50 protein-coding genes, 7 tRNA genes and 1 pseudogene (2 of these 58 only partly in view) are annotated in these 57,671 nt (G+C 53.4%); 15 read left to right on the top strand and 43 right to left on the bottom strand.

Going from position 1 to position 57,671, the window contains the following annotated elements; translation table 11 throughout:
* From rlpA to K8W53_RS15770, 6 genes are all read right to left on the bottom strand, one after another.
* Positions 1 to 872: the 5' portion of an endolytic peptidoglycan transglycosylase RlpA gene (rlpA, locus tag K8W53_RS15795; RefSeq protein WP_023201922.1), read on the bottom strand. 262 nt of this gene lie to the left of the window's left edge; 872 of the gene's 1,134 nt are visible here — the first part of the coding sequence; the start codon lies at positions 870 to 872; the stop codon falls past the left edge of the window.
* Between the two features lie 10 nt (positions 873 to 882).
* Positions 883 to 1,995: a peptidoglycan glycosyltransferase MrdB gene (mrdB, locus tag K8W53_RS15790; RefSeq protein ID WP_000131713.1), complete on the bottom strand. Its 1,113-nt coding sequence runs from the start codon at positions 1,993 to 1,995 to the stop codon at positions 883 to 885.
* 2 nt (positions 1,996 to 1,997) lie between these two features.
* Complete coding sequence (mrdA, locus tag K8W53_RS15785) at positions 1,998 to 3,899, bottom strand: peptidoglycan DD-transpeptidase MrdA (RefSeq protein WP_000828700.1); 1,902 nt, start codon at positions 3,897 to 3,899, stop codon at positions 1,998 to 2,000.
* 30 nt (positions 3,900 to 3,929) lie between these two features.
* Positions 3,930 to 4,397, bottom strand: a complete 468-nt coding sequence (gene rlmH / locus K8W53_RS15780) for a 23S rRNA (pseudouridine(1915)-N(3))-methyltransferase RlmH (RefSeq protein WP_000776107.1) — start codon at positions 4,395 to 4,397, stop codon at positions 3,930 to 3,932.
* Positions 4,398 to 4,400: 3 nt separating this feature from the next.
* The gene (rsfS, locus tag K8W53_RS15775) at positions 4,401 to 4,718 is read right to left on the bottom strand and encodes a ribosome silencing factor (RefSeq protein ID WP_001161670.1); all 318 of its coding nucleotides are present in this window, start codon (positions 4,716 to 4,718) and stop codon (positions 4,401 to 4,403) included.
* Between the two features lie 328 nt (positions 4,719 to 5,046).
* Positions 5,047 to 5,655, bottom strand: a complete 609-nt coding sequence (locus K8W53_RS15770; RefSeq protein WP_001241923.1) for an adenosylcobalamin/alpha-ribazole phosphatase — start codon at positions 5,653 to 5,655, stop codon at positions 5,047 to 5,049.
* Between the two features lie 96 nt (positions 5,656 to 5,751).
* Here K8W53_RS15770 and cobD point away from each other — a divergent pair, with 96 nt between their 5' ends.
* A complete protein-coding gene (cobD, locus tag K8W53_RS15765; protein ID WP_023223955.1) occupies positions 5,752 to 6,846 on the top strand; it encodes a threonine-phosphate decarboxylase CobD in 1,095 nt (364 codons plus the stop codon).
* Here the strand turns inward: cobD and nadD are convergent.
* The 4 genes from nadD to leuS are packed head-to-tail and all read right to left on the bottom strand — an operon-like array spanning position 6,821 to position 11,682.
* Positions 6,821 to 7,462 (bottom strand): nicotinate-nucleotide adenylyltransferase, encoded by a 642-nt coding sequence (nadD, locus tag K8W53_RS15760; RefSeq protein WP_001518902.1) that lies wholly within the window; start codon positions 7,460 to 7,462, stop codon positions 6,821 to 6,823. The genes cobD and nadD overlap by 26 nt on opposite strands.
* A gap of 1 nt (position 7,463) precedes the next feature.
* Positions 7,464 to 8,495 carry a DNA polymerase III subunit delta gene (holA, locus tag K8W53_RS15755; protein ID WP_000620491.1) on the bottom strand — a complete coding sequence of 344 codons (1,032 nt, stop codon included), beginning with the start codon at positions 8,493 to 8,495 and terminating at the stop codon, positions 7,464 to 7,466.
* Positions 8,495 to 9,085, bottom strand: coding sequence for an LPS assembly lipoprotein LptE (gene lptE, locus K8W53_RS15750; RefSeq protein WP_001269950.1), 591 nt, complete (start codon positions 9,083 to 9,085; stop codon positions 8,495 to 8,497). Before lptE ends, holA begins: the two co-directional genes overlap by 1 nt.
* Before the next feature lie 14 nt (positions 9,086 to 9,099).
* The gene (leuS, locus tag K8W53_RS15745) at positions 9,100 to 11,682 is read right to left on the bottom strand and encodes a leucine--tRNA ligase (protein ID WP_001157916.1); all 2,583 of its coding nucleotides are present in this window, start codon (positions 11,680 to 11,682) and stop codon (positions 9,100 to 9,102) included.
* A 236-nt stretch (positions 11,683 to 11,918) separates the two neighbouring features.
* On the opposite strand from leuS, the gene K8W53_RS15740 reads away from it, so the two are divergent.
* The 5 genes from K8W53_RS15740 to K8W53_RS15720 all read left to right on the top strand — a co-directional run bounded on the left by K8W53_RS15740 (position 11,919) and on the right by K8W53_RS15720 (position 17,014).
* Positions 11,919 to 12,260 carry a UxaA family hydrolase gene (locus K8W53_RS15740; RefSeq protein WP_001574029.1) on the top strand — a complete coding sequence of 114 codons (342 nt, stop codon included), beginning with the start codon at positions 11,919 to 11,921 and terminating at the stop codon, positions 12,258 to 12,260.
* Positions 12,261 to 12,276: 16 nt separating this feature from the next.
* The gene (locus tag K8W53_RS15735) at positions 12,277 to 13,449 is read left to right on the top strand and encodes a UxaA family hydrolase (protein WP_001670689.1); all 1,173 of its coding nucleotides are present in this window, start codon (positions 12,277 to 12,279) and stop codon (positions 13,447 to 13,449) included.
* A 49-nt stretch (positions 13,450 to 13,498) separates the two neighbouring features.
* Positions 13,499 to 14,452: a 2-keto-3-deoxygluconate permease gene (locus K8W53_RS15730; RefSeq protein ID WP_000694477.1), complete on the top strand. Its 954-nt coding sequence runs from the start codon at positions 13,499 to 13,501 to the stop codon at positions 14,450 to 14,452.
* Between the two features lie 67 nt (positions 14,453 to 14,519).
* Positions 14,520 to 16,448, top strand: coding sequence for a sigma-54 interaction domain-containing protein (locus tag K8W53_RS15725; protein ID WP_001648283.1), 1,929 nt, complete (start codon positions 14,520 to 14,522; stop codon positions 16,446 to 16,448).
* Between the two features lie 92 nt (positions 16,449 to 16,540).
* Positions 16,541 to 17,014 carry a zinc ribbon-containing protein gene (locus K8W53_RS15720; RefSeq protein ID WP_001044885.1) on the top strand — a complete coding sequence of 158 codons (474 nt, stop codon included), beginning with the start codon at positions 16,541 to 16,543 and terminating at the stop codon, positions 17,012 to 17,014.
* Positions 17,015 to 17,052: 38 nt separating this feature from the next.
* Here K8W53_RS15720 and K8W53_RS15715 read toward each other — a convergent pair whose 3' ends face one another.
* Entirely contained in the window at positions 17,053 to 18,048 is a 996-nt protein-coding gene (locus tag K8W53_RS15715) for a tetratricopeptide repeat protein (RefSeq protein WP_001016626.1), read from the bottom strand.
* 124 nt (positions 18,049 to 18,172) lie between these two features.
* On the opposite strand from K8W53_RS15715, the gene K8W53_RS15710 reads away from it, so the two are divergent.
* Genes K8W53_RS15710 through K8W53_RS15695 form a run of 4 tightly spaced genes read left to right on the top strand, consistent with a single transcriptional unit; the run spans position 18,173 to position 22,477 of the window.
* Entirely contained in the window at positions 18,173 to 18,880 is a 708-nt protein-coding gene (locus K8W53_RS15710; protein ID WP_023223956.1) for a DUF1266 domain-containing protein, read from the top strand.
* Positions 18,877 to 20,310, top strand: a complete 1,434-nt coding sequence (locus tag K8W53_RS15705; RefSeq protein ID WP_023223957.1) for a J domain-containing protein — start codon at positions 18,877 to 18,879, stop codon at positions 20,308 to 20,310. The genes K8W53_RS15710 and K8W53_RS15705 overlap by 4 nt, the downstream gene beginning before the upstream one ends.
* 11 nt (positions 20,311 to 20,321) lie before the next feature.
* Positions 20,322 to 21,017 carry a DUF1266 domain-containing protein gene (locus tag K8W53_RS15700; protein ID WP_058654718.1) on the top strand — a complete coding sequence of 232 codons (696 nt, stop codon included), beginning with the start codon at positions 20,322 to 20,324 and terminating at the stop codon, positions 21,015 to 21,017.
* Positions 21,014 to 22,477: a J domain-containing protein gene (locus K8W53_RS15695; RefSeq protein ID WP_052939235.1), complete on the top strand. Its 1,464-nt coding sequence runs from the start codon at positions 21,014 to 21,016 to the stop codon at positions 22,475 to 22,477. The genes K8W53_RS15700 and K8W53_RS15695 overlap by 4 nt, the downstream gene beginning before the upstream one ends.
* A 21-nt stretch (positions 22,478 to 22,498) precedes the next feature.
* Here the strand turns inward: K8W53_RS15695 and hscC are convergent, their stop codons facing one another.
* From hscC to miaB, 12 genes are all read right to left on the bottom strand, one after another.
* Positions 22,499 to 24,178, bottom strand: coding sequence for a molecular chaperone HscC (hscC, locus tag K8W53_RS15690; RefSeq protein WP_000368035.1), 1,680 nt, complete (start codon positions 24,176 to 24,178; stop codon positions 22,499 to 22,501).
* 75 nt (positions 24,179 to 24,253) lie between these two features.
* Positions 24,254 to 25,492 carry a hypothetical protein gene (locus tag K8W53_RS15685; protein WP_023223959.1) on the bottom strand — a complete coding sequence of 413 codons (1,239 nt, stop codon included), beginning with the start codon at positions 25,490 to 25,492 and terminating at the stop codon, positions 24,254 to 24,256.
* A 31-nt stretch (positions 25,493 to 25,523) separates the two neighbouring features.
* Positions 25,524 to 26,459: a pyrimidine-specific ribonucleoside hydrolase RihA gene (gene rihA / locus K8W53_RS15680; protein ID WP_001207430.1), complete on the bottom strand. Its 936-nt coding sequence runs from the start codon at positions 26,457 to 26,459 to the stop codon at positions 25,524 to 25,526.
* Positions 26,460 to 26,575: 116 nt separating this feature from the next.
* On the bottom strand, positions 26,576 to 27,301 hold the full coding sequence (gene gltL, locus K8W53_RS15675) for a glutamate/aspartate ABC transporter ATP-binding protein GltL (RefSeq protein ID WP_000631369.1): 726 nt from the start codon (positions 27,299 to 27,301) through the stop codon (positions 26,576 to 26,578).
* On the bottom strand, positions 27,301 to 27,975 hold the full coding sequence (gene gltK, locus K8W53_RS15670; protein WP_000272802.1) for a glutamate/aspartate ABC transporter permease GltK: 675 nt from the start codon (positions 27,973 to 27,975) through the stop codon (positions 27,301 to 27,303). The genes gltL and gltK overlap by 1 nt, the downstream gene beginning before the upstream one ends.
* On the bottom strand, positions 27,975 to 28,715 hold the full coding sequence (gltJ, locus tag K8W53_RS15665) for a glutamate/aspartate ABC transporter permease GltJ (RefSeq protein ID WP_000020930.1): 741 nt from the start codon (positions 28,713 to 28,715) through the stop codon (positions 27,975 to 27,977). Before gltJ ends, gltK begins: the two co-directional genes overlap by 1 nt.
* A 159-nt stretch (positions 28,716 to 28,874) precedes the next feature.
* The gene (locus K8W53_RS15660; RefSeq protein ID WP_001518176.1) at positions 28,875 to 29,783 is read right to left on the bottom strand and encodes an amino acid ABC transporter substrate-binding protein; all 909 of its coding nucleotides are present in this window, start codon (positions 29,781 to 29,783) and stop codon (positions 28,875 to 28,877) included.
* A 354-nt stretch (positions 29,784 to 30,137) separates the two neighbouring features.
* Complete coding sequence (lnt, locus tag K8W53_RS15655; protein ID WP_001550099.1) at positions 30,138 to 31,676, bottom strand: apolipoprotein N-acyltransferase; 1,539 nt, start codon at positions 31,674 to 31,676, stop codon at positions 30,138 to 30,140.
* A 19-nt stretch (positions 31,677 to 31,695) separates the two neighbouring features.
* The gene (gene corC / locus K8W53_RS15650) at positions 31,696 to 32,574 is read right to left on the bottom strand and encodes a CNNM family magnesium/cobalt transport protein CorC (protein WP_001278615.1); all 879 of its coding nucleotides are present in this window, start codon (positions 32,572 to 32,574) and stop codon (positions 31,696 to 31,698) included.
* Between the two features lie 157 nt (positions 32,575 to 32,731).
* Positions 32,732 to 33,205: an rRNA maturation RNase YbeY gene (gene ybeY / locus K8W53_RS15645; protein ID WP_000084477.1), complete on the bottom strand. Its 474-nt coding sequence runs from the start codon at positions 33,203 to 33,205 to the stop codon at positions 32,732 to 32,734.
* Positions 33,202 to 34,248 carry a PhoH family protein gene (locus tag K8W53_RS15640; RefSeq protein WP_001018045.1) on the bottom strand — a complete coding sequence of 349 codons (1,047 nt, stop codon included), beginning with the start codon at positions 34,246 to 34,248 and terminating at the stop codon, positions 33,202 to 33,204. The genes ybeY and K8W53_RS15640 overlap by 4 nt, the downstream gene beginning before the upstream one ends.
* 204 nt (positions 34,249 to 34,452) lie before the next feature.
* A complete protein-coding gene (gene miaB, locus K8W53_RS15635) occupies positions 34,453 to 35,877 on the bottom strand; it encodes a tRNA (N6-isopentenyl adenosine(37)-C2)-methylthiotransferase MiaB (protein WP_001519200.1) in 1,425 nt (474 codons plus the stop codon).
* A 143-nt stretch (positions 35,878 to 36,020) separates the two neighbouring features.
* Between miaB and ubiF the strand changes: the two genes are divergently transcribed.
* The gene (gene ubiF / locus K8W53_RS15630; protein ID WP_000184627.1) at positions 36,021 to 37,196 is read left to right on the top strand and encodes a 3-demethoxyubiquinol 3-hydroxylase; all 1,176 of its coding nucleotides are present in this window, start codon (positions 36,021 to 36,023) and stop codon (positions 37,194 to 37,196) included.
* A 66-nt stretch (positions 37,197 to 37,262) separates the two neighbouring features.
* Here the strand turns inward: ubiF and K8W53_RS15625 are convergent, their stop codons facing one another.
* From K8W53_RS15625 to nagB, 13 genes are all read right to left on the bottom strand, one after another.
* Positions 37,263 to 37,838, bottom strand: coding sequence for a membrane protein (locus K8W53_RS15625; RefSeq protein WP_001109082.1), 576 nt, complete (start codon positions 37,836 to 37,838; stop codon positions 37,263 to 37,265).
* 135 nt (positions 37,839 to 37,973) lie between these two features.
* A tRNA-Gln gene (locus K8W53_RS15620) sits at positions 37,974 to 38,048 on the bottom strand.
* 43 nt (positions 38,049 to 38,091) lie between these two features.
* Positions 38,092 to 38,166 (bottom strand) — tRNA-Gln (locus K8W53_RS15615).
* Positions 38,167 to 38,212: 46 nt separating this feature from the next.
* Positions 38,213 to 38,289: transfer RNA gene (locus K8W53_RS15610), tRNA-Met, on the bottom strand.
* Between the two features lie 15 nt (positions 38,290 to 38,304).
* Positions 38,305 to 38,379 (bottom strand) — tRNA-Gln (locus tag K8W53_RS15605).
* 35 nt (positions 38,380 to 38,414) lie between these two features.
* Positions 38,415 to 38,489: transfer RNA gene (locus tag K8W53_RS15600), tRNA-Gln, on the bottom strand.
* A 23-nt stretch (positions 38,490 to 38,512) separates the two neighbouring features.
* Positions 38,513 to 38,597, bottom strand: a tRNA-Leu gene (locus K8W53_RS15595).
* 8 nt (positions 38,598 to 38,605) lie between these two features.
* Positions 38,606 to 38,682 (bottom strand) — tRNA-Met (locus K8W53_RS15590).
* A 222-nt stretch (positions 38,683 to 38,904) separates the two neighbouring features.
* On the bottom strand, positions 38,905 to 40,569 hold the full coding sequence (gene asnB / locus K8W53_RS15585; protein WP_001728312.1) for an asparagine synthase B: 1,665 nt from the start codon (positions 40,567 to 40,569) through the stop codon (positions 38,905 to 38,907).
* A 289-nt stretch (positions 40,570 to 40,858) separates the two neighbouring features.
* Positions 40,859 to 41,611, bottom strand: a complete 753-nt coding sequence (nagD, locus tag K8W53_RS15580; RefSeq protein WP_000153143.1) for a ribonucleotide monophosphatase NagD — start codon at positions 41,609 to 41,611, stop codon at positions 40,859 to 40,861.
* Positions 41,612 to 41,657: 46 nt separating this feature from the next.
* Positions 41,658 to 42,878 (bottom strand): DNA-binding transcriptional regulator NagC, encoded by a 1,221-nt coding sequence (gene nagC, locus K8W53_RS15575; protein WP_000187578.1) that lies wholly within the window; start codon positions 42,876 to 42,878, stop codon positions 41,658 to 41,660.
* Positions 42,879 to 42,882: 4 nt separating this feature from the next.
* Positions 42,883 to 44,037, bottom strand: a complete 1,155-nt coding sequence (nagA, locus tag K8W53_RS15570) for an N-acetylglucosamine-6-phosphate deacetylase (RefSeq protein ID WP_000271186.1) — start codon at positions 44,035 to 44,037, stop codon at positions 42,883 to 42,885.
* Positions 44,038 to 44,096: 59 nt separating this feature from the next.
* A complete protein-coding gene (nagB, locus tag K8W53_RS15565; RefSeq protein WP_001237059.1) occupies positions 44,097 to 44,897 on the bottom strand; it encodes a glucosamine-6-phosphate deaminase in 801 nt (266 codons plus the stop codon).
* A gap of 326 nt (positions 44,898 to 45,223) precedes the next feature.
* On the opposite strand from nagB, the gene nagE reads away from it, so the two are divergent.
* The 4 genes from nagE (at position 45,224) to chiQ (ending at position 51,503) form a co-directional block, all read left to right on the top strand.
* On the top strand, positions 45,224 to 47,176 hold the full coding sequence (nagE, locus tag K8W53_RS15560) for a PTS N-acetyl glucosamine transporter subunit IIABC (RefSeq protein ID WP_001023069.1): 1,953 nt from the start codon (positions 45,224 to 45,226) through the stop codon (positions 47,174 to 47,176).
* 210 nt (positions 47,177 to 47,386) lie between these two features.
* Positions 47,387 to 49,054, top strand: coding sequence for a glutamine--tRNA ligase (gene glnS / locus K8W53_RS15555; RefSeq protein ID WP_001287186.1), 1,668 nt, complete (start codon positions 47,387 to 47,389; stop codon positions 49,052 to 49,054).
* A 660-nt stretch (positions 49,055 to 49,714) separates the two neighbouring features.
* A complete protein-coding gene (gene chiP / locus K8W53_RS15550) occupies positions 49,715 to 51,121 on the top strand; it encodes a chitoporin ChiP (RefSeq protein ID WP_001258803.1) in 1,407 nt (468 codons plus the stop codon).
* Positions 51,122 to 51,170: 49 nt separating this feature from the next.
* On the top strand, positions 51,171 to 51,503 hold the full coding sequence (chiQ, locus tag K8W53_RS15545; protein WP_023224920.1) for a ChiQ/YbfN family lipoprotein: 333 nt from the start codon (positions 51,171 to 51,173) through the stop codon (positions 51,501 to 51,503).
* A 48-nt stretch (positions 51,504 to 51,551) separates the two neighbouring features.
* On the opposite strand, the gene tcuC is transcribed toward chiQ, so the two are convergent.
* The 7 genes and pseudogenes from tcuC to fldA all read right to left on the bottom strand — a co-directional run.
* Complete coding sequence (gene tcuC, locus K8W53_RS15540) at positions 51,552 to 52,856, bottom strand: tricarballylate/proton symporter TcuC (RefSeq protein ID WP_000057014.1); 1,305 nt, start codon at positions 52,854 to 52,856, stop codon at positions 51,552 to 51,554.
* A gap of 50 nt (positions 52,857 to 52,906) precedes the next feature.
* Complete coding sequence (gene tcuB, locus K8W53_RS15535; RefSeq protein WP_023224919.1) at positions 52,907 to 54,046, bottom strand: tricarballylate utilization protein TcuB; 1,140 nt, start codon at positions 54,044 to 54,046, stop codon at positions 52,907 to 52,909.
* Positions 54,033 to 55,436: an FAD-dependent tricarballylate dehydrogenase TcuA gene (tcuA, locus tag K8W53_RS15530; protein ID WP_000228705.1), complete on the bottom strand. Its 1,404-nt coding sequence runs from the start codon at positions 55,434 to 55,436 to the stop codon at positions 54,033 to 54,035. Before tcuA ends, tcuB begins: the two co-directional genes overlap by 14 nt.
* A 97-nt stretch (positions 55,437 to 55,533) precedes the next feature.
* Positions 55,534 to 56,460, bottom strand: a complete 927-nt coding sequence (gene tcuR / locus K8W53_RS15525) for a tricarballylate utilization LysR family transcriptional regulator TcuR (protein ID WP_001578431.1) — start codon at positions 56,458 to 56,460, stop codon at positions 55,534 to 55,536.
* Positions 56,461 to 56,574: 114 nt separating this feature from the next.
* A complete protein-coding gene (fur, locus tag K8W53_RS15520) occupies positions 56,575 to 57,027 on the bottom strand; it encodes a ferric iron uptake transcriptional regulator (protein ID WP_000131699.1) in 453 nt (150 codons plus the stop codon).
* Positions 57,020 to 57,105: pseudogene (locus K8W53_RS15515) on the bottom strand (ryhB-regulated fur leader peptide). The gene fur and the pseudogene K8W53_RS15515 overlap by 8 nt, the downstream one beginning before the upstream one ends.
* Before the next feature lie 203 nt (positions 57,106 to 57,308).
* Positions 57,309 to 57,671, bottom strand: the 3' portion of a protein-coding gene (fldA, locus tag K8W53_RS15510) for a flavodoxin FldA (protein WP_001018621.1). 168 nt of this gene lie beyond the right edge of the window; 363 of the gene's 531 nt are visible here — the last part of the coding sequence; the start codon falls outside the window, past its right edge; it ends in the stop codon at positions 57,309 to 57,311.

Raw genomic sequence — 57,671 nt, 5'->3', positions numbered from 1 at the left:
ACCGGGGCTGCGGCGGCAGGCGCGCTTACCGGCGTCGCAGTCGCTGGAGCCGTCACCGGCGCGGAAACCGGCGCTGTCTGTGGCGCCGGCGTCGGTTCATTACTCTCCAGCACGCCAGGCGCCAGCGTAGTCGGCGCGCCGAGGAAGCCGCTGCTGCTCACCGGCGCGCCGGTGGTATCGTCACTTTTCAACGTGGCATTGCTGACCGGAAGAACGTCGCCTTGCGGTTGCGCAGGCGCTGAAGAGGCGCTTCCCATTCCGCCGCTTAAATCAGGGCGCGGGGGCAGAGCGTAGGTCTGTTTCGCCACCGTCGTACAGGCCATCCCCGGGCCGGAGAGCGAACCATCCGGCGCCACGATAATGGGGTCAATCCGTACTTTAGTATTATTCGAGGTATTCAGACGATCCGCCGCCGCGCGGGACAGGGAGATGACCCGATCGGTGCCATAGGGGCCGCGATCGTTAATACGCACGACGATCATGCGACCGTTGGCCAGGTTGGTGATTCGCGCATAGCTGGGGATAGGCAGTGTCGGATGGGCGGCGGTAAGCTGCATCGGATCGAACATCTCCCCGGAGGCGGTTAAATTACTGCCGGGTTCCGCATCATAAATAGCGGCCAGGCCAGCCTGGCTAAAGCGGGACGGGTCCTGAACGATTTTATAACTTTTACCGTCACGCTGATAATCCTGGTTTGCGGTCGGATTCAGAGGTTCATAACGCGGTTCCGCTCCGCTGATTTCCACAGTCGGACCATTACATACCGCAGGTTGCGGCGCGACGGTGGTTTGCTGCTGACCGCCGTCATTAGTACATGCCGCGAGTAGTACTATCCCTGCCGCGACGCAGATTACAGGCAACTGCTTACGCATTGCGCACCCCTTATACGCTTTTCGACAACATTTTTCTGTGGGTGTGGATCGACATCACAATCCCGAACCCGGCCATCAGCACAATCAGTGCGGAGCCCCCGTAGCTGACCAGGGGTAAAGGTACTCCAACCACAGGCAGAATACCGCTCACCATACCAATATTTACGAAGACATAAACGAATAATATTAACATTAATCCGCCAGCCATCACGCGACCAAATGTAGTTTGCGCTCTGGCGGCAATCCACAAGCCGCGCATTATTAGCAAAATATAGAGCGCGAGCAGAATCAGGATGCCCACCAGACCGAGCTCTTCCGCCAGTACCGCGAAGATAAAGTCGGTATGGCGTTCGGGTAAAAACTCCAGCTGCGACTGGGTGCCGTGGAGCCAGCCTTTACCGCGCAGGCCGCCTGAGCCAATGGCGATTTTAGACTGAATAATATGATAGCCCGCGCCCAGCGGATCGGTCTCCGGATCAAGGAGCATCATGACGCGCTGGCGTTGGTAATCGTGCATCAGGAAAAACCACAAAATAGGAATAAATGCAGCGATCAATACAATGGCGACCCCAATTAAGCGCCAGCTCAGACCAGACAAAAATAGGACAAAGAGACCGGAAAGGGCGACCAGAATAGACGTCCCCAGGTCCGGCTGGGCGGCGACCAGCAGGGTAGGCATAAAGATTAATACCAGGGCGATGGCGGTATTTTTCAGCGAGGGCGGGCAGACGTCACGGTTAATAAAGCGGGCGACCATCAGCGGCACGGCGATTTTGGCTATTTCCGAAGGCTGAAAGCGAACGATTCCCAGATCGAGCCAGCGCTGCGCGCCTTTGGATATCGCGCCAAAGGCATCAACGGCGACCAGCAGAATGATACAAATGATATAGAGATAGGGCGCCCAGCCTTCATACACGCGCGGCGGGATCTGCGCCATCACCACCATGACCACCAGCCCCATCGCAATCTGACCGATTTTACGCTCCATCATGCCGATGTCCTGGCCGCTGGCGCTCCAGATGACCAACGCGCTATAAACCAGTAACGCCAGCAGAATAAGTAGCATCGTGGGATCGATATGAATTTTATCCCAGAAGGTTTTTTTGTTCGGATTATCCGTCATGATTATTGGTCCTCCGCCGCTGCAACCACCGGGTTTTCCGCAGGCAAATGGGTGTTGTTGTCGCCCAGCATGATGTGATCAAGGATTTGGCGCATGATCGTGCCTACTGCCGGGCCTGCGCCGCCGTTTTCAAGGATGATCGCGACGGCGACCTGGGGATTGTTATACGGCGCAAAGGCGGTCATTAATTTATGGTCGCGCAGGCGCTCGGCGATTTTATGCGCATTGTACGTTTCGTTGGCCTTCAGGCCAAAGACCTGCGCGGTGCCCGACTTCGCCGCGATTTTATAGGGCGCGCTGGCAAAATATTTATGCGCCGTGCCGTTAGGGCGGTTGGCGACGCCATACATGCCATCTTTCGCAATTTCCCAGTAGCCGGAGTGAATATCGCCCACCGGCGGCTCATGCGGCTGTACCCACGGCACCTGTTTACCGTTTTCCGCGGTGCTCATTAACAGGTGCGGGACTTTAACTACACCGTCGTTAATAAGGATCATCAGCGCCTTACTCATCTGAATCGGCGTTGCCGTCCAGTAGCCCTGGCCGATGCCCACCGGAATCGTATCGCCCTGATACCACGGTTTTTTAAAGCGTTTCTGTTTCCACTCGCGGGTCGGCATATTACCAGAGCGCTCTTCTGCGAGATCAATTCCGGTATAGTGACCATAGCCGAACTTACCCATCCATTCTGACAGGCGATCGATCCCCATGTCATAAGCCACCTGATAGAAGAAGGTATCTGCCGACTCTTCAAGGGATTTGGTGATATTCAGATGCCCGTGGCCCCATTTTTTCCAGTCGCGGTAGCGTTTCTCAGACCCCGGCAACTGCCACCAGCCAGGGTCGAAAAGACTGGTGTTACGGGTGATGACGCCAGCGCTTAACGCCGATACGGCGACGTAAGGCTTAACGGTAGAAGCAGGTGGGTAGACACCCTGAGTCGCGCGGTTCACTAATGGCGTGTTCGGGTCGTTAAGCAGCCCGGAATAATCTTTGCTGGAGATGCCATCCACGAAAAGGTTAGGGTCGTAACTTGGCATGGAGACCAGCGATAGCACGCCGCCGGTACGCGGATCGGTGACAATCACCGCCGCGCGACTGCCTGCCAGCAGCGTTTCAATATACTGCTGGAGCTTGAGATCCAGCGTCAGGTAGATATCGTGTCCGGCCTGCGGCGGCACCTCTTTGAGCTGGCGAATAACGCGACCGCGGTTGTTGACTTCAACCTCTTCATAACCGGTTTGCCCATGCAGAATATCTTCATAGTAGCGCTCAATGCCCAGCTTGCCGATGTCATGAGTGGCGGCGTAGTTCGCCAGTTTGTTTTCTCTGTCGAGACGCTCGACGTCTTTATCATTGATTTTCGATACGTAGCCGATAACGTGGGTCAGCGCCGATCCGTATGGATAATAGCGGCGTTTATAGCCTTTGACTTCGACGCCCGGAAAACGGTACTGGTTGACAGCAAAGCGCGCGACCTGAACTTCCGTCAGGTTTGTTTTCACCGGAATAGAAGTAAAGCGATGGGATCGGGCGCGCTCTTTTTTAAAGGCGGCGATATCGTCGTCGTTTAAATCGACCACACTGCGTAGCGCATCCAGCGTTTGCTGAACGTTATCCACCTTTTCCGGCATCATTTCAATCTGATAGATAGTGCGGTTCAGCGCAAGGGGAATGCCGTTACGGTCGTAGATTATCCCGCGGCTTGGCGCAATTGGCACCAGCTTGATACGGTTTTCGTTCGAGCGGGTCTGGTAATCGGTAAAACGGAGAATTTGCAGATTATACAAATTGGCGATCAGTACGCCGGTCAGCAGCAAAATACCCAAAAAGGCGACCAGCGCCCGACGCACAAACAGTGCGGACTCAGCCGTATAGTCACGAAAAGAATTTTGTCGTTTCATCCGCTGCTTAATCTTCTCAAGACTTCACGATCACTCACGGTGATAAGGGTGGTTGGTTGTGATGCTCCACGCCCGGTACAAACTCTCCGCGACCAGAACCCGAACCAGCGGGTGAGGGAGCGTTAACGCCGAGAGCGACCAGCTCTGTTCCGCTGCCGCTTTGCAGGCGGGAGATAATCCTTCCGGGCCGCCAATCAGCAAACTGACGTCGCGCCCGTCCTGTTTCCAGCGCTCCAGCTCATTGGCTAACTGCGGCGTATCCCACGGCTTGCCTGGAATATCCAGGGTAACAATGCGATTCTTACCGGCGGCGGCCAGCATCTGCTCGCCCTCTTTGTCGAGAATGCGTTTGATATCCGCGTTCTTGCCGCGTTTGCCCGCAGGGATTTCGATCAGCTCAAAGGGCATATCTTTCGGAAAACGGCGCAGATATTCCGTAAATCCCGTTTGAACCCAGTCGGGCATCTTCGTGCCGACAGCGACAAGTTGCAGCTTCACGCATTAACTCCAGAGTTTTTCCAGTTCATACAGGCGGCGACTTTCTTCCTGCATGACATGCACAATCACATCGCCCAGATCGACGACAATCCAGTCAGCCGCATTTTCGCCTTCGACGCCCAACGGCAGCATACCGGCCGCGCGCGACGACTGCACCACGTGGTCGGCAATAGACATAACGTGACGGCTGGAGGTGCCGGTACAAATAATCATACAGTCGGTGATACTGGATTTACCCTGAACATCTAAGGCGATGATGTCCTGACCTTTCAGGTCATCAATTTTGTCGATAACAAAATCCTGGAGTGCTTTACCCTGCAAGTTTTCCCCCTGGGTGAATAATTGCGTTATAACGATAGAAAAAAGGCCAACAGGCTGGACCGGTAAGGCGTTGCGAGTTAACGCTAACCTTCCGGCGGGACGCCGTGTAGTATACCTGAATTAGCGGCGATACCGGGACTTATGTCGCCGGATCGGCGTTTAAAACCAGATTATCATCCCATCCCACGTCACAGAAAGCATCGCCATTTTTGTAAAACAATTTCTGCAAAGCTCTGCAAGGTGAAAAAAGCCTGGCTGCGGAGAATAACAGCCTGTCGGGGGCTGTCAATGGGCGAAACCGCTGCGGCGAGAAAAAACGGAAAATTCATCACTCAGGCCGCCAGACGGCACGACTATTTAATACTTTCAGGGTGGCGAACCCTTCGCACAGGTCGATTGCGCTCCAGCATCCCTGTTCTACCCGGAAATGCCATAGCGAGGCGGCGGGCATTGCGAGCAGACGGGCAATCAACAGGCTGAGTACGCCCTGATGGCTGACGATCAGCAGGTTCTGGCAATCGCTGAACGCGTCGAGTCGCGAGATAAAGCGCTCTACGCGCCGGGTAAAAGCCTGAAAACCCTCGCCATTGGTCGGAACCGCATTCTGCCAGTCCGTACACCAGGCGGCATAGCTTTCGGCATCTTCATGGGTGAGGTCGCGGTGATGGCGCATTTCCCAGTCGCCGAAGTACATCTCATTAAGCTCAGGTAAGATGTGTTGCGGCACATCCCGGCCCTCCAGTACGAGCCGGGCGGTATGGCGCGCGCGCTCCAGCTCGCTGCATAACACCCGGTCAAATGGCGCGTGGCGCAATAAAGTATGTAGCGTTTTCGCCTGGCCAATCCCTTTTTCCGTTAACGGCGTGGGAGCATGTCCGCTATACAACCCGGCGACATTGGCCTCGGTTTCGCCATGACGCACCAGCCACAATCGCATGGTATTCCTCATGAGGTTAAATGCGCAAAACATGATAATGCCCCTGATTGCGCAACGTTTTTTTCACTAAAATAGCGTTTTTTGGCCGGAGGCATAATGGCGTTATTCAACAGCGCGCATGGCGGTAATATTCGGGAAGCCGCGACGGTGTTGGGCATCTCGCCTGACCAGTTACTGGATTTTAGCGCAAACATTAATCCGCTGGGTATGCCTGTCAGCGTGAAACGCGCGCTTATCGACAATCTGGACTGCATTGAGCGCTACCCGGACGCCGATTATTTTCATTTGCACCAGGCGCTGGCGCGTCACCATCAGGTGCCGGCATCGTGGATACTGGCGGGAAATGGCGAGACGGAGTCAATCTTTACCGTGGCGAGCGGTCTTAAACCGCGTCGTGCAATGATTGTCACGCCAGGTTTCGCGGAGTATGGCCGGGCGCTGGCGCAAATTGGCTGTGAAATTCGTCGCTGGTCTCTACGCGAAGCGGATGGCTGGCAGCTTACCGATGCCATTCTTGAGGCGTTGACGCCCGATCTGGACTGCCTGTTTCTGTGTACGCCCAATAATCCTACCGGCCTGCTGCCGGAGCGGCCGTTATTACAGGCCATTGCCGATCGCTGCAAATCGCTGAACATTAACCTGATCCTGGATGAAGCGTTTATCGATTTTATTCCGCATGAGACGGGCTTTATTCCTGCTCTTAAAGATAATCCGCATATCTGGGTGCTGCGTTCGCTGACCAAATTTTATGCCATTCCCGGCCTGCGGTTGGGATATCTCGTCAACAGCAATGACGCGGCGGTGGCGCGGATGCGTCGCCAACAAATGCCGTGGTCGGTTAACGCGCTGGCGGCGCTGGCCGGTGAGGTAGCGTTACAGGATAGCGCCTGGCAACAGGCGACCTGGCATTGGTTACGGGAGGAGGGCGCCCGGTTTTATCAGGCGCTTTGTCAGCTCCCCCTGCTGACGGTCTATCCCGGGCGGGCAAACTATCTGTTGTTACGCTGTGAGCGAGAGGATATTGATCTGCAGCGACGGTTGCTGACGCAGCGGATTTTAATCCGTAGCTGCGCTAACTACCCGGGGCTGGACAGCCGCTATTATCGTGTGGCGATACGCAGCGCTGCGCAAAACGAGCGTCTGCTGTCGGCGCTGCGCAATGTGCTTACCGGTATAACCCCTGCTGATTGATGTAGTTCAGCACGTTTTCCGGCAACAGATCGTCGCAGGATTCGCCTTTTTCCAGCCGTTCGCGGATGAGGGTTGCGGAGATATTAAGCCAGGGCGTTTCCGCCAGGTAAATTTTACCGGCTGGCAACTGGTGCAGATCGTCCGGCGTATGGGTCAGATGCTGTTCCAGCCACTGCTGGTGTTGCGCCTGCGTCATTTCAAGGGGGTAGCCGGGACGACGACAAACGATCAGGTGAGTGTTATCAAGGATGGTGTCGTAATCATGCCAGGTGGGGAAGTTAAGCAGCGAGTCCTGGCCGATAATAAACGCCAGCGGCGCTTCGGGACCCTGTTCTTCGCGCCATGCTTTCAGCGTTTGCGCAGTGTAAGAGGGCGCGTTTCGCTGTAGCTCGCGTTCATCCAGCGTAAAAAGCGGCTTATCGGCGATAGCCAGCTCCAGCATATATTTACGCTGCGCGCTGGAGGCTTCCGGCTGGGGGCGATGCGGCGGCACATTGTTAGGCATAATAATCACCCGCGATAAGCCGATCAGATTCGCCAGCGTTTCAACAGGTTTAAGATGTCCATAATGCACCGGATCAAAGGTGCCGCCGAATAAAGCCTGTAACGATTTCATATCACCCATCAATAAATACGTCTGCCAGCGCCTTATGGCAGAGCAGGAGCGACAGCCCTTCAAGATCTGCCCATACCGACTGACCATAATCCTGTTTGAGCGTAATTTCTGTACGCGTCAGTAACTGCACGGCCTGGCGAAGCTGCGCAGGATGGAGACGCTGCAACGCGTCGCCGATCATGGGGCGACGGTTTTGCCAGACCCGGTGTTTATCAAACAGCGCGCGTAACGGCGTATGCGCGGACTGACGTTTGAGATTTACCAGTAGCAGCAGCTCTCGCTGGAGGGTGCGCAGCAGAATAACCGGTTCGCTGCCTTCAAGGCGTAGCTGTTGCAGGATATGCAGCGCGCGTTTGCTTTTCCCCATCAGTAACGCATCCACCCAGTGGAAAGGGGTAAAGTGGGCGGCGTCATTGACGGCCTGCTCCACGCGAGGAAGCGTTAACTTACCGTCAGGCCAAAGCAGCGACAGTCGTTCCAGCGCCTGCGCCAGCGCCAACAGATTGCCCTCATAGCAATAGCACAGCAGTTGGTTCGCGGCGTCATCCAGTTGCAAATTCTGTGCTTTCGCTCTGGCGGCAACCCAGCGGGGAAGCTGCGCCTGCTCCGGCGTCTGACAACTGACCTGAACGCTACGGTCTGCCAGCGCGGTATACCAGGCGGCGTTTTCCTGCGCTTTGGTGAGTTTGTTTCCGCGTACTATTAATAACAGGTCGTCATGCAGCAGCTCGCTCAGCGTGGCGAGTTGCTCATTCATTGCCGCGTTAGGCCCGTTTTCCGGCAGTTGCAGCACCAGCGTTTGACGGCTGGCGAACAGGCTCATCGCCTGGCAAAGTGAGAAAAGCGATCCCCAGTCGGTACTGGGATCGAGAGTAAAAGCGTGGTGCTCTTCGAAGCCTTGCGACGCAGCCGCCAGACGAATAGCGTCCTGACTTTCCTGCAGCAGCAGCGGATCGTTGCCCAATAGCAGATATGCCGCACGCAGCCCTTCGTTGAGCTGCGCGCGGAGTTGTTCAGGATACAACCTGATCATTAGTTACTCAGCGTAGTGGAGACGCGTGCTGGCGTAGAGGCGGGCGCCGCCGTCTCATTGTCGGCGGTAGCCTCCTCTTTCGTCGCCTGAATATCCGCCGCGCGGACGCTGGTCAGCTTACGAATCAGCTGTTCAGCGGCTTTGTCGTACATCTCCTGAACGATCATGGCCTGCTCGTTATCCTTCGCCAACGCCATCTGCGGGTTATCGAAGAACGAACGGTACACTTTCGTGCTGATAGGATAGATGTCATGGCCCGGAATCAATACCGAGGCATTGACGGTCATCACCATCTGATATTCCGCCGTCTGGCCGTCCTGGAACACTGACGCCGTATCCTGCGAAATAGTCACCGTTCCAAGCCGCAGAGACGGAACGTCTTTGCGCGTTGTGTCTTTATCAAGCAGGTTTACGTTATTCAGCCGTAACTGATTACGTACCGCACGACTTAGCGGACCGTTCGGATCGCCGGAATCGAGGATCATCGTTTTCATTGAAGCCGGAACCTGCGTAGTGCTACGCAGATGCCAGCCGCATCCGGCGGTGACCAGCACCGCCAGAGATAACAACAGTGTTACCAGATATCGCACGCTTCCTCCCGCGCTTAGCCAACAACCAGATTGAGGAGTTTACCCGGAACGTAAATCACTTTACGCACGGTAACGCCATCAAGATATTTTGCCACCAGATGTTCCTGGCCTGCACGTTCACGCACCTGTTCTTCGGTGGCATCCACCGCAACGGTGATCTTACCGCGAACTTTACCGTTAACCTGCACGACAACCAGCGTGGTGTTTTCCACCATTGCCTGCTCGTCGGCAACCGGCCACGGCGCGTTGTCGATATCACCTTCGCCGCCCAGTTCCTGCCACAAGGTAAAGCAGACGTGCGGGGTGAACGGGTTAAGCATACGCACGACGGCCTGCAGCGCTTCCTGAAGCAGTGCGCGGTCTTGTTCGCCTTCCTGCGGGGCTTTCGCCAGTTTGTTCATCAACTCCATGATCGCCGCAATGGCGGTGTTGAACGTCTGACGGCGGCCGATATCATCGGTCACTTTGGCAATGGTTTTATGCACATCGCGACGCAGCGCTTTTTGATCTTCGCTCAGCGCATCGACGTTCAGCGCCGCGACAGGACCTTTAGCGGTGTGTTCGTAAACCAGCTTCCAGACGCGTTTAATAAAGCGGTTTGCGCCTTCTACGCCGGACTCCTGCCATTCCAGAGTCATATCCGCCGGAGAAGCGAACATCATAAACAGGCGTACCGTGTCCGCGCCATAACGTTCAACCATTACCTGCGGGTCGATACCGTTATTTTTCGACTTGGACATTTTACTCATGCCAGTGTAGACCAGCTCATGACCCGCTGCGTCTTTTGCTTTGACAATGCGGCCTTTTTCATCGCGCTCGACGATAGCGTCAACTGGCGAAACCCAGTTACGTTCGCCGTTCTCGCCGACATAATAGAACGCATCCGCCAGCACCATGCCCTGACACAGCAACTGTTTAGCCGGCTCGTCAGAGGTGACCATGCCCGCATCGCGCATCAGCTTATGGAAGAAGCGGAAGTAGAGCAGGTGCATGATGGCATGTTCAATACCGCCGATGTAGATGTCGACCGGCAGCCAGTAGTTTGCCGCTTTCGAATCCAGCATTCCTTCCTGATACTGCGGGCAGGTGTAACGCGCGTAGTACCATGACGATTCCATAAAGGTGTCGAAGGTGTCGGTTTCACGCAGCGCCGGCATACCGTTAACGGTGGTTTTCGCCCACTCAGGATCGGCTTTAATCGGGCTGGTGATGCCGTCCATGACGACATCTTCCGGCAGAATAACCGGCAGTTGATCTTCCGGCGTCGGCAGCACGGTGCCGTCTTCCAGGGTGACCATCGGGATCGGCGCGCCCCAGTAACGCTGACGGGAAACGCCCCAGTCACGCAGACGATAGTTCACTTTACGTTCGCCGACGCCTTTTTCCGCCAGTTTATCGGCAATGGCGTTAAACGCCGCTTCAAAGGCCAGACCGTCGAACTCGCCGGAGTTAAACAGCACGCCTTTTTCGGTCAGCGCCTGTTCGGAAAGATCCGGCTCGGAACCGTCGGCGGCCAGAATCACCGGCTTGATGGTCAAACCGTATTTGGAGGCAAATTCGTAGTCGCGCTGATCGTGACCCGGAACGGCCATCACCGCGCCAGTGCCGTACTCCATCAGCACAAAGTTTGCCGCCCAGACCGGGATCTCTTCGCCAGTTAACGGATGAATCGCTTTATAGCCGGTGTCGACGCCTTTTTTCTCCATGGTCGCCATTTCGGCTTCGGCCACTTTGGTGTTACGGCATTCGTCGATGAACGCCGCCAGCTCGGCGTTATTCGCCGCCGCTTTTTGCGCCAGCGGATGACCGGCGGCCACCGCCAGGTAAGTGGCGCCCATAAAGGTATCCGGACGGGTGGTATAGACGGTCAGGGTGTTATCGTAACCCTTCACATCGAAGGTGATTTCCACGCCTTCAGAGCGGCCAATCCAGTTGCGCTGCATCGTTTTTACGGTATCAGGCCAGTGGTCCAGCTTATCCAGATCGCGCAACAGCTCGTCTGCGTAAGCGGTGATTTTGATAAACCACTGTGGGATCTCTTTACGCTCAACTTTGGTGTCGCAACGCCAGCAGCAGCCGTCGATCACCTGTTCGTTGGCGAGAACGGTCTGATCGTTCGGGCACCAGTTAACGGCAGAAGTCTTCTTGTACACCAGGCCTTTTTTATACAGCTCGGTGAAGAATTTCTGTTCCCAGCGGTAGTATTCCGGGGTGCAGGTCGCGATTTCACGGCTCCAGTCATAGCCAAAACCCAGCGTTTTGAGCTGGTTTTTCATGTACGCGATGTTGTCGTACGTCCACGGCGCCGGCGCGGTGTTGTTCTTCACCGCCGCGCCTTCCGCCGGCAGGCCGAAGGCGTCCCAGCCGATTGGCTGCAGCACGTTTTTGCCCAGCATACGCTGGTAGCGGGCAACCACGTCGCCGATGGTGTAGTTACGTACGTGGCCCATGTGTAGTCGGCCAGAAGGATAGGGAAGCATCGACAGGCAGTAATACTTCTCTTTGCTCTCGTCTTCGGTCACTTCAAATGTGCGCTTCTCATCCCAGTGAAGCTGTACTTTGGATTCTATCTCTTCCGGGCGGTATTGCTCTTGCATGGCAGCCAGTAGTCCTGTTTTCGATACAGCTACAAATGTAGCTTTAGAGGTGGTGTTTAGATCCGCATAGCATAGCCCAAACACGCACGTCAAAACAGGGGGTAGAACATTTGTCGCGCCAGGCGTTCATGAGGAGGTGACGCAAAATGCGACACGACTGAGGCAAATTACCGCAGTTCCTGTCACCGCCAGATCGGCCTGTAAAAATAAAGCCATATAAACCAATTAGTTAAAAAATGGCACGCCTTTTGATTAGGGAAGACAGGACTAAAGCAAAGGAGTTAATCGTGAAAAAAAATGCAGTGGTGATTCACCCTCAGGATTGCGTCGCGACGGCTATTACGGCGCTCAAAGCCGGCGAAACCGCCACAATGTTCATTGGCGAACGCGAGATAAGCGTTGTGTTACATCAGGATGTGCCATTTGGCCACAAATTCGCCATCTGCGATGTGCCTTTTCATGGCGAAGTTTATAAATATGGCGAATCCATTGGCCGCGCCACTCAGGAAATAAAAAGTGGCGACTATGTGCACGTCCACAATGTGGAAAGCGAACGCGGACGTGGTGACTGGAAATAATATAAAACAAGGGAAAATGATTATGAGCAATGAGACTTTTTTGGGTTTCCGCCGCCCTGACGGCCGTTTTGGCATCCGTAATTATGTACTGATTTTACCTACCAGCGTTTGTGCGAATAAAGTCGCCCAGGATATTGCCCGGCAGGTAAAAGGCGCGACATGGGTGAATAACGATTTTGGCTGCTGCCAGGTAGCAGGCGATGCGCGTCTGACGGAAAAAACATTGATTAATGTGGCGAATAATCCCAACGTCGGCGCTATTGTGGTTGTGGGCTTAGGCTGTGAAGGCGCGGAGCCGCTGCGCATCGCAGAAGAGATTACCGCATTTGGCAAACCGACTTCCTGCATTACCATTCAGGAAGAGGGCGGCACGCTTAAATGTCAGGCCAGGGGGATTTCGCTGGCCCGCGACTATGCGCAACAACTCTCCATGCAAAAACCGCAGCAAGCACCGGTTAGCGAGCTGCTGCTGGCGATGGAGTGCGGCGGGTCAGATACGACATCGGGGCTGGCGTCTAACCCTTCCTGCGGGGTCGCCTCGGATAAGCTGATACGCTGTGGCGGAAGCTCAATTCTTTCTGAAACGACGGAATTTATTGGCGCCGAGCATGTGATGGCGAAACGCGCGGTGACGCCGGAGGTTGGTCAACAGCTCATTGATTTAGTGGTCGGCTGCGAGGCGCGAGCAAAAGCGCTGGGCGAGGATATTCGCGGGGGACAGCCGACGCCGGGCAATATTAAAGGCGGGCTGACTACCATTGAAGAAAAATCGTTAGGCTGTATGCATAAAGCAGGTCATGCGCCGCTACAGGGCGTACTGGAATATGCCGATAGTCCAACGCATCCGGGCCTGTGGATTATGGATACCCCGGGGCAGGATATTGAATCTATTTCCGGCATGGTGGCGGGTGGAGCGCAGATCGTTATTTTTACTACCGGTCGCGGAACGCCTGCCGGTAACCCAATAGCGCCGGTAATAAAAATTACGGGTAATAAAGCAACGTGGGAAATGATGCAGGACAATATTGATATTGATGTGTCCGCCATTATGTCTGGCGAGGCTTCTATTACGCAAATGGGCGAGGAAATTTATCAGGAAATTTTACGCGTCGCGAATGGGAAAACGACTAAATCAGAAGATTTAGGTCATAACGAATTCTCTATTTATAAGATCGCGCCGACGTTCTGATACCAAATCGGGCAGCACAAGCTGTCCGGTTATCTCCTGGGAATAAGCTATGAAAATTAAAAAAACACTGGAACGTTTTCCTGGTGGTATGATGGTTGTACCGCTAATCATCGGCGCATTGTTTAAAACTTTTGCGCCGGAGGCGCTGGAAATAGGCGGTTTTGTCACCTCTATTTCGCATGGCGCAATGGCGATTTTAGGCATGTTTTTAGTCTGTATGGGCGCGGATATCCAGTTTAAAGCCGCGCCGAAAGCGCTGAAAAAAGGCGCTGCGATCACCTTTGCGAAATTTGCCAGCGGCGTGATTATTGGCATTCTGGTCGGAAAATTTTGCGGCCCGGATGGGTTATTAGGTCTGTCGGCTTTAGCGATTATTTCGGCGATGACCAACTCGAACAGTGGGTTATATGCCGCGTTGGTGGGGGAGTACGGCGATGAAACCGACGGCGGCGCGATTGCGGTAATATCGTTGAACGATGGTCCCTTTTTCACCATGCTGGCGTTAGGGTCGGCAGGCATGGTGTCGATACCCTTTATGAATCTGGTGGCGGTTATTATTCCCATTATCATTGGCATGATTTTGGGCAATCTGGATGAGGACATGCGCAAGTTTCTTAAACAGGGCAGCGTGGTAACGATTCCCTTTTTTGCCTTTGGGTTAGGATACGGTATTGATTTCGCAAGACTTATCACGGCAGGTTCTTCAGGCATTTTACTGGGACTCATGACGGTGGCGATTGGCGGATTTTTTAATATTTTCGCCGATCGTCTGACGGGAGGCAGCGGCGTGGCAGGCGCGGCGGTATCCACCACCTCTGGCAACGCCGTCGCGACGCCAGCGGCAATCGCGCTGCTCGATCCGCATTTTACTGACCTGGCGTCGACGGCGGCGGCGCAGGTGGCGGCCTCGACGATTATTACCGCTCTGTGCGCCCCCTTCCTGACCGTATGGATAAAAAAACGCTACGATCGTAAACTGAACCCAGCCGCCGCAGGCGGTTAGCGTTTCGGCGGAAAATAAATCACGACGGGCGGTCTCGCCCGTTCATAAACCAACAGGATGGTGAGTGATGAATAAGACGAAAGATATAGCCGCATCTCCTCTCTGTTTTGTCTCTCCTTATCCGCAACTGGCAAAGGCTGCCGAGGCGCTGGTCGCGCAGTTGGATTACGCCGTCACTATTCATCAAACGACGCTTAATCGTATCCTGGATGAGCTACCTTTATTAGAGTCCCGTGGGCACCAGGTACTGATTAGTCGTGGCGGCTGTGCGGAAATATTAAAAAAGCACAGTAAATTACCGGTAGTCGAAATTAAAATGTCCGGCTACGACATTCTTGATGCGCTTATCCCTTTTAAAGGACAAAAAGGCACTGTCGGTATTGTCGGCTTTTCCAGTGTGATCAAAGGATGCGCGCGCGTAGCGGAACAGTTAAATATTAACTATAAAATTTTTACCTTACAGGGAAATGATAAAGAAACGATTTCTTGCCTGAAGCAACAATTAGCGTCCACGCCATTAGATTGCATTGTTGGCGATACCGTTTGTCAGGATTATTTTTCACCGCTGGGCTCGCAATTCCGTTTACTTGATTCCAGCCCCGCCTCAATAACCGAAGCTCTGGAAGAAGCCCGCTCATTATATCTGGCTTTTCGCAGCCAATTACTGGAGCGTCATCATCTGCAGCTGATTCTCGATCAGTTTGATAAAGCTGTTATCACGCTTGATGATACCGGCGCGTTACTGCATTACAATAAATATGCGAGCCAACTTTTTAAAATTAACGCCTCCGGTGAAATTTATGACGCATCTTTCCTGAAACAGGTATTGCACCAGGAGCGGCATACATTACGTGAGGGAAAAACCGTCAGCGCGAAAGTCGTCGATACGCCGCAAGGCGCGATGGTGGTTAATCTGTATCCGGTATTTGCGGCCAGACAGTTAAGCCGGGTAGTGTTGACGATGCAAACCGTCTCCAGTTTACAGGGGGCGGAACATCATGTTCGCCGCCAGGAACTGTCTCGCCGCGGCTTGAGCGCCCGCTATCATTTCGACGATCTGCTTACCGAAAACCCGGAAATGCTGCGTCGTCTGGCGATCATTAAAAATTATGCCGGTACGGACGCGACTATCTTAATTAATGGCGAAAGCGGGACGGGAAAAGAGGTGCTGGCGCAAAGTATTCATAATGCCAGCCAACGCGTCAACGGCCCGTTTGTCGCCATTAACTGCGGCGCGATGGCCCCTCAGATTCTGGAAAGCGAACTCTTTGGCTATGTCGCCGGCGCATTTACCGGCGCGTCGCCGAAAGGCAAAATAGGCCTGTTTGAATTAGCGCACCACGGTACCATTTTTCTGGATGAGATCAGCGAACTGGATAAACCGCTACAGACGCGCTTATTACGGGTATTGCAGGAGCGGCAGATTATGCGGCTGGGCTCAGACCAGATGATACCTGTTGATATTCGTGTGATTGCGGCGACCAATCAGACGTTAACGAAGCTCATTGCGGACGGGACATTTCGCGAAGATCTTTACTATCGGCTTAACGTATTAAAAGTGACCACCATCCCGCTACGCAAACGTCCGGAGGATATCAAAGCCATCGGCCTGTCGCTGCTTACTAGTTTCAGCCAGCATTATAAACGCCCGGCACTAACGTTAACCCCGGCGCTGTGGCAAGAGCTTCAGCGCTTCGCCTGGCCCGGAAACGTCAGGCAGTTAAGCAATATTATCGAACGGCTGGTACTCTCTATTGATCACTCCCCGGCAACGCTGGATGAGGGTCGCCTCTTGCTGGACGATTTGGAAGAGGGGAGCCGACGCGAGCCAACTACCTGCCACGACTGCCAGATGCTGGCTGGCGATTATAAAACGATTCGCCTGCGTATTTTGAGAAAATTATTAGAGGCGGAAAGGGATAATAAATCGTTAGTGGCGAAACGGTTAAATGTCGATCGTACCTCGCTGACGCGCTGGATACGCGAGTCGGCCTGACAAGAATTTACAGACTCTGTGGGCAGCCTTGCAAAGCGTAACGCAAATAACGTCTATTATTATAGGCAGTTAACGATCCAAGAGGTGAAGTGATGAACAAGGTTGCTCAATATTACCGTGAACTGGTGGCCTCATTAAGCGAGCGTTTACGCAATGGCGAGCGCGACATTGATGCGCTGGTGGAGCAGGCGCGCCAGCGCGTGATGCAAACAGGGGAGTTAACGCGAACCGAGGTGGACGAACTGACGCGCGCTGTCAGACGCGATCTGGAAGAGTTCGCCATGAGCTACGAAGAGAGCCAGGAAGATAGCGTCTTCTTACGGGTGATTAAAGAGAGTCTCTGGCAGGAACTGGCGGACATTACCGACAAAACCCAGCTGGAATGGCGTGAAGTCTTCCAGGATTTGAATCACCACGGCGTGTATCACAGTGGCGAAGTGGTGGGGTTGGGGAATCTGGTGTGCGAGAAATGCCACTATCATCTGGCGGTTTACACGCCGGATGTGTTGCCGCTCTGCCCGAAGTGTGGCCACGATCAGTTCCAGCGCAGGCCGTTTGAGCCGTAAGGTTCATTATCGTGAGCGGACGGTTGCCGTCCGCCATGTTAAGCGTGCAGTTGGGCTTCCAGTTTGCGGATCTCTTCGTCGACGTTCCATTTGCCCGTGGGCTGTGCTTTTTTGAACCAGTAGAGCGCTTGTTGTAGGTCTTGTGCGGTACCGTGTCCATCTCTGTACATGCATCCGAGGTTGTACCAGCCCGATGAATTGTTACATTCTGCTGATTTGTGGAACCATTCCAGTGCTAGCGAATAATTTTGCTCGACGCCATGACCGCATTTATACATCCAGCCGATGCTGTTATAGGCATCATCGTCACCCTGGTCTGCCGCTTTTCGAAACCAGTATATTGCCTGCTGGTAATCTTGTTTGATACCTTTTCCGATGTAATAACAATAGCCCATCTGATATTGCGAGTAGCTGCTCTCTTGTAGCGCGCTCTTCTTGTACCAAAGGGCGGCAAGGGATAAATTTTTCCGACATCCTTTCCCATTGCCATACATATACGCCAGTCTTTCCTGGCTGGCGCAATGGCCTTGTAATGCTGCCTGTTTAAACCAGTAGAGTGCCTGTGTATCATTTTGCTCTACGCCAGTTCCTGAATGATACATCCTCCCGAGATTATATTGCGCAAGGTTGTGGCTCTGTTCTGCTCCTTTGCGATACCAGGCAACGGCCTGGGCATAATCTGGAGCCATCCCGGTTTCTCCTTCCTGAACCCAGCCTAATGTGTTGAAAGCGTGTCGGTGTCCTTGCTGTGCGGCTTTTTCTGACCAGAATAAAGCCAGCGTATTATCTTTCATGTCGGTAGGCGTGTCTTTGTATCGTAAGCCGAGCCAATATTGCGCCTCGCAATGCCCTTGCTCGGCCGCCTGCTGTAGCCAATAAAAAGAGAGCTTATCCTCTTCGCTGCCATCTATACGTTCGTCATTATATAAACGGCCTAATATATATTGAGCTTCACTATTTCCTGACTGCGCCAGTTCGGTTAATTGTGCTAAAGATACGTTGTCGCAGGGATGACTGGTTATGGAATGATTCATTTTTTAATTTATCCCGCCATTGTTTTTTAGATTAATAATATATTGCGATTTGGCTTTGTTGTACTCTATTTTAGTTTTCAATTGCGTTTTTATTTGTGGTGTGAATATATTTTGGCGATTTATTATGGATAAAGAATCACAATATTTACTCTTTGCACTTTCCTCGCCGATGGAAGTATTGAACGAGGACTGTTTACCTTCACATTCGTCACCGAAAATGTATTTAGGTGTAAAACGTTTCGATCTTGAATCGTCGTGGGGTATTGAAAATCGCGATGAACTGCTTCAGACCATTTCCCGCATGACGGATGACGGTCATGCCACACAACTGGAATGGCTATATCGCCGCTGGTTTAGGTATGCGCCGCAGGAGTGGCAGGAGTATACCGACGCGCTGGATGAGGGAGATCGCATTTATGCCCGATTCGTCGCTGATACCGCCGTGTATTGCGGCGAAGGTGGTATTCGTAGCTGGGATTATGTGCGGATGGGGTTTCTCTGCCGCATGGGCGTGCTCAATGAATGGCTGACGGAAGAGGAGAGCCTGTGGCTGCAGTCGCGGATACAGCTTCGTGCGCTCAGCTATTATTCCGGCTGGTTGCAATATTTCAGCGCTTATTACACCGGGCGTTTGTACTGGCAGTTACGGAATGGCGATAACCTACCGTTGCTACGCGAGACATTCGCCCGTAAGGAGTTTGATGACGCGGGGCGACGTATGATGAATAAGCTGATCGCCGGGAAGGACAGTTTTTACGCCACGCTGCCGTGGCGCTACCTGCCCCATTACCCTGAATGCCCGGACACGCTTCAGGAGGTGAGCGATCTATGAAAACCTGTTGGCAAGTCCTTGGCATTGAGGCCACCACGGATACCGACGCCATTCGTCAGGCTTATCTGGCGCTGCTGCCGTCATTTCATCCGGAAACCGATCCGCAGGGTTTTAAGCAATTGCGAGAAGCCTATGAATACGCATTGCGGTTTACGAAATCTCCCGCCATAACGATGGTTGAAGAGGATCCCGATACCCCGTGGGTGAATTATCTCAGGGAGATATTCGGTGATTTGCTGGCGGATGGCGAACGGCGCTTTCAGCCGCAGGCATGGCAGGAGTTTATCCAACAGATCAATAAATTATCGATTTCACAGGTCGAAAAATCGCGCTGGTGGCTGTGCGCTATCGCGATGAAGACCTTTCCTGTTTCGTACTCGTGTCTGAAACTGCTGTCAGATCGCCTGGCTTGGGAACAGGGGAGTGATAATCGAGATGTCGATGCCGAGGAGGTGGAGGATCTTTTGTTTGAAATCCGCCGTGGCGACCTGTTTGATTATTCTCTATTGCTGCATTTGCCAGTGACGGTACAAAACCAGACCATTGCTTTTTATGATGCCCTGGACAGCACCTTTTTCGAGCATCCTCTCTATTTCGCCCAACTTATGGCCCAGCACGGCGCCTGGATTATCCCGGACAATCTACGCTTTCAACGACGTCTGTTACGCTGGTTCAGCACCTTGCACTGGGGTATTGCGGAGCTGCTGCCTGTCGCCCTGGCATGGCAGGAAGCCGAACCCGATAACGCAACGCCGGGTTATTACTACTTAGCCCAGCGCGTATTTTGCGGTGAAGGCGATAGCCTGCTGCCAGAACTTTACGCGCAGTGGTGGGCGCATCCTTCTACCCAGCTTGACGATCTGTTGCTGCGCTGGTGCCGTCAGCATCGACCGGACTTTTTCCCGCTGCTGGTGATGGCGGTTGAGGGGCGTGAACAGGTGGATATCGATGGCGAATCGTTGCTGTATATTCCCGGCTCAAGCGCGCGTACCTGTTTGCTGTGGGCCGAGGCGCTGCACAGCGGCGCATTATCGCCGCTAAGCGAAAGTTTTATTGCGCGGCGTTTGAATTATGGCGCGCCAGCGGTGAGTGAGGCGCATAGCCAGCATCCATACTGGCTGTTGTATCAGGTGGCGGATAGCCTGGCGTGCGCCGAGGAGCCGTCAGCGGCATTGTTACAGAGTCTGGTAACGAAGCTTGATGCGCCGGATATCTGCCCGTTGGAAGCGCTGGTTATTCGCGGGTTGCTGGGGCGGGCTGCGGCTGTCGCCACACCGTGTGAAGCTGTAGTCGCAGATGAAGAACCGGTGACGACGGTGACTTCGCCGAGTACGGAGGAATCTGGCGGCGGCTTTGGCCTCTGGCAGGTGATTAAAATCATTTTATTTATTGGCGTTGTCGGCCATGTATTACGCCAGTTTATGCATTAGGGATATCGAATATGGACAAGGAAGAACAATATTTACTTTTTGCGCTCTCCACGCCGATGGAGGTGCTATATATCGGCAATGAGCCTTCGCATACCTCTCCAGCAATGTATACCGGAATTCCTGCTGTCGATCTCTCCGATTCATGGGGGATTGATAACCGTGAAGATCTTATTCAAACCATCTATCGGATGACGGACGATGGTCATGCGGCAGATTTGGCTCCCTTTTATATCCGCTGGTTTACGCTATCTCCTCGTCAATGGCGCGAATTTACCGCGCAGTTTGGCGAGCAGGGCCAGATTTATGCGCGATTTGTTGCCGAAACCGCACTATGCTGCGGGTGCGGAGGCATTAAAGCCTGGGACTATGTGCGTATGGGGTTTTTATGCCGGATGGGGGTGTTGAATCAATGGCTGACGGAAGAGGAAAGCCTGTGGCTGCAATCGCGTATCTATGCGCGGGCGTACTATTTTTACGACGGTTGGACGCAATATTTTGCCGCCTATTCGTTGGGTCGGCTGTACTGGCAGGCTAAAGGGGACACCATACAGGCATATTTCGCTCACCTAAAGTACGACGCTTCAGGCGCGCGGATGTTTAATGAACTGGCCTCTACGACAGAGAGTTATTATGCGCAGCTACCGTGGCGTCCGCTCAGCGAACAACCGACATGCCCGGAAACGCTTAAAGGAGTGAGCGATTTATGAATATCTGTTGGGAAATCCTGGGCATTGAACCTACCACCGATCTGGAATGTATCCGTCAGGCTTATCTTGCCCTGTTGCCCTCATTCCACCCTGAGAGCGATCCGCAGGGTTTTAAGCGATTGCGCCAGGCCTATGAAGAAGCGCAGCACTGGGCCGCCTCGCCTGCGGAGGACGCAAAAACGGAAGAGGTGGGCGACGAACATGAAATACTGGTGGCGTTCAGGGAATTGCTGGCATCAGAGCGCGATCGCTTTCAGCCCTCGGCATGGCAGAAATTTATTCAGCAATTGAACCAGTGTTCAATGGATGAGATAGATAAGCTGCGCTGGCAATTGTGCGATATCGCCATGAAAACGGAAACGATCTCGCTGTCTTGCCTGGCATTGTTGGCGCAGCGTCTGAACTGGCAGCCGCAGGAAGCAGAAGATGATGCTGATGGAGAAGATCTGGAAGCATTTCTGGAGACCGTAAAGCGGGGCGATGCGTTTGATCTGCTAAGTCTGGCCAAATTGCCTCTTGTTGTTCAAGACCAAACTGACGCCTACTTTTTTAAGCTTGAGCGTATCTGGCGCTTTTATCCCGAACATTTTGCCGATGCTCTGCAGGTTCAGGGAGCCTGGATAATTCCCGATGATAAACAGCTGCATCGTAAACTATTACACTGGTTTAGCGCCGAGCAGTGGGGCATGGCCGAACTGGTCGATATTGCTCGTCGCTGGCAGGCCGCGGAGCCGGATAACGAAGATGCGCACTATTACCTTTGCAAACAGCGTTTGCTCTGCGGCGAAGGAGAAAGCCTGTTGGCCGATCTTTGCGATTTCTGGCAGCGTTACCCCTCCACGCAGGCGGACGACCTGTTGCTGGGCTGGTGCCGCCAGCACCGGCCTGATTTCTTCCCGCTGGCGGTGATGGCGATCGAAGCGCGCTGTATGGCGGATGCCGAATATGTCCCCGGTGAAAGTGCGCGCACGCGTTTACTGTGGGCCGACATTTTGCACAGCGGTAGGTTATCACCGCTGGGGCGTTCATTTGTTGACTCCCTGTTTTATAAGCGAAAAGCGATGGCGTGGGCAAATTCACGGCTGAGTACCCAGGGAGAACCCGAAACGCCGCTGTTGGATCTGTACCGGACGGCGGAGCAGGTGGTGCTGGAGGCGTTTCCCAAAGAAAAGCCCTTTTTTCGTCTGCTGATCCGGCTGGAGGAGGGGCAATCCTGTCCGCTGGAGGCGCTGATAACGCAGGCATTGTCATCTAAAATTGCCATGAAGCCAGGCGATATTCGCGACAAAAAGGAGCTGGCGGAAGAGCTCAGGCTGGCGGCTGAGAAAAAATTGTCTTCTGAAGCGAAAACCGAAGCACCCCGTCAGGCGGAATCTGGCGGGGTGATGAAAATCATGAAGATTGTCGGTTTGATCGCGTTGATTGTCTGCGCGTTAAATCGATTCTTCCATTTTTTCTGAACAGGGGCAGTGAAAGCGCCGTTACGGCGCTTTCGGCTCGTCAATACCCAGATATTCGCAGGCGCGACGGCGCACGTCATCGACGCGCTGCATATCATTAGACAGCAGCGCCGCGTCGAAATCGGTAATAATCTCCCCCAGCATTTCGCGCTCATCGCCTAACGCGCGTGACCACTGCTCCTCTAACTGTGCTTTAAACGTCCGGTTAATCAGCATATCGCGGGGATAAATTTTCAGCGCCTGCAGGCGCTCGCGGCTGGCGTCGATTTGCTGCGTCGTCAGTGAGGTGGCATTGTGACTGATGATTCTGGATTCACTCTTGCCGTCTTCCAGCAGCACGTCAACTTCCAGCAGGCCATTAATATCGTAGCTAAAACGAATATCAATGGCCTGAATGTGCCCGTTCGGCTTCAGCATGACGTCAAAAGAATCGATCAGGATATTATTTTTCACCTTATGGCTTTCGCCCTGGTATACCCTGACGCAAATAGAGTCCTGCTCAGGGTGCATGGTGGAGTACGTTTCCACTTTTGACACCGGAACGGTGGTATTGCGTTCAATGATGGGCGAGAAAATACCAGGCACTCCCTGTCGGTTGACTTCCACGCCCAGCGAGTAGGGGCAGATATCCGTGAGGATCACCTCTTCAACGTCTTCATGGCGCAGGCGACAGGCGGCCTGAGTTGCGGCGCCAAGCGCCACGATGGTGCTGGGATCGTAACTTTGATAGGGCAATTTACCGAATAAGCGCACCGCGATGCGTTGCACCAGCGGCATCTGTGACGCGCCGCCGACCAGCACCAGGCTGTCAATTTGCTCCGGTTTGAGTCGGGAGTCGCGCAGCGCCTGCTCAATGGGCGTGCGCAGCCGGTTGAGCAACGGTAGCCACAGGGCTTCCAGCTCATCGTCATAAAACGTGCTTTCCAGAACGCTCTCCTGATAAAGCCAGCTCATGCGCAGCGGGGAGCTGCTGGCGCATTTTGCGGCTTCAACACAGGCATACAGCGCAGCCAGATCGCTATCCGTCAGCGCTGATTTATCGAGGTTCCAGCGTTTCAGCACTTCATCAAGCAACAAATGCGTGAAATCTTCGCCGCCGAGGTAGTTATCGCCAGCGGAGGCGTGAACTTCGATAATCGGCGTAGCGTATTCCAGAACGGTCACATCAAAGGTTCCGCCCCCCAGATCGAAAACCAGCGAACGGCTATTTTGCTGCGTATGCAGGCCATAAGCCATTGCCGCCGCCGTGGGTTCATTGATCAAGCGCACGGCGTTTAACCCCGCAAGCTCAGCGGCAAGGCGTGTATGCTTCCGCTGCTCATCGCTGAAATAAGCTGGAACCGAGATCACGACATCCTTGATTGGCTGCTGAAGGTAGTCTTCCGCATCTTCTTTCAGCGAGCGTAAAACCAGCGAAGATAATTCCGGCGCATTAAACGACTCTTCACCCAAATGCCAGTGAGTATTACTGCCCATTGCGCGTTTAAATAAGGCAGCGGTTTTATCTGGATGAGATGTTTTACGGGCTGCGGCAGGTTTTCCCACCAGAATTTGTTTATTTTCATCCATACTAATTATGGATGGTGTTAAATATTCACCAAATTTATTAGGTATTAATTGTGCGGCTCCGTCTTGCCAGACGGCGATTAAACTATTAGTGGTGCCGAGATCGATACCAATCGCTAACGTTGCATTATCCATTGCGTTTAATTTATCGGGAAAGAGAGTTTATAGAATAAAGAACACCACCCTCTGGCGTGGTGATCTTTATCAATGTCACGCCTGGCGAAAGTATTCATCCATAATGTTCGTCAACTCCGGGCGCTCGCCGTCATCATTGATGGCGAAATCGAGGAAAAAAGCATCGGCCTGTGGCGTGCGTTTCTGGGCCAGTAAACGAAACGCCAGCGGGTAGTGGCAGGCATAACCGGGTGCGCGAGTCAGAAAACGGACAAAATCAATCAACAAGGGAGAATGGGTATAAAACAGCGCGCGTAACAGTACGGCGGGAAATCCCTCTTCGGTGATCCCTTGCGCCATGATTTTGTTGAGGCCGGCCTCGCTCAGATCGCCTGCGGCAATAATATCTGCGCAGGCCGCAAGATCGGGATAATGCGTTGCGCAGTTAGCCAATGCGTTCGGCCAGTTGACGCGGGTATAACGTCCGTCATGGCGAGTAAAGTAATCCTCCCAAAGGGATGGCGGTAGTTTTTCGTACTGTATTTTCAGGGGGATGCGGCGCTGAAACTGGGCTGCTTCCAGGCGCGCGCCGTCATAAAATCGCAGGTATTGCTGTCGCGTCTCGTAGCATGTCATCGCCACCGGCTGGCTGATGACCCAGGTCTTCACGGGCCGGCCTTCCAGCGCGGCGGCGGTGGCTTTATGGTGACCATCAAGCAGGACGCAAAGCCAGCTGTCATTCATATACCAGGCCAGCGCGTGGCTCTCTGGCTTATCGCGGTAATACCCGGCGCGTTGTGGGTTAAATCGCGATGGGGGCTGGCCTGGCAGTAAAAAACAGGGTTCGCCGGACTGGTAGTGATAGTCCACGTCAGCAATCCACTGCCCTGTGGTCGCGGGATTCGGTTGTTTTTCGTTACCCACCGCCCAGAAAAAATGCCCGTTGCCATCCGTCGGATAAAGTTCGCGTTCTTCCAGCCGGTAATAGCCATCGGCAAAGAGTGAAAACAGCGGCGTTAGGGCGGTAAATGCTTCGTTCAACCCGACTCCTGGCTGATTCCACTCGGCAAGTGAGGATAAAAACTGCGCGGCGCCTTCATCATCATTGCTAAAACCGGCATAAACAAATTCTGCGCAGGTTGGGCACCAGGCTTCAGTGTAAAAACGAATCAGCGGCGAGCCATGCCAGGAGAGTGTATGAATACCGGCGTAAGAGTCGGGATCGTGGATAACGCAGGGACGAAGCAATGCTTTTCCGTTACGTACTGAAAACGTTATATGGGCTACATCGTGCTGTAGCAGGCTAATTTCAGGTCTATTGTTACGCCAAAACATCGCTGTTCATCCCTGGATTCTACTTTGCGCTTTATGCGTAGTATTGCAGCCGTTCCGCCAGCAAATCGACAAATCCCTGGCGGTCTACATCGACCATCACCGTCGCATTCGGCTTATTCCCCGTCAGGAAATAATAATCCACCACCGTCATCCCCTGGGTGTATTTCCCCTGGGTTTCCACGCCAACCCAACGCTCAACGGTGGTGAAAATCTCGGGTTTCAGCAGCCAGGCGATAGTGCACGGGTCGTGCAACGGCGCGCCGACAAATCCCCATTTTTCGTCTTTGTGGTACTCCATAAAGAAGTCCAGCAGTTCGGCGACGATGGTGGAAATCGGGTTGCCAATGGCGCGGAAGCGTTCGATATCGGCGGCGTGAATCTGTGCCTTATGGGTGACGTCCAGCCCGGCCATCACCACCGGAATGCCTGACTGGAAGACAATTTCTGCCGCTTCCGGGTCGACGTAAATATTAAATTCCGCAGCGGGCGTCCAGTTACCCAATCCCATTGCGCCGCCCATGATCACAATGCGGGCGATTTTCGTATGCAGTTCCGGATGGCTATTCAGCAGCAGCGCCACGTTGGTCTGTGGGCCAGTGGAGACGATGGTGACTGGCTGTGAGCTCTCACGCAGCGTTTTTGCCATCAGCTCAACGGCAGTGCCGCTTTGCGGGGCGAATGACGGCTCGGGCAGCGCCGGGCCGTCGAGGCCGCTTTCGCCGTGAACGTTATCGGCGATAATCAGTTCGCGCATGAGAGGTTTCACCGCGCCGCCCGCCACCGGAATATCCGGGCGTTTGAGCAGTGTCAGCATCCGCAGCACGTTGCGCAGGGTCTTCTCCGGCGTCTGGTTACCGGCGGAAGAGGTGATCGCTTTCACTTCCAGTTCAGGGGAGGCGAGGGCGAGAACGAGGGCGATCGCGTCATCATGACCCGGATCGCAATCAATAATAATGGGCAGTGCCATTGTGGCTCCTTGTAAGCGGTACTTTGTGACAAGGTTAACGCCCGGCTGGATACGTTTCGAGAAGCGAAGCGGTAAAGCGTGAGATAGCGCGCACTCTGACATGCGCGCCGGGAAGATTAGTGCAGGATTTTCGCAAGGAAGTCTTTTGCGCGATCGGAACTGGGGTTAGCGAAGAACTCCTCTTTTGGCGAATCTTCGACGATTTTACCTTCATCCATAAAGATCACCCGGTTAGCCACTTTACGGGCAAAGCCCATTTCGTGCGTCACCACCATCATGGTCATCCCTTCGTTCGCCAGCTCGACCATTACGTCCAGTACCTCGTTGATCATTTCCGGATCGAGCGCGGAAGTCGGTTCATCGAATAACATGGCAATGGGGTCCATACATAGCGCGCGGGCGATCGCCACGCGCTGCTGCTGACCGCCGGAGAGCTGCGCCGGGAACTTGTTGGCATGTGCAGACAGGCCAACGCGCTCCAGCAGCTTCAGGCCTTTATCGCGGGCGGCGGCCTTATCGCGCTTGAGCACTTTCACCTGCGCCAGCGTCAGGTTTTCGATGATCGACAGGTGGGGAAACAGCTCGAAGTGCTGGAATACCATGCCCACGCGGGAACGCAGTTTCGCCAGATCGGTTTTTTTGTCGTTCACAATAATGCCGTTAACGGTAATTTCGCCTTTTTGCACCGGTTCCAGACCGTTGACGGTCTTAATCAGCGTGGATTTACCGGAACCCGATGGCCCGCAGACTACTACCACCTCACCTTTTTTCACTTCTGTTGAACAATCGGTCAGCACCTGAAAGTGACCATACCATTTTGAAACATTTTTCAGGGTAATCATTAAACTGTCCTTTTCTTCAAATAGCTGACCAGCAACGACGCGCTCAGGCTGATAACAAAATAAACGGCGCCAGCGAACAGAATCATTTCGACCTGAGTACCGTCACGCTCGCCGATAGTCGACGCGGTGCGGAAGAAGTCCGCCAGGCTGAGTACATAAACTAAAGAGGTGTCCTGAAATAGCACGATGCCCTGCGTAAGCAACAGCGGCACCATCGCCCGAAACGCCTGCGGCAGAATAATGAGCTTCATCGACTGCCAGTGGGTCATCCCCAACGCCAGCGCGGCGCTGGACTGCCCGCGGGAAATACTTTGAATACCGGCGCGAATAATCTCGGAATAGTAGGCCGCTTCAAACATGGAGAATGCCACCATCGCGGAGATCAGGCGGATATCGGTTTTCGGCGATAGTCCCAGCACGTTTTGCAGAAAGCCGGGTACAATCAGATAAAACCACAGCAGCACCATCACCAACGGGATGGAACGGAAAACGTTAACATACGCTTTAGCAAACCAGGCGATAGGGGTAAAGCTTGAGAGGCGCATGACGGCCAGAATGGTTCCCCAGACTATCCCCACGACAACGGCGGTGACGGTGATCTTCAGCGTGATGACCAACCCGGCCAGCAGGTAAGGCAGTGAGGGGATAATCGAACTCCAGTCAAATTCGTACATTATTTGCTCCCCACGTTGCCCGGCAGGCGGACTTTGCGTTCAACCAGGCTCATGACCAGCATGATAACGGCGTTAATCAGCACATAGGCCAGCGTAATGGCGGTGAAGGATTCCCAGGCGTGCGCCGAGTAATCCAACAGTTTGCCTGCCTGCGCTGCCATATCCACCAGACCGATGGTTGACGCGATGGCCGAGTTTTTCACCAGGTTCATCATCTCTGACGTCATTGGCGGCACGATAACGCGATAGGCATTCGGCAGCAGGACATAGCGATAAGCCTGCGGCAGCGTTAGCCCCATCGCCAGCGCCGCGTTCTTCTGCCCGCGAGGCAAAGACTGAATCGCAGCGCGTACCTGTTCGCAAACACGGGCGGCGGTAAACAGTCCCAGACAGATCATTGAGGAGAGGAAAAACTGAATATTGGGATCGAGTTCCGCCTTAAACCACATGCCAAGATCTTCCGGCAACAGTTCAGGCACCACCAGGTACCAGGTGAAGAATTGCACGATCAGCGGCACGTTACGGAACAGTTCTACGTACAACGTGCCCAGTCCAGAGAGGAAACGGTTGGGAACGGTACGTAAAATGCCGAAAATAGATCCTACCAGGAAAGCGATAATCCAGGCGGTAATCGAAAGGGCTACGGTGACCTGAAAACCACTCCATAGCCAGCCGAGATAGGTTGTATTGCCGAAGGGGGCTTCCTGTAAAAAAATACCCCAGTTCCAGTCTATTGACATACATCTACTCCGAAAAAAAAGGGTAGCAGCGCTACCCTCGAAGATTGTTGCCCGGCGATTTGCGGCTTCAGGCCCGATGGGGAACGACCATCAGGCTTATAGTCTGTCCGTGCTGAGCGACAATCGAGAGGACAGGAGTCCCGTCCCATTTAGTTTTAGTTAGTTAAGCGCTTTATCATTCGGTGCTTTGAACAGGGCTTTCATCTCGTCAGACAACTCGAAATTCATGTTCAGGTTTTTCGGTGGGATCGGATTTTTAAACCACTTATCAAACCACTTTTCCGCTTCGCCGGAGGTTTGCGCCTGAGCGATGGTATCGTCCATCAGCTTTTTAAACTCAGGGTCGTTTTTACGCAGCATACAGCCGTAGGCTTCCTGGGACTGTGGTTTACCGACAATCTCCCAGTTATCCGGTTTCTTGGCTTTGGCGCGCTCGCCAGCCAGCAGCGCGTCATCCATCATAAAGGCGACGGCGCGGCCGCTTTCCAGAGTGCGGAACGAGTCACCGTGGTCTTTCGCGCTAATAATACGCATCCCCATCTTTTGCTCTTCGTTAAGCTTATGCAGCAGAATTTCAGAGGTCGTCCCGGAGGTGACGACGACCGCTTTGCCTTTCAGATCCGGGAAATCTTTAATATCGCCGCCTTTTTTAGTCAGCAGTCGCGTCCCGACGACGAAAATCGTATCGGAGAAGGCGGCCTGTTTCTGGCGCTCAAGGTTGTTAGTCGTTGAACCACATTCAAAATCGAAGGTTCCGTTTTGCAACAGCGGAATACGGTTTTGCGAGGTGATCGGGATCAGCTTCACCTGCAGATCGGGCTTGTTAAGTTTCTTTTTTACCGCTTCCACAATGGCGTTGGAGTAGTCCTGGGAATAGCCGACCACTTTCTGCTGGTTGTCGTAATAAGAAAAGGGCACAGAAGATTCGCGATGCCCGACGACGATCACGCCATTTTTAGCGATCTTGTCCAGGGTGCTACCAGCGGCAGGCGCGCCATCTTCTGCGTGCGCAAGGCCCGCAGACAGTCCCATGACCAGCATTGCTGTGGTTAGCTTACGTAATTGCATATCCAACTCCTTTATCATCTGCGCCGTCGACGCATTGATAGCTATTGTGATGTTGTTATTGCCTGCAACTTTCGCGTGCAGTGTTATGTGTGTTTGTTAACATTTAGTGTGGCTTGTTGTAAATATTTTGCTGCGATATTGTTTATTTTTGCGAAGTGCGCCGCACCGTTCAGAGGCAAAAATCCTACATTGCACCGTTCAGGTGCTACCGATGATCGATTTTGGTGCGACCAGGTTGCACAAGCAGCCAGAACAGGTTTGCCATGTTTAACAAAGCAATAGACGTGCCAGAATGGGGGATAAAGGAGAATTTTCAGGCCGGATAAATGAAGCGCTATCCGGCCTGGGGAGAGATTATTTCCGTCGTTGTCGCAGACTCATCACTACCGCGCCAAAAGCAAACAGCGCGGTCAGTACCCATAGCGGCCAGTTGCCGGTACGGGCATAGGGAGTTAACCCCGTGGTTGGCGTGACGTGGGTGGTCAGTACCTGGCGTGTGAACTGCGGGATCATCGCCTGGATTTCGCCCTGCGGGCCAATCACCGCCGTAATACCGTTATTGGTACTGCGCAGCAACGGACGCGCCAGTTCCAGCGAACGCATCCGCGCCATCTGGAAATGTTGCCACGGGCCAATGGACTTACCAAACCAGGCGTCGTTAGAAATCGTCAGCAGATAGTCGGTGTCCGGGCGGAAGTTATCCCGCACCTGTTCGCCAAGAATAATTTCATAACAGATTGCCGCCGTCAGCTTATAGTCGTGCGCATGTAACTGCGGCTGGATATAAGGGCCGCGGCTAAAGGAGGACATGGGCAGATCGAAGAACGGCGCCAGCGGACGCAGGATAGATTCCAGCGGAACGAACTCGCCAAAGGGTACAAGGTGATTTTTATTGTAGCGATTGGGCGAGTCATAACTGTATGGATTATCCTTGCCCAACGTAATAATCGTATTATAGGTGTCGTATCGATTCTGTTTATTGAGACGCGCATCGACAATACCGGTGATCAGCGTGCTATTTTTTTCGCGTAACATTTCGTCCAGCGAACGAAGGAAGGGCTGCTGATTGATTTCGAGATCCGGAATCGCCGACTCAGGCCAGATAATAATCTGTGATTTGCCTAACTCTGGGCGGGTTTCGTTGAGATAAATTTTTAGCGTATTCAGTAGCTGGTTTTCGTCCCACTTCAGCGACTGCGGGATATCGCCTTGCACCAGCGATACCTGGGTCGCTTTGGCCGGTTCCAGCGTAAACCACTGGATATAACGTAGCGGAAAGGGCAAAGCAAACAGAATCACGGCGACAGCCAGCGGACGCCAGTTCCGCGTCGCCAGTGCCAGCGCTAACAGGCCGCTGATCATCATCAGCAGAAAGTTGATCGCTTCGACGCCCATTACCGGCGCCAGGCCTTTTAGCGGGCCGTCGACCTGACTATAGCCAAATTGCAGCCAGGGGAAGCCGGTCAGCACCCAGCCGCGTAAAAATTCGGTGATTTGCCATATTGCAGGCGCGGCGATAGCGACGCGCAGCCAGTTGGTTTTTGGCCACAGGCGCGACAAAATCCCGGCAAACAGTCCGGTATACAGCGAGAGATAAGCTGCAAGCAGCACCACCAGAAAAACGTTAACTGGGCCCGGCATGCCGCCAAACTGCGCGATACTGACATAAACCCAGTTAATCCCGCTACCGAAAAGTCCGAGTCCCCAGCAATAGCCGATGGCGGCAGACTGGAGCGGGCGGCGATTAAACGTTAAGGCCTGCAGCCCGATAAGCGACACTATCGCTGCGGGCCAGACGTCATACGGAGAGAAAGCCAGTGTTCCGCAGGCGCCGAATAATAACGCCAGCAGCAGGCGAATACGCTGGCGTTCAATTAACGAGGCAAATGCCATTTTTAGTCCACTATTGCTGTTATTCGTCCAGTTTTGGCTGGGGCGAGTCATCCGGGATCCTGACATGCACCTGAATAATACGACGACTATCGGCCATCGCCACTTTGAACTGGTAACCATCAATGTCAATGGTTTCGCCGCGGGCCGGTAAATGGCCGAACGCCTGCATCACCAGCCCGCCGATGGTATCGACCTCTTCATCGCTGAAGTGGGTGCCGAAAGCGTCGTTGAAGTCTTCAATCGACGCCAGCGCACGAATCGTCCAGGTATGGCGGCTAAGCTGACGGAAGTCGATATCGTCTTCTTCGTCATACTCATCTTCAATTTCACCGACAATCAGTTCGAGGATGTCTTCGATAGTCACAAGGCCGGAAACGCCGCCAAACTCATCGATAACGATGGCCATATGGTAGCGCTGGGAGCGGAACTCCTTGAGCATACGGTCAACCCGTTTGCTTTCCGGTACGACAACCGCGGTGCGTAACACTTTGTCCATGCTGAAGGCTTCGGCATCGCTGCGCATAAACGGCAGCAAATCTTTGGCCATCAGAATCCCTTCAATGTGATCTTTATCTTCGCTGATCACCGGAAAACGCGAGTGGGCGGACTCGATGATAACATCGAGACATTCGTCCAGCGTCTGATTGCGTTTCAGGGTAATCATCTGGGAGCGCGGGATCATAATATCGCGAACGCGCTGGTCGGCGATGTCCATTACGCCTTCGAGCATATCGCGCGTATCTTCATCGATAAGTTCGTTCTGCCCGGAATCACGGATCAGCGCCAGCAACTCATCGCGGTTTTTAGGTTCCCCGTGGAAAAGCTGGCTGAGTAGCAGGGAAAAAAATCCCTTTTTACTGTTTACTGTGTCACTACTGTGTGAATTGTCGTCGCTCATGGCGTCGTATGGGTTCTCATGTTAGTTAATACAAAGCTCGTCATGCGTATACTCAGCTGTGACGGCATGTTTTGCCTGATGGCGCTACGCTTATCAGGGCTACAAAAGGCATGAATGTAGGCCGGATAAGGCGCAAGCGCCGCCATCCGGCAAGCTACTATTCTGCAATCTTCTCGGCAATGTACGGATCCTCATAGCCCATAGCAAGCATAATCTCCGTTTCGAGAGACTCCATCTCTTCCGCTTCGTCATCGTCGATATGATCGTAACCCAGCAAATGCAGGCTACCGTGCACGACCATGTGCGCCCAGTGCGCCTCCAGCGGCTTGCTCTGTTCTTGCGCTTCCTGCTCCACGACCTGACGGCAAATAATCAGATCGCCCAGTAGCGGCATTTCAATGCCGGGGGGCGCTTCAAACGGGAAGGAGAGAACATTAGTGGGTTTATCTTTCCCGCGGTACGTCAAATTAAGGTCGTGGCTTTCGGCCTCATCCACCAGACGGATTGTGACTTCCGCCTCTTCCTGAAACTGCGGAATAACGCCGTCCAGCCAGCGTTGAAACTGAGCTTCATCCGGCAGGCCCGCGTGGTTTTCACAGGCCAACTGTAAATCGAGGATCACCTGGCTCATTTCTGTTCCTGCTCCTGGGCTTCACGCTTACGCTCTGCCGCCAACGCCGCTTTGCGTTTTTGTTCGGCCTCTTCCCAGGCTTCATAGGCGTTAACAATGCGGGCAACGACCGGATGGCGCACCACGTCTTCGCTGTGGAAGAAGTTAAAGCTGATTTCATCGACTTCCGCCAGCACTTCAATGGCATGACGCAAGCCGGATTTGGTGTTGCGTGGCAGGTCAATCTGCGTCACGTCGCCGGTGATCACCGCTTTCGAGTTAAAGCCGATACGCGTCAGGAACATCTTCATCTGTTCGATAGTGGTGTTCTGGCTTTCATCCAGAATGATAAAGGCGTCGTTTAATGTGCGTCCGCGCATATAGGCCAGCGGCGCGACTTCAATCACATTGCGCTCAATCAGCTTCTCGACTTTTTCAAAGCCGAGCATTTCGAACAGCGCGTCATACAGCGGACGCAGGTACGGGTCCACCTTCTGACTTAAATCGCCTGGCAGAAAGCCCAGTTTTTCGCCCGCTTCCACCGCCGGACGGGTCAGTAGAATACGGCGAATCTCCTGGCGCTCCAGGGCGTCTACCGCAGCGGCGACCGCAAGATAAGTTTTACCGGTACCCGCCGGGCCGACGCCAAAGGTAATATCATGATCGAGAATATTGGCGATGTACTGCGCCTGGTTCGGGGTACGCGGTTTAATCACGCCGCGCTTGGTTTTGATATTAATAGCTTTGCCATAGTCAGGCACGCTTTCCGCGCTCTGTTCCAGCACCCGCGCTTCTTTGATCGCCAGATGAATTTGTTCCGGTTCGATATCCTGAGTCTGGCCGCGCATCGGTGCGGTATCGACATACAGACTTCGCAAAATATCTGTCGCCGCGGTCACGCAAATCGGACGACCGGTCAGTTTAAAGTGATTGTCACGGCGGTTGATTTCAATACCGAGACGACGTTCGAGCTGTTTAATATTGTCATCAAACGGCCCGCAAAGGCTCAACAGACGGGCGTTGTCTGCGGGCTCAAGGGTAATTTCGCGAGTGTCTATATTCAAACTGTTCCTCTTGTATCTGTATCGCCGGACGCTGAACATTTACCGGCATCTAAGGAAATTATTCACGCCATAGGGAAAAGGCGCAAGCATTGCAATGAAGATGGGGATGAAGAGGGAAAATTGCAAGGCCCGTCGGGCGACAGGCCATGACCAGGAAGCCCGACAGGCGTAGCGCCATCGGGCATTATTGCCTTTCCTGCAGGATTAAGGCTGGTAGAATCCTACGCCCAGCTCATTTTCTTTACGGGTACGGGCAATGACGGACTCCGGCGTTTCGGCGACGCGCAGACCCATTTCATCTTCGGTACGCACCACTTTTCCGCGCAGGGAGTTCGGATAGACGTCAGTAATTTCCACATCGACAAACTTACCAATCATCTCCGGCGTGCCTTCAAAGTTCACCACCCGATTGTTTTCGGTACGGCCAGACAGTTCCATAATGTTTTTACGTGACGTGCCTTCCACCAGAATGCGCTGTGTCGTGCCGAGCATACGGCGGCTCCATGCCATCGCCTGCTGATTGATACGCTCTTGCAGAATATACAGACGCTGCTTTTTCTCTTCTTCCGGTACGTCATCAACCATATCGGCAGCCGGCGTTCCCGGACGCGCAGAGAAGATAAAGCTGTAGCTCATATCAAAGTTGACGTCAGCGATAAGCTTCATGGTTTTTTCGAAATCATCGGTAGTTTCGCCAGGGAAACCGACGATAAAGTCAGAGCTTATCTGAATGTCCGGCCGCGCCGCGCGCAGTTTACGGATGATTGCTTTATATTCCAGCGCAGTGTGGGTGCGCCCCATCAGATTCAACACGCGATCGGAACCGCTCTGTACCGGCAGATGCAGGAAACTGACCAGCTCCGGCGTATCGCGGTACACCTCGATAATATCGTCGGTGAACTCAATCGGATGGCTGGTGGTAAAGCGAATACGGTCAATGCCGTCGATGGCGGCAACCAGACGCAGCAGATCGGCAAAGGTGCCGGTGGTGCCGTCGTAGTTTTCTCCGCGCCAGGCGTTAACGTTCTGGCCCAGCAGGTTGACCTCACGCACGCCCTGCGCCGCTAACTGGGCGATTTCGAACAGGATATCGTCTGAGGGACGGCTGACTTCTTCACCGCGGGTATACGGTACCACGCAGTAAGTACAATATTTATTGCAGCCTTCCATGATAGAAACGAAAGCGGTCGGGCCTTCGGCGCGCGGTTCCGGCAAACGGTCGAACTTCTCGATTTCCGGGAAGCTGATATCGACCACCGGGCTGCGGTCGCCACGCACGGAGTTAATCATCTCCGGCAGGCGGTGTAAGGTTTGCGGGCCAAAAATAATGTCGACGTAATGGGCGCGTTGACGAATGTGCTCGCCTTCCTGGGAAGCCACGCAGCCGCCGACGCCGATAATCAGATCGGGATTTTTCTCTTTTAACAGTCTCCAGCGACCTAATTGATGGAAGACTTTTTCCTGAGCCTTCTCGCGGATTGAGCAGGTATTCAACAGCAGCACATCCGCCTCTTCCGCCACGTCGGTCAGTTGATAGCCGTGGGTGGCGTCCAGCAGATCGGCCATCTTCGATGAATCGTACTCGTTCATCTGACAGCCCCAGGTTTTAATATGGAGTTTTTTAGTCATCGACTTGCTCTTGCGAAATAGTGGCTGAAAAGCAGGGCGCATAGTGTAATGCTTTGGCGCGGTTGTGACCAGTATGACTGACGTCAGCCCTAATGGGTAAAAAATCCTGTAAACTTGTCTAAAACGTAACAGGATGAATGACCATGACAAATCAACCAACGGAAATTGCCATTGTCGGCGGGGGAATGGTCGGCGGCGCGCTGGCGCTGGGTCTGGCGCAGCAAGGGTTTACGGTGATGGTAATAGAACATGCCGCGCCTGCGCCGTTTGTGGCTGACAGCCAGCCTGACGTGCGGATTTCGGCCATTAGCGCGGCATCCGTGGCGCTGCTCAAGGGGCTGGGCGTTTGGGAGGCGGTGCAGGGGATGCGTAGCCATCCTTATCGGCGACTGGAGACCTGGGAGTGGGAAAACGCCCATGTGGTGTTCGACGCCGCTGAACTCAAGCTGCCGCTGTTAGGCTATATGGTAGAGAACAACGTCCTGCAACAGGCGCTGTGGCAGGCGCTGGAAGCGCACCCCGGCGTGACGCTGCGCGTTCCGGCTTCACTGGCGGCATTGCACCGCCGCCACGATGGTTATGCGCTGGAACTGGCCGACGGCGAATGGGTAACGCCGAAGTTAGTGATTGGCGCCGACGGCGCGAATTCGCAGGTTCGGCAAATGGCGGGAATTGGCATTCATGCCTGGCAATATGCGCAGTCGTGTATGCTTATCACCGTCAAGTGTGAAAATGCGCCAGGCGACAGCACCTGGCAGCAGTTTACGCCAACGGGGCCGCGCGCTTTTTTGCCGCTGTTCGACGATTGGGCGTCGCTGGTGTGGTATGACGCTCCGGCGCGTATTCGCCAGCTACAGAGTTTATCGATGACGCAATTGCAGGTGGAAATTAACCAGCATTTTCCGGCGCGTCTGGGGGCGGTGATGCCTGTCGCGGCGGGCGCGTTTCCGCTAACCCGTCGTCACGCGTTGCAGTATGTACAACCGGGGCTGGCGCTGGTAGGCGACGCGGCGCATACCATTCATCCGCTGGCCGGGCAGGGCGTCAACCTGGGGTATCGGGATGTTGATGCGTTGATTGATGTGCTGGCGAGTGCCCGTAGCTATGGCGAGTCCTGGGCCAGCCATTCGGTGTTGAAACGCTATCAGACGCGGCGCATGGCAGATAATTTTATGATGCAAAGTGGAATGGATCTGTTTTATGCCGGGTTCAGCAATGAACTGCCGCCGCTGCGTATTTTACGCAATATGGGGCTGATGGCGGCGCAGCGCGCAGGCGTGCTAAAACGTCAGGCGCTGAAGTATGCGTTGGGGTTGTAACCCGTTGAATGCCTTACCCGGTTTGTAAAAACGCTCAATTGCAGGTCGGGTAAGCGTATTGACATCTTACTTTACTGCAAATAAAGCACATAAACCTAATTTCCCTTTGAAATCAATTTCATACCAAGGTGATGCCATTTCAATTGTGCATACGTTGTATTGGCAACGTACTACTTTATGTAGCATCAGTAATGTGGAACTCATTGATTTTACAAGAATCGCCAGGGTGATTAATGCGGCGAGAATCCGATACCACGTCAGTGTTGCATGTTGGACATCAAACCACAGAATATAAAAAGTGATGATGTGAAGAATGACTTTGCTGGACAGGGCGCGAATATAGAATCCACGCAGCGCCGTTTTCGAGGAAAACGCGACATTAATCAGCGCGCTTTGTTTTTCTTGCACAGGGATCCCTGGCAGATACACTATCCATTCCGCACTATTCTGGCGCAACATGACGGCCTTTTTCTGGTGCAGTATATGTAGCCTCATTGACACTGCCACGGGGTAAACCAGACCCAAAATAATCAACCAGGCGGCGCTGGCCGTGATATCAATGAAGGTGAAAGCGCAGAGCAAGACGACCATAAAAAATGTTAATGGCCGCAAAAAGAGATACCAACAAAACTGGTAATTCATTGTGAGGTTACCGAACGATCCCTGTAAGGCTTTATCATAGCGTTTTACTGATAGCAGGGCATTGAGGGGGAAACCTCTTTCGGAATTTATAAACGCAGAAAAGCAAAAAGCTCGCCGAAGCGAGCTTTTTAAAGGTGGCTGGGGTACGAGGATTCGAACCTCGGAATGCCGGAATCAGAATCCGGTGCCTTACCGCTTGGCGATACCCCAATTGTCGTACTTCTTGCGCTCATTAGCAGAGCGTCTTTAAAACTGGCTGGGGTACGAGGATTCGAACCTCGGAATGCCGGAATCAGAATCCGGTGCCTTACCGCTTGGCGATACCCCAACAAATTATTTTCGAACCGGTCGAATACCTCGACGCGTTCTGAATATGGTGGCTACGACGGGATTCGAACCTGTGACCCCATCATTATGAGTGATGTGCTCTAACCAACTGAGCTACGTAGCCAGATGATTTCTTCGATGGCTGGGGTACCTGGATTCGAACCAGGGAATGCCGGTATCAAAAACCGGTGCCTTACCGCTTGGCGATACCCCAATACCGTCGCGGTGAACCGCAAACTCGAAGAAATATGGCTGGGGTACCTGGATTCGAACCAGGGAATGCCGGTATCAAAAACCGGTGCCTTACCGCTTGGCGATACCCCATCCGTACAACGCTTATCGGTGAATGGTGCGGGAGGCGAGACTTGAACTCGCACACCTTGCGGCGCCAGAACCTAAATCTGGTGCGTCTACCAATTTCGCCACTCCCGCAAAAAAGATGGTGGCTACGACGGGATTCGAACCTGTGACCCCATCATTATGAGTGATGTGCTCTAACCAACTGAGCTACGTAGCCATCTTTTTTTCGCGTTACCTTATCGGCGTTGCGGGGCGCATTATGCGTATTGAGCCTTGAAGCGTCAACCTCTTTTTCATCGAAAAACGTCGGAAAGTGTCTGTTTGGTTAGGTTGCGAACAGCGTGGCGCAATATTCGGCAATTATTGGTTATTAATCGTTTTTCCGAAAGTGGTTTGCTATAAAAAAAGAGCCCCTAAGGGCTCTTTCGTCATCGTTAATTTACTGGTACGCCGACTGATGCACGCCGACCGCGCGGCCTGACGGGTCATCCATCGTTTTGAATGCTTCATCCCACTCAATGGCTTTGGCGGAAGAACAGGCCACGGACGGGCCGCCGGGTACGCATTCCGCCGCGCTCGGCACCGGGAACAGCTCTTCAAAAATTTCGCGGTACAAGTACGCCTCTTTAGACGACGGCGTGTTGTATGGAAAGCGGAAGCGGGCGGTTTCCAGTTGTTGATCGGAAATCTGTTTCGCCGCCACTTCTTTCAGCGTATCGATCCAGCTGTAGCCTACGCCGTCAGAGAACTGCTCTTTCTGACGCCACGCGACGCTTGCTGGCAGATAAGACTCGAAGCACTCGCGCAGCACGTGTTTTTCCATCTTGCCGTTACCGCACATTTTATCCTGTGGGTTGATACGCATCGCCACGTCGAGGAATTTTTTATCCAGGAACGGTACGCGCGCTTCCACGCCCCAGGCGGACATCGCTTTGTTGGCGCGGGCGCAGTCATACATATGCAGCGCCTGTAGCTTACGGACCGTCTCTTCATGTAACTCTTTGGCGTTCGGCGCTTTATGGAAGTACAGGTAGCCGCCAAACACCTCATCGGAACCTTCGCCGGAGAGCACCATTTTGATGCCCATCGCTTTGATCTTACGCGACATCAGATACATTGGCGTTGAGGCGCGGATAGTGGTCACGTCATAGGTTTCAATGTGGTAGATAACATCACGAATGGCATCAAGGCCTTCCTGCACGGTGAAGTGAATTTCATGATGCACGGTGCCGAGGTGGTTAGCCACTTCCTGGGCCGCCTTCAGGTCAGGCGAACCTTCCAGACCGACTGCAAAAGAGTGCAACTGTGGCCACCAGGCTTCGGAGCGCTCCTGATCTTCGACGCGACGGGCGGCGAATTTTTTGGTGATTGCCGAAATAACCGACGAGTCCAGACCGCCGGAGAGCAGCACGCCATAGGGCACGTCGGACATCAGGTGGCTTTTCACGGATTCTTCCAGCGCCTGGCGCAGCTCATTTTTGTCGGTAACGTTGTCTTTTACCGCATCGTAATCGAACCAGTCGCGCTGATAGTACTGACGAATTTCGCCGTCTTTGCTCCACAGGTAGCTGCCCGCCGGGAACTCTTTAATGGTGCGGCAGACCGGGGTCAGCGCTTTCATTTCTGACGCTACGTAGAAGTTGCCGAATTCGTCATAGCCCATGTAGAGCGGAATAATACCGATATGGTCACGACCAATCAGATAAGCGTCTTTTTCGCTGTCATACAGGGCGAAGGCGAACATCCCCTGTAAATCGTCAAGGAAATCCGGCCCTTTTTCCTGATACAGCGCGAGAATAACTTCGCAGTCGGAGCCTGTCTGGAACGCGTAACGATCGCCATACTCCGCGCGTAACGTTTGATGGTTATAAATTTCACCGTTCACCGCCAGCACGTGGGTTTTTCTGGCGTTATACAGGGGCTGGGCGCCGGCGTTAACATCAACAATCGACAAACGTTCATGTGCGAGAATCGCGTTATCGCAAGCGTAGATGCCGGACCAGTCCGGGCCGCGATGGCGCATCAGGCGTGACAGTTCAAGGGCTTTTTTACGCAGTTCCGCTGCATCTGTTTTGATATCGAATACGCCGAAAATAGAACACATAGCCTTCTCCGTTAATCTGTTGCATCGTACTTTTTGTGTTTGCTTGACTAAAAAATGCCGCAAAGGCGTGGAAGGCGCAAGGGGATTACGGTCTGAAAAATGAAAAATGCAATCGTCATTGTTGATTAGTGAAAAATGATTACATATTGCGCGGATTTATTGATGGATCTTCAGTTTTATCGTGGATTAATTGAATTATGTTTTTCCTGATGGCGTTTCGCTTATCAGACCTACAATGTTGTTCGAACCGTAGGCCTGAAAGCTATGCGTCATCAGGCAGGGGACAGGTTTAGATAACGTCGATCTCAGCGACGGAAGGGTAAATCCAGCTTGGGCGGAATGGCATACTGTCAATATCATTGATTGTTGATACGCCAGAAAGCACCAGAATGGTCTCCAGACCGGCCTGGAACCCCGCCAGAATGTCGGTGCGCAGGTTGTCGCCGACGATAACGGTCTCTTCCGAGTGCGCCTGCATTTTGTTTAATGCCGCGCGGATGATCCACGGGCTGGGTTTGCCGACATAAAACGGCTTCCGGCCGGAAATTTTTTCAATGCCTGCGCACAGCGCGCCGCAGGCCGGATAAAAGCCGCGACCGTGGGTATCCGGGTTGGTGGCGATAAAGCGCGCGCCATTGGCGACGAAAAATGCTGCTTTATGCATCATGTCCCAGTTGTAGGAGCGGGTTTCTCCAACGATGACAAAATCAGGGTTCACATCGGTAATGGTAAACCCCGCTTTATAGAGCTCGTGAATGAGCGCGCCTTCGCCCACGACATACGCTTTCTTACCTTCCTGACGGCGCAGAAAATCGGCTGTCGCCATTGCTGACGTATAAAACACGCTGTCCGGCACGTTAACGCCAGCGGTAGCAAAACGGTTCGCCAGATCCTGGCCGGTTTGCGACGGGTAATTGGTCAGCAGCACCAGCGGCAGACCTTTTTCCAGAATCCCCGTCAGAAATTCCGCCGCACCGGGTACGGCTACGTTGTCGTGCATCAGCACGCCGTCGATATCGCAGATTACATTCTTGATGGTCATGAACTACCCAGGGAATTTGTGAATAATCCGATACTATAAGAGCGCATCAACTTTCCAGCAAACGTTGCAGCAATGTTCCGTTGAGCATGGCGCGTTTAACTAAGGCAAATGCGCCGATAGCAGAACGGTGATCCAGCGTGGAGCGTACCACCGGCAAATTTTTGCGAAAGGCCTTTAACGCCTGCGTATTGATACAGCTTTCGATAGCGGGCAACAGGACTTTATCGGCTTCAATGATCTCGCCGGCAATGACGATTTTTTGCGGATTAAACAGGTTGATAGCAATGGCGATCGTTTTGCCCAAATGGCGACCAACATGCTCAATGACTTCCGAAGCCAGGCTGTCGCCCCGGTTTGCCGCCTTACAGATGGTTTTAATCGTGCAGTCGTCAAGCGGAACACGGCTTTGATACCCTTGTTTAAGCAAATTCAGCACCCGTTGTTCAATCGCCGCATTGGCGGCAATGGTTTCCAGACAGCCGAAATTACCGCAGTGGCAGCGCTCGCCCAACGGCTCCACCTGAATATGCCCAATTTCGCCGACGTTGCCGTTACGGCCAATGAAGATGCGTCCGTTGGAGATAATCCCGGCGCCTGTACCACGATGAACGCGCACCAGAATCGAGTCCTCGCAATCCTGACTGGCGCCGAAGTAGTGTTCCGCCAGCGCCAGGCTACGGATATCGTGTCCCACGAAACAGGTAACGTGAAACCGTTTTTCCAGCGCTTCGACCAGTCCCCAGTTTTCAACCTGAATGTGCGGCATGTAACGAATCACGCCGCTTTCCGGATCGACAAGCCCTGGCAGGATCACCGAGATAGCGATCAATTCACGAATTTTACGCTGACAGCTATCAATAAAGACGGCGATGGTGTTGAGCAGCGCATGTTCCAGCGTCTCTTGGGTGCGCTCCGGCAGCGGATAATGCTCCTCAGCGACCACTTTACTGCTCAGATCGTAGAGCGTTAAAGTGGTGTCATGACGGCCCAGGCGAACGCCAATGGCATGGAAGTTACGGGTTTCCGTGACGATAGAGATAGCGCGGCGGCCTCCGGTAGAGGCCTGCTGATCGACTTCTTTGATCAGCCCGCGTTCAATGAGTTGACGCGTAATTTTCGTTACGCTGGCGGGAGCAAGCTGGCTTTGTTCGGCAATTTGTATGCGCGAGATAGGACCATGCTGGTCAATCAGGCGGTAAACGGCCGCGCTGTTAAGCTGTTTTACGAGATCAACGTTACCTATCTGAGCTTGTCCGCCTGGTGTCATATTCTCACTTACTCAAGTCAACGACCTCGTCACCATTAACGATGGTCTTGATAATTTTAAAATCGTGGGTGAACGCGGTCAGGTTGGCGACTTTACCCGGCGCAATGCTACCGAGATGTTTATCAACGCCGATAGCGCGTGCCGGATAGAGCGTTGCCATGCGCAGCACTTCATCCAGCGCGATGCCGCAATGCGCGACCAGGTTGCGTACGCCTTCAATCATGGTTAAGGACGAACCGCTCAACGTACCGTTTTCATCCACACACAGTCCATTGCGGTAGTATATTGTTTTACCTGCGAAAATGAACTGCTCAATATTGGCCCCCGCCGGTGCGGTGGCGTCTGTCACCAGACAAAGTTTGTCGCCTTTAAGGCGTTTGGCATTGCGAATGTTGGCGTAGTCGACATGCAGACCATCGGCGATAACGCCGCAATAAATATCCGCTTCGTCCAGAACGGCGCCAGCAAGGCCCGGCTCACGCCCTGTAATGTACGGCATCGCGTTAAACAGGTGAGTCGCAAAGGTAATCCCGGCGCGGAAGCCCGCTTTTGCCTCTTTTAACGTCGCGTTGGAGTGGCCTGCGGAAACCACAATGCCCGCATTCGCCAGTTTAGCGATTACGTCAGCAGGCACCATTTCCGGCGCGAGTGTAACTTTGGTGATGACGTCGGCATTATCGCATAAGAAATCGACCAGCGCAGCGTCTGGTTTACGCACGAAATCAGGATTATGGGTGCCTTTTTTTACCAGATTAAGCCAGGGGCCTTCCAGGTGGAGACCCAGCGCCTGGTGCGGATGTTTTTCCAGGTATTCGCGCATGACGCGAATGCCCTGTTTCATCAATTCGTCGCTGGTAGTGATAAGCGTTGGCAGAAAGTTAGTACAGCCCGATTTTTCATTGGCTTTCTGCATAATTTCCAGCGTTTCAACGCTGACGGCTTCTGCGGTATCGTTAAACTGCACGCCGCCGCAGCCGTTTAACTGCACATCAATAAAACCGGGGGAGAGAATGGCCCCATTCAATGAGCGTTGTTCTATTCCCGGCGGCAGTTCGGCCATCGGACAAACGCGGTCAATCAGGCCATTAGCGACAACAAGCGCATGGTCATCAAGAATTTCGTGACCGGTAAAGATCCGGCCCTGGGTTAAAGCATACATTCCGACCCCCGATATCAAAAATTTACCGCCCCGCATTGACTGGCGGGGCGGAGACAACATTACAGACCTTTAATATTTTCTGCTTCTAATTCATTGAAATATTTCAATGTTTTAACTTTAAGTTCCATTGTGGACGGCTCATCGCATACCACAACCGCTTTCGGATGGAGTTGCAGGCAGCTAATGGTCCACATGTGGTTGACGTTGCCTTCAACCGCCGCCTGCAGCGCCTGGGCTTTCTGATGGCCCAGCACCAGAATCATCACTTCTTCCGCATCCAGCAGCGTGCCTACGCCTACCGTCAGCGCGTATTTCGGCACCTGGTTTACGTCGCCGTCAAAGAAGCGGGAGTTCGCTACGCGAGTATCATGGGTTAACGTTTTGATACGGGTACGGGAAGCCAGGGAAGAAGCCGGTTCGTTAAAGGCGATGTGACCGTCGTTGCCGACGCCGCCCATAAACAGATGGATTTTACCGTAAGAACGAATTTTTTCTTCATATTGACGGCATTCTGCATCGATATCCGGTGCGTTACCGTTGAGAAGATTGATGTTTTCTGCTGGAATATCAACGTGATCGAAAAAGTTACGATGCATAAAGCTGTGGTAGCTTTCCGGGTGCTCTTTCGGCAGGCCAACATATTCGTCCATATTAAAGGTGACCACATGCTTAAAGCTGACCTCGCCCGCTTTGTGCATCTCAACCAGCGCTTTGTACGCCGTTAGCGGCGTGCCGCCGGTAGGCAGTCCAAGGACAAACGGACGATCGGCGGTCGGTTTGAACGCATTAATACGGTTAACGATATGGCGAGCGGCCCATTTGCCAACCTGTTCTGCGGTACTCAGGGGGATCAGTCTCATTCTTCACCTCAATAATCAATGTCAAAATTTGGCGGATCGTATTAAGCGTAACCTGGATATCCAGGGTTCGTGTTCAATCCGTCCTGATTTTTTGAATCATAAAATAAGTTTTCCGTGTTAGCCAGTGGATGGTGGGGGTAATTACGATATTTAGTGATTATAATCACAAAAAACACCCGTTTAATTTGCGAGGCGAATTAATTTTCCACACACTCTGCAGAAGATGATCTCACCGTTCGATTACAGAACATCACGTTTTTAACGTTTGCAGCACAATAAAAAACGGCTTCAAAGAAGCCATATCGGCGTCTCGTAGGGGGAATAAGATGAATATTTTAGGTTTTTTCCAGCGGCTGGGTAGGGCGTTGCAGCTCCCTATCGCCGTGTTGCCGGTGGCAGCGTTGTTGCTGCGATTCGGCCAACCAGATTTGCTGAATATGCCGTTTATCGCGCAAGCGGGCGGGTCTATTTTCGATAACCTGGCGCTGGTTTTCGCTATCGGCGTGGCCTCCAGTTGGTCTAAAGATAGCGCAGGCGCGGCAGCGCTGGCGGGAGCCGTGGGTTACTTCGTCATGACCAAAGCGATGGTGACGATTAACCCGGAAATCAACATGGGCGTGCTGGCGGGGATTATTACCGGTCTGGTCGGCGGCGCGGTTTATAATCGCTGGTCTGGTATCAAACTGCCTGATTTTCTCAGTTTCTTCGGTGGAAAACGTTTTGTGCCGATCGCAACGGGCTTTTTCTGTCTGGTGCTGGCCGCTATTTTCGGTTACGTCTGGCCGCCGGTACAGCATGGCATCCATGCGGGCGGTGAATGGATCGTTTCCGCAGGCGCGCTGGGTTCCGGTATCTTTGGCTTCATCAACCGTCTGCTGATCCCAACCGGTCTGCATCAGGTACTGAACACCATCGCCTGGTTCCAGATTGGCGAATTCACCAATGCCGCAGGCACTGTATTCCACGGCGACATCAACCGCTTCTATGCTGGCGACGGCACGGCGGGGATGTTTATGTCCGGCTTCTTCCCGATCATGATGTTTGGTCTGCCGGGCGCCGCTCTGGCGATGTATTTCGCCGCGCCGAAAGAACGTCGTCCGATGGTGGGCGGTATGCTGCTGTCTGTCGCGATCACCGCGTTTCTGACCGGCGTAACCGAGCCGCTGGAATTCCTGTTTATGTTCCTGGCGCCGCTGCTGTACCTCCTGCACGCCATTTTGACCGGTATCAGCCTGTTCGTCGCGACGTTGCTGGGTATCCATGCGGGCTTCTCTTTCTCGGCAGGCGCGATCGACTATGTTCTGATGTATAACCTGCCAGCGGCCAGCAATAACGTCTGGATGTTGCTGGTGATGGGCGTTGTATTCTTTATCATCTACTTCCTGCTGTTCAGCGCGGTTATTCGTATGTTTAACCTGAAAACGCCGGGCCGCGAAGATAAAGTTGATGAGATGGTAACGGAAGAAGCCAACAGCAACACCGAAGAAGGGTTAACGCAACTGGCGACCAGCTATATTGCTGCGGTTGGCGGTACGGACAACCTGAAAGCGATCGATGCATGTATTACCCGTCTGCGCCTGACCGTGAACGACTCTGCTCGCGTCAACGATGCGGCCTGCAAACGCCTCGGCGCTTCCGGCGTGGTGAAACTGAACAAACAGACCATTCAGGTTATTGTCGGCGCGAAAGCGGAATCGATTGGCGATGAAATGAAGAAAGTGGTGGCGCGGGGACCGGTCGCGGCAGCGTCTGCTGATGCGGCTCACGTTGCAACACCTGCTCCGGCGGCCAAACCCCAGGCGGTGCCGAATGCGGTGACTATCGCTGAACTGGTCTCTCCGATTACCGGTGAGGTAGTGGCGCTGGATCAGGTACCGGATGAAGCGTTTGCCAGCAAAGCGGTCGGCGACGGCGTAGCGGTGAAACCCACCGATAAAACCGTGGTTTCTCCGGCGGCGGGTACTATTGTGAAAATCTTCAACACTAACCACGCGTTCTGTCTGGAAACCGAAAAAGGCGCGGAGATCGTTGTCCATATGGGTATCGATACCGTCGCGCTGAACGGTCAGGGCTTCAAGCGTCTGGTAGAAGAGGGTGCGGAAGTCACGGCGGGTCAGCCAGTTCTGGAACTGGATCTGGACTTCCTGAATGCCAACGCGCGCTCCATGATAAGCCCGGTTGTTTGCAGCAACAGCGATGACTTCAGCGCTCTGGTCATCAAAGCGGATGGTCACGTGGTAGCGGGTCAAACGCCACTGTACGAGATTAAGAGCAAATAATCGCTTCCTGGCCGGATAAGGCGTAAGACGCCATCCGGCGATATCACAGAAAACATAAGCGGCAGAGGGGAACCTTCGCCGCTTTTTTTTACCGCAATTAGCCCCAATATTTTCTGCAAAGCCACTTTTTAAGTAACTAAAGGTTGTCAGTCTGTCCGGCTTATAAGATCATATGCCGTTATACGTTGTTTACGCTTTGAGGAATCCACGATGAGTGAGGCTGAAGCCCGCCCGACTAACTTTATTCGTCAGATTATTGATGAAGATCTGGCGAGTGGTAAACATACCACTGTCCATACCCGTTTTCCGCCGGAGCCGAATGGCTATCTGCACATCGGCCACGCGAAATCTATCTGCCTGAACTTTGGCATCGCGCAAGATTATCAGGGCCAGTGCAACCTGCGTTTCGATGATACCAACCCGGTAAAAGAAGATATCGAGTACGTTGATTCGATCAAAAACGACGTCGAGTGGTTAGGCTTTCACTGGTCTGGCGATATTCGCTACTCCTCCGATTACTTTGACCAACTGCACGCCTATGCGGTCGAGCTGATCAATAAAGGCCTGGCCTACGTTGATGAGCTGACGCCGGAGCAGATCCGCGAATACCGCGGTACGCTGACCGCGCCGGGTAAAAACAGCCCGTTCCGCGATCGCAGCGTGGAAGAAAACCTCGCGCTATTTGAAAAAATGCGTACCGGCGGTTTTGAAGAGGGTAAAGCCTGTCTGCGCGCCAAAATCGACATGGCGTCGCCGTTTATCGTGATGCGCGATCCGGTGCTGTATCGCATTAAATTCGCCGAGCATCATCAGACCGGCACGAAGTGGTGCATCTATCCGATGTACGACTTTACTCACTGCATCAGCGATGCGCTGGAAGGCATTACTCATTCTCTGTGTACGCTGGAGTTCCAGGATAACCGTCGTCTGTACGACTGGGTGCTGGACAACATCACCATTCCGGTTCACCCGCGCCAGTACGAATTCTCGCGGCTGAATCTGGAATACACCGTGATGTCCAAGCGTAAGCTGAACCTGCTGGTGACCGACAAACACGTCGAAGGTTGGGACGATCCGCGTATGCCGACTATTTCCGGTCTGCGCCGTCGCGGCTATACCGCAGCTTCTATTCGTGAGTTCTGCAAACGCATCGGCGTCACCAAGCAGGACAACACCATTGAGATGGCGTCGCTGGAATCCTGCATTCGCGAAGATCTGAACGAAAACGCGCCGCGCGCGATGGCGGTAATCGATCCGGTAAAACTGGTTATCGAAAACTACCCGCAGGGTGAGAGCGAAATGGTTACCATGCCTAACCATCCGAATAAACCGGAGATGGGCAGCCGTGAAGTGCCGTTTAGCGGTGAGATCTGGATCGATCGCGCAGATTTCCGCGAAGAAGCGAACAAGCAGTACAAGCGTCTGGTGATGGGCAAAGAAGTGCGTCTGCGTAATGCCTACGTCATTAAAGCGGAGCGCGTAGAGAAGGATGCCGAAGGGAATATCACCACCATCTTCTGTACCTATGATGCCGATACGCTGAGTAAAGATCCGGCTGACGGGCGTAAAGTGAAAGGCGTAATCCACTGGGTTAGCGCAGCACATGCGTTGCCGATTGAAATTCGTCTCTACGACCGTCTGTTTAGCGTGCCGAACCCGGGCGCCGCGGAGGACTTCCTGTCCGTTATCAACCCCGAATCATTAGTGATTAAGCAGGGGTATGGTGAGCCGTCGCTGAAAGCGGCGGTAGCAGGAAAAGCTTTCCAGTTTGAACGTGAAGGCTACTTCTGCCTCGACAGCCGCTATGCAACGGCCGATAAGCTGGTCTTTAACCGCACCGTGGGCCTGCGTGATACCTGGGCGAAAGCGGGCGAGTAAGCACTGCGCCAACAGGCGAATGCTGTAAAAATACCTTGTCAACGCCGCGTTTTGCGGCGTTTTTTCTCTGCATTTCCAAGAGCCTATCCCATTAGGGCTATTTTACTTGCCATTTTGGACCTGGGCAGTGCTCGCCAAAACGCGTTAGCGTTTTGAACGCCGCTAGCAGCGGCCCGAAGGGCGAGCGTAGCGAGTCAAACCTCACGTACTACGTGTACGCTCCGGTTTTTGCGCGCTGTCCGTGTCCAAACTGGCTGCGCCAATAACGCCTGGTGGGATAGGCTCTAAGTCGATTCTCTTTTTTGCGAGGCGAATTAATTATTTTCTGAAAATTATTGATCTGATAAATGATTATTAATCTAAATGTTATAAGCGTCAGGTCAACAGGAGACAATTATTTTCATGCCTATGGAAAACAAGTCAATTTTCTTTCTGGCGGTCTGCTTCCCCCACCAGCAGTCGAATGTAACAGAAAGCAATTAAATATGTGCGGTTGCTCATATTATTACATACTGGTTACAGAAAGAGATTGATAATTCGCATCGCGAAAAATAGTCTATTTAACGTAGTAAATGAGGTTTCTCAGCGCTACTTTTTATTTTTATTTTTTCGCTGTTCGCTTTTGTCGGCAGCAATTTATACGTCAAAGAGGATTAACTTATGCGTACGTTTAGTGGCAAACGTAGTACGCTGGCTCTGGCTATCGCCGGTATCACAGCAATGTCGGGGTGGATCGTTGTTCCGCAGGCGCAAGCCTCCGGCTTTTTCGACGACTCCACGTTAACGGGCGGCATCTATTATTGGCAGCGTGAACGCGATCGCAAAGATGTGACCGACGGCGACAAATATAAAACTAACCTTTCTCATGCGACCTGGAACGCTAACCTGGATTTTCAGTCTGGTTACGCTGCGGATATGTTCGGTCTGGATATCGCGGCGTTTACCGCGATTGAAATGGCAGAAAACGGCGACAGCGGTCATCCAAACGAAATTGCTTTCTCGAAAAAGAATAAAGGCTACGACGAAGACTATTCCGGCGATAAGAGCGGTATCAGTCTTTATAAAGCCGCCGCGAAATTTAAATATGGCCCGGTCTGGGCGCGCGCCGGTTATATTCAGCCTACCGGTCAGACACTGTTAGCGCCGCACTGGAGTTTTATGCCGGGTACTTATCAGGGGGCGGAAGCCGGCGCCAGTTTTGACTATGGCGATGCGGGCGCGTTAAGTTTTTCCTACATGTGGACTAACGAATATAAAGCGCCGTGGCATACCGAAATGGATAAGTTTTATCAGGCGGATAAAAAAACCAATGTGGACTACCTCCACTCCATCGGCGCGAAGTACGACTTCAAAAATGATCTGGTGCTGGAAGCGGCGTTTGGTCAGTCCGAAGGCTATGTCGATCAATATTTCGCGAAGGCCAGCTATAAATTTGATTTAGGCGGCAATCCGTTCACCACCAGTTACCAGTTCTACGGCGCGCGCGACAAAGTAGACGATCGCAGCGTGAATGATATTTACGACGGTACGGCCTGGCTGCAGGCGTTGACCTTCGGCTACAAAGTCGCGGAAGTGGTTGACCTGCGTCTGGAGGGCACCTGGGTGAAAGCGGACGGTCAGCAGGGCTATTTTCTGCAACGTATGACGCCAACCTACGCCTCTTCAAACGGTCGTCTGGATATCTGGTGGGATAACCGCTCCGACTTTAACGCTAACGGTGAAAAGGCGGTTTTCTTCGGCGCGATGTATGACCTGAAAAACTGGAATCTGCCGGGCTGGGCTGTGGGCGCGTCTTACGTTTACGCCTGGGATGCTAAACCGGCAACCTGGCAAAGTAACCCGGATGCTTACTACGACAAAAACCGCACTATCGAAGAGTCCTCATACAGTCTGGATGCGGTCTATACCCTGCAGGAGGGGCGTGCCAAAGGCACCATGTTCAAACTGCACTTCACCGAATATGACAACCACTCCAATATTCCAAGCTGGGGCGGTGGTTACGGCAACATCTTCCAGGATGAGCGTGACGTGAAATTTATCGTTATTGCGCCATTCACTATTTTCTGATGTCAGATGCGGCAGGCTGCCGGTCTGCCGCGTTGTTGAGGAACGACCTATGAAAAAAATTTTACTCATCGCCAGCATGACCGCCGGTTTGACGGCCTGCGCGTCATCACCCGCGCCGGAAGAAGATAGCCAGCTGAAAGAGGCGTACAGCGCCTGTATCAATACCGCACAGGGCTCGCCTGAGAAGATAGAGGCCTGCCAAAGCGTACTGAATGTCCTTAAAAAAGACCGCAAACATCAGCAATTTGCTAACGAAGAAAGCGTGCGGGTACTGGACTATCAGCAGTGCATTCAGGCGACGCGCACGGGTAACGATCAGGCGGTCAAGGCTGACTGCGATAAGGTCTGGCAGGAAATTCGCAGTCATAATAACGTGCAATAAAACCCTGCCTTGCCACCCACGGGCGAATGTTTTCCGCCCGTGGTTTTTTCAGGCTTTATTTTCTGCCGCGATATAGCCGCGACTCAGACGTACAAATAGCATCGCCGTCGCGGCAAGTCCACATAACGCCGCGCACATCAGCCACCAGCCGGGCGAGCTTTTATCGCCGGTTAACTTTACCAGCGCGGTAGAGATGGCTGGCGTCAGGCCGCCAAAAATTGCCGTCGCCAGGCTAAAGGCCAGCGAGAAACCAACGGTACGCACATAGACTGGCATCACTTCGGTTAACGCCGCGACCATTGCGCCGTTATACATGCCAAAAAAGAAAGAGAACCACAGCAGTACCAGCGTCATGCGGGTAAAGTCGGGCGCGGCGGTCAGCCACTGCATGACGGGCCAGGTGGTGATCAGCGCCAGCAACGTAATGCCCATTAATACGGCGCGACGGCCAATCCGGTCGGAAATCGCGCCGCCAATGGGTAACCAGATAAAATTGGACACCCCCACCAACATGGTGACGATCAAACTGTCCCGCGCGCTGAGATTAAGCACGGTTCTGCCATAGGTCGGCGTATAAACGGTGATAAAATAAAACGTTGTGGTGGTCATCGCTACCAGCAGCGTTCCGGCCGTAATAATGCGCCAGTTTTTGGCGATAGTTGCAAAAATTTCCCTGGTGTCGGGGCGATGCTTGCGTTGTAAAAACGCTTCTGTTTCTTGTAATGAACGACGTAAAACAAAAATCAGCGGAATGATCATACAGCCGATAAAGAACGGAATTCGCCAGCCCCACTCCGATATCGCGTCGTGTCCCAGCGTGATATTCAGGCTATAACCAATCAACGCGGCGACAACGATCGCGACCTGCTGACTGGCAGATTGCCAGCTGGTATAAAACCCTTTATTGCCTGGCGTTGCGATTTCGGACAGATAGACCGAGACGCCGCCTAACTCAACGCCCGCAGAAAATCCTTGTAATAACCGGCCCAACAGCACCAACGCAGGCGCTGCCAGGCCGATCGTTTGGTAGCCGGGGACGAGGGCGATGAGCAACGTACCGCAGCCCATAATCGCCAGCGTCACCATCAGCCCTTTACGACGTCCGATTCTGTCAATATAGGCGCCAAGCACAATCGCGCCGACGGGGCGCATTAAAAAACCGGAGCCAAAGACGGCAAAGGTCAACATTAATGAGGCAAATTCGCTTTCCGCCGGAAAAAACGTTCTGGCGATATAGGTGGCGTAAAATCCGAACAAGAAAAAATCAAACTGTTCAAGAAAATTGCCGCTTGTCACGCGCAGTATTGCGCCGAACGTGCCGGCGCGCGATGTTGCAGGTGTGTGTTGTGCCATAGGGTTTGCTCTCCACTGTCTTTATTGTTTTATGGGTAAGATGTTGCGGGTCAGTTGCCTGTATCCCCCGCATGTTTTCCGCGTCGCTTCTCAACAGCCCATTTGAGTAAGGCCGCGCAGCGGAAAAATCCGTGGGCGAATTTTCCGTAGGGAAGGGTAAGAAAGAGCGCCATCACCACGCCTAAATGGAGCGCCAGCAGTATGCCCATTCCGCTGGTGTCTCTGCCTGCCAGCAGCGCCAGCCCGGTAAGGCTGGTTAAGAACAGCAGCAGAATAAAGCCGCGATCCATGGGTTTCTGGCGCGCATCGCCATGTAACGGCGACCGCCGCAGATTGAGCCACAGTAGCCCGGCCGGGCCGATAAGCAGACCGATACCGCCCAGCGTGCCGAGCATGACCGGCAGGCTAAAGAACGGGTAGGGCGCTTCCCAACCGGCGACGTAGTGATAGCCCGTCGCCACGACCGTGGCGGCAAAACAGAGCATAAAACCGTAGAAGGTAAAGTGATGACAGCGACGGCGCAGCAGCGTGAACGCATCGTCCGCTTCGTTACAGCCTTTGCCGTGACCGCCGTCGAGATATTTCAGCGTTAACGCATTGTGCGACGCTTCGGCAATCTCCGCCGAACGCGGTACGCCCGGCGAGATCTCACGCCAGAAGCGGATTACGCCCGCCATAAGCAAACCGATTGCCAGCACAAAAACTGAGCCAAACATCCATGCCAGCAGGCTATGCGGAAAAATTTGATAGAAGTCACCGGCCAGCGGCGGATGAATCAGCGACCCTTTCAGCGCCATCGCCAGTAATAAAAAGAGCGTCAGACCGACTATCAGCGCCAGCGCGACGGTGATCCCCGCCCGGCGGTATAACGCGCCAAAAGCGGCGGGCTGGGCATACTGTTGATACGTCTCCAGGCGGGCTTGCGCCATCGCTTTCGGCACGTTAATGGCAAATTCATGGGGCGGCGCGTACTGGCACGCGTGCAGGCAGGCGCCGCAGTTATGACATAAATTCGCCAGATAATGAATATCGGCTTTACCGAATTCGAGCCGCTGGGTCATCGCCGGAAATACCGCGCAAAAACCTTCGCAGTAGCGACATGCGTTACACACTTGCATGACGCGTTCGACCTCGGCTTCCGGTTCGGTAAGCACGGTGGCCTCAATGATTAATTTTTCAAGCTGTTTCATGCTGCGCCTCCTTGTGCGCCGCGCGGGCGGCTTCTATTCCCGCAATGCGGCCAAAGGTTGTGCCGATAGACATGCCTACGCCTGCGGTATACCCCTTGCCCAGAACATTTCCTGCCATCATCTCGCCAGCAACAAACAGGTTGCGGCTTGGATGACCGGCAAAATGCACCGCGGCACGTTCATTGACTTTCAGACCCAGGTAGGTAAACGTGATGCCGGGTCGCAGCGCATAACCGTAGTAGGGCGGCGCATCAAGCGGGCGCGCCCAGTGGGTTTTCGCCGGCGTCAGGTTTTTGGTGGCGCAGTCATCAAGCAAGGTATGATCAAAATGACCGGGTTGGCAGGCCTGGTTATACTGCGTGACGGTATGGGTAAATTTTTCCGCGTCCAGCCCCAACTGGCAGGCCAGCTCAGCCAGCGTATTGGCCTGCGCGCCAGGAAAAACCGGCGGCATAAAGTGGCCGATGGCTTTGCTGTCAATAATCGAATAGCCAATCTGTCCTGGCTGTTGAGCAACCAGCCGCCCCCAAATGGCGTAACGCTTCGGCCAGAAATCTTCGCCTTCATCATAAAAACGTTCGGCGTCGCGATTCACGACAATACCCAGCGATACGCAATCCACGCGAGTACAAATACCGCCGTCGTACAGCGGCGCCCTGGCATCAATCGCTACGCAGTGCGACTGGGACGGATCGCCAATGATATCCGCGCCGGCATCCATCATAAATTTGAGTAATACGCCCTGGTTAAAACGCGTGCCGCGAATCAGAAAATTATCCGCGGGCCATTCGCCGCGGGCGTTTTCTCCCCAGGCCTCCCGCAGCCATTCACGGTTTGATTCGAAACCGCCAGCCGCTAATACGCAGGCTTTGGCGGTAATACGTTCGCTACCCGCCAGCGCTGCCACGAATTCGCCGTCATGAAGTTCAAGCGCGTGAACCGGCGTGTTATAGCGAATCTGTACGCCCAGCCGTTCGGCGCTACGGTAATAGGCATTGACGAGCGCTTTCCCGCCGCCCATAAAAAACGCATTGGTGCGCGCAACGTGGAGCGCCCCAGATAGCGGCGGTTGAAAGTTAACGCCATGTTTGCGCATCCAGTCGCGGCATTGCGAAGAGGTGCGAATGACCAGCCGCGCCAGCGCCTCGTTGGTGTTGCCGTCGGTGACTCGCCACAGATCCTGCCAGAATTCCTCTTCAGGATAGCTTTCTACCAGCACATCCTGCGGCGCATCATGCATACAGCGCAGGTTTCGTGTGTGCTGAGAATTTCCGCCGCGCCATTCCCGCGGGGCAGCCTCCAGCAGCAGAACCGATGCGCCCGCTTCCCGTGCGGTCAGGGCGGCGCATAATGCGGCATTGCCTCCGCCTATCACCAGTACATCAACCATCTTATACTCCCGTACCATTTAACTATTTGTTAAATTTGTAATTGAAATGTATACGGATAAATAAGCGGCGCGCTATCAGGTAGCGCTAAACAGGGGTTTAGTAAGCGTAAAGGGTTGCGCCTGGCCATTCACCGGCGTCGACTAACTGACGCATAACTTTGGTAAGGACTACTCTGGCGGCAAGGCCGGCGGGCGTCAGTTCATCATCCGACAGGCTGACTAAAAAATTGGGGCGGCTGAGTACCGGATTATGGACGCCGATCACGCGTAGCGCGTCGTTATCCAGATGAGAAATTGCCGCGCCGGGCTGTAACGTGGCGCCAAGACCGTCGCGCACGGCGCGCATCAACAACGCCAGGCCGTCAATTTCCGCGACGATTTCAACGTTAAGCGCATGTTCCTGGCAGACAGCGTCCAGCCTGCCGCGCAGCCCATGTCCCTGGCTTGGCATAATGAGCGGAATGCCTGCCAGTTGTTCAGGTGTGATCGGGTTATCAGGAAGCTCCGCCAGCAGGGCATGGGAGCCAATCAGAAAAAGCTGTTCTTCAAGGATCGGTCTGGCGCTCCAGCGCAGGATTTTATCTTTTTGAAAGACAACGGCTAAATCAATCTGGCGGGTATTGATCATTCTTTCCAGATTACCGGACAAGCTTTCCACCACATGCAGTCGGACATCGGCATAGTTTTCCTGCATGGCATGGATAAACGGTATACCCAGTATGGAGGCGGTACTGGGGGCCATTCCTACGCTCACATGACCGGAAAGGCGCGCTTCTCTGGCGGCGAGAATCGCGTCGTCGGCATGACGCAGGGCGAGTTGCGCCTGTGAATAAAAGGCCAGCCCGGCGTTGGTTGGCGTTACGCCGCGCGAGGTGCGCTGCAGCAGACGGATGGCGAGCTCGTTTTCCAGACGGGACATCTGTTGACTTAATGCTGAAACGCCAATATCAAGATCCTGTGCGGCGCTGCCCATACTGCCGGTTTCAATAATACGCACGAAATAGCGTAACTGGCGAAGCTCCATTCCTGCTCTCCTGAGATGCGATAGCGTTTTTTACATTAAATCAACATCAAGCGGCAGGAAAGGGGAGGATATAAAAAAGCCAACCGGGCGGTTGGCTCTTCGAAAGATTTACACTTATTTAGTCGCGTCATCGTGCGCGTGCTCGTCTTCGCGGCAGTCGCCTTCAGCGCAGTGGCCGTAAAGATAGAGGCTGTGATTAGTTAAACGAATACCGTGTTTCGCCGCAATTTCACGCTGGCGCGCTTCAATAGAGTCATCACTAAATTCAATCACTTTTCCGCAATCAAGGCAGATAAGATGGTCGTGATGATGCTGTTGCGTCAGTTCAAAAACGGATTTACCGCCTTCAAAATTATGGCGGGTCACGATACCGGCATCGTCAAACTGGTTCAGCACACGGTATACGGTTGCCAGACCGATTTCTTCACCCATGTCGATCAGGCGTTTGTATAAATCTTCCGCACTGACGTGATGGTTATCTGGTTCCTGAAGAACTTCCAGAATTTTTAAACGAGGAAGCGTTACTTTCAGGCCAGCCTTCTTTAATGCGGTATTGTTGTCAGTCATGCGGAATCTGTCCTGTTGCTAAACGATTCACTTCATTAGAGAAGTGACAGAAATTGCACTCAAGATAATGCGTATCATTATAGGACTGCCATGCCGAAATGAAAACCGCAAGTCTCTCGCAGATATTAATAAAACTGTGGTTTTGCCTGCAAATTCTGGCGCCACCTGATTACACCCGGACATTGTACAGGGATGGGTGCGAAAGTTACAAATTTGTAGCAATTATTTTGATTGGTCTTGTCTATTGATGCGGCGCAGATATAACGCTGCGCCGCATAAGATTAGGCGTTGAGGATGTCGTCGAGGTGCAATTCAGCCGAAACTTGCTTAACCCATTTTTCAACACGCTCGGCGGTCAGTTCAGGCTGACGGTCTTCGTCAATCGCCAGACCGACAAAATGATCGTCGTCAGCCAGACCTTTAGAGGCTTCAAAATGATAGCCTGCGGTTGGCCAGTGACCCACAATTGTGGCGCCGCGCGGCTCAATAATGTCGCGAATCGTGCCCAGCGCATCACAGAAGTATTCCGCGTAGTCTTCCTGATCGCCACAGCCAAACAGCGCCACCAGCTTACCGTTAAAGTCAATCTCTTCGAGAGTCGGGAAGAAGTCATCCCAGTCACATTGCGCTTCGCCATAGTACCA

The sequence above is a fragment of the Salmonella sp. A29-2 genome, from assembly GCF_020150755.1.
GTDB lineage: Bacteria > Pseudomonadota > Gammaproteobacteria > Enterobacterales > Enterobacteriaceae > Salmonella > Salmonella enterica.
This window is presented reverse-complemented; position numbering and strand designations above follow the sequence as displayed.

Excerpts from the sequence above, each read along its gene's own strand:
- mrdB (WP_000131713.1), bottom strand. The coding sequence starts at position 1,995 with ATGACGGATAATCCGAACAAAAAAACCTTCTGGGATAAAATTCATATC.
- mrdA (WP_000828700.1), bottom strand. The coding sequence starts at position 3,899 with ATGAAACGACAAAATTCTTTTCGTGACTATACGGCTGAGTCCGCACTG.
- K8W53_RS15770 (WP_001241923.1), bottom strand. The coding sequence starts at position 5,655 with ATGCGATTGTGGCTGGTGCGTCATGGCGAAACCGAGGCCAATGTCGCC.
- cobD (WP_023223955.1), top strand. The coding sequence starts at position 5,752 with ATGGCGTTATTCAACAGCGCGCATGGCGGTAATATTCGGGAAGCCGCG.
- nadD (WP_001518902.1), bottom strand. The coding sequence starts at position 7,462 with ATGAAATCGTTACAGGCTTTATTCGGCGGCACCTTTGATCCGGTGCAT.
- holA (WP_000620491.1), bottom strand. The coding sequence starts at position 8,495 with ATGATCAGGTTGTATCCTGAACAACTCCGCGCGCAGCTCAACGAAGGG.
- leuS (WP_001157916.1), bottom strand. The coding sequence starts at position 11,682 with ATGCAAGAGCAATACCGCCCGGAAGAGATAGAATCCAAAGTACAGCTT.
- K8W53_RS15740 (WP_001574029.1), top strand. The coding sequence starts at position 11,919 with ATGGCACGCCTTTTGATTAGGGAAGACAGGACTAAAGCAAAGGAGTTA.
- K8W53_RS15735 (WP_001670689.1), top strand. The coding sequence starts at position 12,277 with ATGATTATGAGCAATGAGACTTTTTTGGGTTTCCGCCGCCCTGACGGC.
- K8W53_RS15730 (WP_000694477.1), top strand. The coding sequence starts at position 13,499 with ATGAAAATTAAAAAAACACTGGAACGTTTTCCTGGTGGTATGATGGTT.
- K8W53_RS15725 (WP_001648283.1), top strand. The coding sequence starts at position 14,520 with ATGAATAAGACGAAAGATATAGCCGCATCTCCTCTCTGTTTTGTCTCT.
- K8W53_RS15720 (WP_001044885.1), top strand. The coding sequence starts at position 16,541 with ATGAACAAGGTTGCTCAATATTACCGTGAACTGGTGGCCTCATTAAGC.
- K8W53_RS15715 (WP_001016626.1), bottom strand. The coding sequence starts at position 18,048 with ATGAATCATTCCATAACCAGTCATCCCTGCGACAACGTATCTTTAGCA.
- K8W53_RS15710 (WP_023223956.1), top strand. The coding sequence starts at position 18,173 with ATGGATAAAGAATCACAATATTTACTCTTTGCACTTTCCTCGCCGATG.
- K8W53_RS15705 (WP_023223957.1), top strand. The coding sequence starts at position 18,877 with ATGAAAACCTGTTGGCAAGTCCTTGGCATTGAGGCCACCACGGATACC.
- K8W53_RS15700 (WP_058654718.1), top strand. The coding sequence starts at position 20,322 with ATGGACAAGGAAGAACAATATTTACTTTTTGCGCTCTCCACGCCGATG.
- K8W53_RS15695 (WP_052939235.1), top strand. The coding sequence starts at position 21,014 with ATGAATATCTGTTGGGAAATCCTGGGCATTGAACCTACCACCGATCTG.
- hscC (WP_000368035.1), bottom strand. The coding sequence starts at position 24,178 with ATGGATAATGCAACGTTAGCGATTGGTATCGATCTCGGCACCACTAAT.
- K8W53_RS15685 (WP_023223959.1), bottom strand. The coding sequence starts at position 25,492 with ATGTTTTGGCGTAACAATAGACCTGAAATTAGCCTGCTACAGCACGAT.
- rihA (WP_001207430.1), bottom strand. The coding sequence starts at position 26,459 with ATGGCACTGCCCATTATTATTGATTGCGATCCGGGTCATGATGACGCG.
- gltL (WP_000631369.1), bottom strand. The coding sequence starts at position 27,301 with ATGATTACCCTGAAAAATGTTTCAAAATGGTATGGTCACTTTCAGGTG.
- gltK (WP_000272802.1), bottom strand. The coding sequence starts at position 27,975 with ATGTACGAATTTGACTGGAGTTCGATTATCCCCTCACTGCCTTACCTG.
- gltJ (WP_000020930.1), bottom strand. The coding sequence starts at position 28,715 with ATGTCAATAGACTGGAACTGGGGTATTTTTTTACAGGAAGCCCCCTTC.
- K8W53_RS15660 (WP_001518176.1), bottom strand. The coding sequence starts at position 29,783 with ATGCAATTACGTAAGCTAACCACAGCAATGCTGGTCATGGGACTGTCT.
- lnt (WP_001550099.1), bottom strand. The coding sequence starts at position 31,676 with ATGGCATTTGCCTCGTTAATTGAACGCCAGCGTATTCGCCTGCTGCTG.
- corC (WP_001278615.1), bottom strand. The coding sequence starts at position 32,574 with ATGAGCGACGACAATTCACACAGTAGTGACACAGTAAACAGTAAAAAG.
- ybeY (WP_000084477.1), bottom strand. The coding sequence starts at position 33,205 with ATGAGCCAGGTGATCCTCGATTTACAGTTGGCCTGTGAAAACCACGCG.
- miaB (WP_001519200.1), bottom strand. The coding sequence starts at position 35,877 with ATGACTAAAAAACTCCATATTAAAACCTGGGGCTGTCAGATGAACGAG.
- ubiF (WP_000184627.1), top strand. The coding sequence starts at position 36,021 with ATGACAAATCAACCAACGGAAATTGCCATTGTCGGCGGGGGAATGGTC.
- K8W53_RS15625 (WP_001109082.1), bottom strand. The coding sequence starts at position 37,838 with ATGAATTACCAGTTTTGTTGGTATCTCTTTTTGCGGCCATTAACATTT.
- asnB (WP_001728312.1), bottom strand. The coding sequence starts at position 40,569 with ATGTGTTCTATTTTCGGCGTATTCGATATCAAAACAGATGCAGCGGAA.
- nagD (WP_000153143.1), bottom strand. The coding sequence starts at position 41,611 with ATGACCATCAAGAATGTAATCTGCGATATCGACGGCGTGCTGATGCAC.
- nagC (WP_000187578.1), bottom strand. The coding sequence starts at position 42,878 with ATGACACCAGGCGGACAAGCTCAGATAGGTAACGTTGATCTCGTAAAA.
- nagA (WP_000271186.1), bottom strand. The coding sequence starts at position 44,037 with ATGTATGCTTTAACCCAGGGCCGGATCTTTACCGGTCACGAAATTCTT.
- nagB (WP_001237059.1), bottom strand. The coding sequence starts at position 44,897 with ATGAGACTGATCCCCCTGAGTACCGCAGAACAGGTTGGCAAATGGGCC.
- nagE (WP_001023069.1), top strand. The coding sequence starts at position 45,224 with ATGAATATTTTAGGTTTTTTCCAGCGGCTGGGTAGGGCGTTGCAGCTC.
- glnS (WP_001287186.1), top strand. The coding sequence starts at position 47,387 with ATGAGTGAGGCTGAAGCCCGCCCGACTAACTTTATTCGTCAGATTATT.
- chiP (WP_001258803.1), top strand. The coding sequence starts at position 49,715 with ATGCGTACGTTTAGTGGCAAACGTAGTACGCTGGCTCTGGCTATCGCC.
- chiQ (WP_023224920.1), top strand. The coding sequence starts at position 51,171 with ATGAAAAAAATTTTACTCATCGCCAGCATGACCGCCGGTTTGACGGCC.
- tcuC (WP_000057014.1), bottom strand. The coding sequence starts at position 52,856 with ATGGCACAACACACACCTGCAACATCGCGCGCCGGCACGTTCGGCGCA.
- tcuB (WP_023224919.1), bottom strand. The coding sequence starts at position 54,046 with ATGAAACAGCTTGAAAAATTAATCATTGAGGCCACCGTGCTTACCGAA.
- tcuA (WP_000228705.1), bottom strand. The coding sequence starts at position 55,436 with ATGGTTGATGTACTGGTGATAGGCGGAGGCAATGCCGCATTATGCGCC.
- tcuR (WP_001578431.1), bottom strand. The coding sequence starts at position 56,460 with ATGGAGCTTCGCCAGTTACGCTATTTCGTGCGTATTATTGAAACCGGC.
- fur (WP_000131699.1), bottom strand. The coding sequence starts at position 57,027 with ATGACTGACAACAATACCGCATTAAAGAAGGCTGGCCTGAAAGTAACG.